Annotated in this window: 51 protein-coding genes and 1 pseudogene (1 of these 52 only partly in view); 31 read left to right on the top strand and 21 right to left on the bottom strand. The window is 67.1% G+C overall.

The features are described from left to right. The 3 genes in view from ACPEH1_RS14530 to ACPEH1_RS14520 are tightly spaced (at most 46 nt apart) and all read right to left on the bottom strand, a layout consistent with a single transcriptional unit that may run on beyond the window. Window positions 1-1041: the 5' portion of an ABC transporter permease gene (locus tag ACPEH1_RS14530; RefSeq protein ID WP_136005227.1), read on the bottom strand. The gene continues 261 nt to the left of window position 1, outside the view; 1041 of the gene's 1302 nt are visible here — the first part of the coding sequence; its start codon is at window positions 1039-1041; its stop codon lies beyond the left edge, outside the window. A 7-nt stretch (window positions 1042-1048) separates the two neighbouring features. After that, window positions 1049-1768 (bottom strand): ABC transporter ATP-binding protein, encoded by a 720-nt coding sequence (locus tag ACPEH1_RS14525; protein ID WP_017354869.1) that lies wholly within the window; start codon window positions 1766-1768, stop codon window positions 1049-1051. 46 nt (window positions 1769-1814) lie between these two features. After that, window positions 1815-3083: an efflux RND transporter periplasmic adaptor subunit gene (locus tag ACPEH1_RS14520; RefSeq protein WP_017354868.1), complete on the bottom strand. Its 1269-nt coding sequence runs from the start codon at window positions 3081-3083 to the stop codon at window positions 1815-1817. A 205-nt stretch (window positions 3084-3288) separates the two neighbouring features. Here ACPEH1_RS14520 and glmS point away from each other — a divergent pair, with 205 nt between their 5' ends. Next, on the top strand, window positions 3289-5130 hold the full coding sequence (gene glmS, locus ACPEH1_RS14515) for a glutamine--fructose-6-phosphate transaminase (isomerizing) (protein WP_017354867.1): 1842 nt from the start codon (window positions 3289-3291) through the stop codon (window positions 5128-5130). A gap of 34 nt (window positions 5131-5164) precedes the next feature. On the opposite strand, the gene ACPEH1_RS14510 is transcribed toward glmS, so the two are convergent. Continuing rightward, on the bottom strand, window positions 5165-5998 hold the full coding sequence (locus ACPEH1_RS14510; protein ID WP_423715976.1) for a serine aminopeptidase domain-containing protein: 834 nt from the start codon (window positions 5996-5998) through the stop codon (window positions 5165-5167). A 362-nt stretch (window positions 5999-6360) separates the two neighbouring features. Between ACPEH1_RS14510 and ACPEH1_RS14505 the strand changes: the two genes are divergently transcribed. After that, window positions 6361-6792: a CBS domain-containing protein gene (locus tag ACPEH1_RS14505; RefSeq protein WP_017354865.1), complete on the top strand. Its 432-nt coding sequence runs from the start codon at window positions 6361-6363 to the stop codon at window positions 6790-6792. Window positions 6793-6851: 59 nt separating this feature from the next. Here the strand turns inward: ACPEH1_RS14505 and ACPEH1_RS14500 are convergent, their stop codons facing one another. The 3 genes from ACPEH1_RS14500 to ACPEH1_RS14490 all read right to left on the bottom strand — a co-directional run bounded on the left by ACPEH1_RS14500 (window position 6852) and on the right by ACPEH1_RS14490 (window position 10119). After that, window positions 6852-8285, bottom strand: a complete 1434-nt coding sequence (locus ACPEH1_RS14500; protein WP_423715975.1) for a UdgX family uracil-DNA binding protein — start codon at window positions 8283-8285, stop codon at window positions 6852-6854. A gap of 1 nt (window position 8286) precedes the next feature. Beyond that, window positions 8287-9603, bottom strand: a complete 1317-nt coding sequence (locus ACPEH1_RS14495) for a putative DNA modification/repair radical SAM protein (protein ID WP_153164807.1) — start codon at window positions 9601-9603, stop codon at window positions 8287-8289. An 87-nt stretch (window positions 9604-9690) separates the two neighbouring features. Continuing rightward, window positions 9691-10119 (bottom strand): VOC family protein, encoded by a 429-nt coding sequence (locus ACPEH1_RS14490; protein ID WP_017357231.1) that lies wholly within the window; start codon window positions 10117-10119, stop codon window positions 9691-9693. Window positions 10120-10258: 139 nt separating this feature from the next. On the opposite strand from ACPEH1_RS14490, the gene ACPEH1_RS14485 reads away from it, so the two are divergent. After that, on the top strand, window positions 10259-10624 hold the full coding sequence (locus ACPEH1_RS14485; protein WP_136005215.1) for a hypothetical protein: 366 nt from the start codon (window positions 10259-10261) through the stop codon (window positions 10622-10624). Window positions 10625-10677: 53 nt separating this feature from the next. Here ACPEH1_RS14485 and gloA read toward each other — a convergent pair whose 3' ends face one another. Then, window positions 10678-11205 (bottom strand): lactoylglutathione lyase, encoded by a 528-nt coding sequence (gene gloA / locus ACPEH1_RS14480; protein ID WP_423715974.1) that lies wholly within the window; start codon window positions 11203-11205, stop codon window positions 10678-10680. 112 nt (window positions 11206-11317) lie between these two features. Here gloA and ACPEH1_RS14475 point away from each other — a divergent pair, with 112 nt between their 5' ends. Both ACPEH1_RS14475 and ACPEH1_RS14470 read left to right on the top strand, forming a co-directional pair. Continuing rightward, entirely contained in the window at window positions 11318-12430 is a 1113-nt protein-coding gene (locus ACPEH1_RS14475; RefSeq protein ID WP_017357234.1) for a PLP-dependent cysteine synthase family protein, read from the top strand. Between the two features lie 118 nt (window positions 12431-12548). Beyond that, entirely contained in the window at window positions 12549-14582 is a 2034-nt protein-coding gene (locus ACPEH1_RS14470) for a M3 family metallopeptidase (protein ID WP_312706975.1), read from the top strand. A gap of 17 nt (window positions 14583-14599) precedes the next feature. Here ACPEH1_RS14470 and ACPEH1_RS14465 read toward each other — a convergent pair whose 3' ends face one another. Both ACPEH1_RS14465 and ACPEH1_RS14460 read right to left on the bottom strand, forming a co-directional pair. Beyond that, on the bottom strand, window positions 14600-15412 hold the full coding sequence (locus tag ACPEH1_RS14465; protein ID WP_017357236.1) for an SDR family oxidoreductase: 813 nt from the start codon (window positions 15410-15412) through the stop codon (window positions 14600-14602). Next, window positions 15403-15996, bottom strand: coding sequence for a DUF1415 domain-containing protein (locus ACPEH1_RS14460; protein ID WP_017357237.1), 594 nt, complete (start codon window positions 15994-15996; stop codon window positions 15403-15405). The genes ACPEH1_RS14465 and ACPEH1_RS14460 overlap by 10 nt, the downstream gene beginning before the upstream one ends. A 256-nt stretch (window positions 15997-16252) precedes the next feature. Between ACPEH1_RS14460 and ACPEH1_RS14455 the strand changes: the two genes are divergently transcribed. The 3 genes from ACPEH1_RS14455 to ACPEH1_RS14445 all read left to right on the top strand — a co-directional run bounded on the left by ACPEH1_RS14455 (window position 16253) and on the right by ACPEH1_RS14445 (window position 20051). Beyond that, complete coding sequence (locus ACPEH1_RS14455; protein ID WP_423715973.1) at window positions 16253-17719, top strand: benzaldehyde dehydrogenase; 1467 nt, start codon at window positions 16253-16255, stop codon at window positions 17717-17719. 14 nt (window positions 17720-17733) lie between these two features. Next, a complete protein-coding gene (locus ACPEH1_RS14450; RefSeq protein WP_153164801.1) occupies window positions 17734-18861 on the top strand; it encodes an NAD(P)-dependent alcohol dehydrogenase in 1128 nt (375 codons plus the stop codon). A gap of 98 nt (window positions 18862-18959) precedes the next feature. Next, on the top strand, window positions 18960-20051 hold the full coding sequence (locus tag ACPEH1_RS14445; RefSeq protein WP_423715972.1) for a helix-turn-helix domain-containing protein: 1092 nt from the start codon (window positions 18960-18962) through the stop codon (window positions 20049-20051). Between the two features lie 269 nt (window positions 20052-20320). Here the strand turns inward: ACPEH1_RS14445 and ACPEH1_RS14440 are convergent, their stop codons facing one another. Continuing rightward, a complete protein-coding gene (locus ACPEH1_RS14440; protein ID WP_017356422.1) occupies window positions 20321-20803 on the bottom strand; it encodes a YajQ family cyclic di-GMP-binding protein in 483 nt (160 codons plus the stop codon). A gap of 78 nt (window positions 20804-20881) precedes the next feature. On the opposite strand from ACPEH1_RS14440, the gene ACPEH1_RS14435 reads away from it, so the two are divergent. The 3 genes from ACPEH1_RS14435 (at window position 20882) to ACPEH1_RS14425 (ending at window position 23614) form a co-directional block, all read left to right on the top strand. After that, on the top strand, window positions 20882-21778 hold the full coding sequence (locus ACPEH1_RS14435; protein WP_017356421.1) for a DMT family transporter: 897 nt from the start codon (window positions 20882-20884) through the stop codon (window positions 21776-21778). A 142-nt stretch (window positions 21779-21920) separates the two neighbouring features. Beyond that, a complete protein-coding gene (locus ACPEH1_RS14430) occupies window positions 21921-22928 on the top strand; it encodes a methionine ABC transporter ATP-binding protein (RefSeq protein ID WP_423715978.1) in 1008 nt (335 codons plus the stop codon). After that, complete coding sequence (locus ACPEH1_RS14425) at window positions 22925-23614, top strand: methionine ABC transporter permease (RefSeq protein WP_017356419.1); 690 nt, start codon at window positions 22925-22927, stop codon at window positions 23612-23614. The genes ACPEH1_RS14430 and ACPEH1_RS14425 overlap by 4 nt, the downstream gene beginning before the upstream one ends. Window positions 23615-24475: 861 nt before the next feature. Here the strand turns inward: ACPEH1_RS14425 and ACPEH1_RS14420 are convergent. Then, window positions 24476-25081 (bottom strand): lipocalin family protein, encoded by a 606-nt coding sequence (locus ACPEH1_RS14420; protein WP_136005205.1) that lies wholly within the window; start codon window positions 25079-25081, stop codon window positions 24476-24478. Window positions 25082-25247: 166 nt separating this feature from the next. On the opposite strand from ACPEH1_RS14420, the gene ACPEH1_RS14415 reads away from it, so the two are divergent. Together ACPEH1_RS14415 and ACPEH1_RS14410 are read left to right on the top strand one after the other, a co-directional pair. Beyond that, window positions 25248-25556: a hypothetical protein gene (locus tag ACPEH1_RS14415; protein WP_136005203.1), complete on the top strand. Its 309-nt coding sequence runs from the start codon at window positions 25248-25250 to the stop codon at window positions 25554-25556. Between the two features lie 68 nt (window positions 25557-25624). Further along, complete coding sequence (locus ACPEH1_RS14410) at window positions 25625-27721, top strand: prolyl oligopeptidase family serine peptidase (protein WP_017356667.1); 2097 nt, start codon at window positions 25625-25627, stop codon at window positions 27719-27721. 179 nt (window positions 27722-27900) lie between these two features. On the opposite strand, the gene ACPEH1_RS14405 is transcribed toward ACPEH1_RS14410, so the two are convergent. Continuing rightward, window positions 27901-29094 carry a pyridoxal phosphate-dependent aminotransferase gene (locus ACPEH1_RS14405; protein ID WP_153164800.1) on the bottom strand — a complete coding sequence of 398 codons (1194 nt, stop codon included), beginning with the start codon at window positions 29092-29094 and terminating at the stop codon, window positions 27901-27903. Window positions 29095-29205: 111 nt separating this feature from the next. Between ACPEH1_RS14405 and ACPEH1_RS14400 the strand changes: the two genes are divergently transcribed. The 9 genes from ACPEH1_RS14400 to ACPEH1_RS14360 all read left to right on the top strand — a co-directional run bounded on the left by ACPEH1_RS14400 (window position 29206) and on the right by ACPEH1_RS14360 (window position 37794). Beyond that, a complete protein-coding gene (locus ACPEH1_RS14400) occupies window positions 29206-31326 on the top strand; it encodes a S9 family peptidase (protein WP_423715971.1) in 2121 nt (706 codons plus the stop codon). Window positions 31327-31386: 60 nt separating this feature from the next. Beyond that, window positions 31387-31818, top strand: coding sequence for a YbaN family protein (locus tag ACPEH1_RS14395; protein WP_017356664.1), 432 nt, complete (start codon window positions 31387-31389; stop codon window positions 31816-31818). 64 nt (window positions 31819-31882) lie between these two features. Continuing rightward, a complete protein-coding gene (lptM, locus tag ACPEH1_RS14390) occupies window positions 31883-32131 on the top strand; it encodes an LPS translocon maturation chaperone LptM (protein WP_017356663.1) in 249 nt (82 codons plus the stop codon). Then, a complete protein-coding gene (dapF, locus tag ACPEH1_RS14385; RefSeq protein ID WP_153164797.1) occupies window positions 32124-32975 on the top strand; it encodes a diaminopimelate epimerase in 852 nt (283 codons plus the stop codon). The genes lptM and dapF overlap by 8 nt, the downstream gene beginning before the upstream one ends. After that, complete coding sequence (locus ACPEH1_RS14380; protein ID WP_026070861.1) at window positions 32972-33649, top strand: DUF484 family protein; 678 nt, start codon at window positions 32972-32974, stop codon at window positions 33647-33649. Before dapF ends, ACPEH1_RS14380 begins: the two co-directional genes overlap by 4 nt. Before the next feature lie 20 nt (window positions 33650-33669). Then, window positions 33670-34560 carry a tyrosine recombinase XerC gene (gene xerC / locus ACPEH1_RS14375; RefSeq protein ID WP_136005182.1) on the top strand — a complete coding sequence of 297 codons (891 nt, stop codon included), beginning with the start codon at window positions 33670-33672 and terminating at the stop codon, window positions 34558-34560. Between the two features lie 91 nt (window positions 34561-34651). After that, entirely contained in the window at window positions 34652-35203 is a 552-nt protein-coding gene (gene hslV, locus ACPEH1_RS14370; RefSeq protein WP_017356659.1) for an ATP-dependent protease subunit HslV, read from the top strand. Window positions 35204-35313: 110 nt separating this feature from the next. Further along, window positions 35314-36690, top strand: a complete 1377-nt coding sequence (hslU, locus tag ACPEH1_RS14365) for an ATP-dependent protease ATPase subunit HslU (protein ID WP_423715970.1) — start codon at window positions 35314-35316, stop codon at window positions 36688-36690. 351 nt (window positions 36691-37041) lie between these two features. Continuing rightward, a complete protein-coding gene (locus tag ACPEH1_RS14360; protein WP_423715969.1) occupies window positions 37042-37794 on the top strand; it encodes a hypothetical protein in 753 nt (250 codons plus the stop codon). A 176-nt stretch (window positions 37795-37970) separates the two neighbouring features. Here ACPEH1_RS14360 and ACPEH1_RS14355 read toward each other — a convergent pair whose 3' ends face one another. Next, window positions 37971-38189 carry a hypothetical protein gene (locus tag ACPEH1_RS14355; protein WP_423715968.1) on the bottom strand — a complete coding sequence of 73 codons (219 nt, stop codon included), beginning with the start codon at window positions 38187-38189 and terminating at the stop codon, window positions 37971-37973. On the opposite strand from ACPEH1_RS14355, the gene ACPEH1_RS14350 reads away from it, so the two are divergent. Continuing rightward, window positions 38183-38692, top strand: coding sequence for a hypothetical protein (locus ACPEH1_RS14350; RefSeq protein ID WP_423715967.1), 510 nt, complete (start codon window positions 38183-38185; stop codon window positions 38690-38692). The two genes, ACPEH1_RS14355 and ACPEH1_RS14350, sit on opposite strands and share 7 nt — an antisense overlap. Before the next feature lie 1947 nt (window positions 38693-40639). On the opposite strand, the gene ACPEH1_RS14345 is transcribed toward ACPEH1_RS14350, so the two are convergent. After that, the gene (locus tag ACPEH1_RS14345; protein WP_262071200.1) at window positions 40640-41170 is read right to left on the bottom strand and encodes a CPBP family intramembrane glutamic endopeptidase; all 531 of its coding nucleotides are present in this window, start codon (window positions 41168-41170) and stop codon (window positions 40640-40642) included. A gap of 230 nt (window positions 41171-41400) precedes the next feature. Beyond that, window positions 41401-42069 carry a TetR family transcriptional regulator gene (locus ACPEH1_RS14340; RefSeq protein WP_017356653.1) on the bottom strand — a complete coding sequence of 223 codons (669 nt, stop codon included), beginning with the start codon at window positions 42067-42069 and terminating at the stop codon, window positions 41401-41403. 234 nt (window positions 42070-42303) lie between these two features. Between ACPEH1_RS14340 and smeD the strand changes: the two genes are divergently transcribed. From smeD to ACPEH1_RS14325, 3 genes are all read left to right on the top strand, one after another. After that, window positions 42304-43482, top strand: a complete 1179-nt coding sequence (gene smeD, locus ACPEH1_RS14335) for a multidrug efflux RND transporter periplasmic adaptor subunit SmeD (protein ID WP_017356652.1) — start codon at window positions 42304-42306, stop codon at window positions 43480-43482. 12 nt (window positions 43483-43494) lie between these two features. Then, window positions 43495-46629: a multidrug efflux RND transporter permease subunit SmeE gene (gene smeE, locus ACPEH1_RS14330; RefSeq protein WP_017356651.1), complete on the top strand. Its 3135-nt coding sequence runs from the start codon at window positions 43495-43497 to the stop codon at window positions 46627-46629. A 61-nt stretch (window positions 46630-46690) separates the two neighbouring features. Beyond that, window positions 46691-48079, top strand: a complete 1389-nt coding sequence (locus tag ACPEH1_RS14325; RefSeq protein ID WP_423715966.1) for an efflux transporter outer membrane subunit — start codon at window positions 46691-46693, stop codon at window positions 48077-48079. A 22-nt stretch (window positions 48080-48101) separates the two neighbouring features. Here ACPEH1_RS14325 and ACPEH1_RS14320 read toward each other — a convergent pair whose 3' ends face one another. The 4 genes from ACPEH1_RS14320 to ACPEH1_RS14305 all read right to left on the bottom strand — a co-directional run bounded on the left by ACPEH1_RS14320 (window position 48102) and on the right by ACPEH1_RS14305 (window position 49993). After that, window positions 48102-48527: a low affinity iron permease family protein gene (locus tag ACPEH1_RS14320; protein WP_017356649.1), complete on the bottom strand. Its 426-nt coding sequence runs from the start codon at window positions 48525-48527 to the stop codon at window positions 48102-48104. A 79-nt stretch (window positions 48528-48606) separates the two neighbouring features. After that, window positions 48607-48939 (bottom strand): hypothetical protein, encoded by a 333-nt coding sequence (locus ACPEH1_RS14315; RefSeq protein ID WP_017356648.1) that lies wholly within the window; start codon window positions 48937-48939, stop codon window positions 48607-48609. A 58-nt stretch (window positions 48940-48997) separates the two neighbouring features. Continuing rightward, window positions 48998-49288 (bottom strand): hypothetical protein, encoded by a 291-nt coding sequence (locus ACPEH1_RS14310; RefSeq protein WP_017356647.1) that lies wholly within the window; start codon window positions 49286-49288, stop codon window positions 48998-49000. Between the two features lie 252 nt (window positions 49289-49540). After that, on the bottom strand, window positions 49541-49993 hold the full coding sequence (locus tag ACPEH1_RS14305) for a nucleoside deaminase (protein ID WP_017356646.1): 453 nt from the start codon (window positions 49991-49993) through the stop codon (window positions 49541-49543). A 77-nt stretch (window positions 49994-50070) separates the two neighbouring features. Between ACPEH1_RS14305 and ubiE the strand changes: the two genes are divergently transcribed. The 5 genes from ubiE (at window position 50071) to ACPEH1_RS14280 (ending at window position 55242) form a co-directional block, all read left to right on the top strand. Next, complete coding sequence (gene ubiE, locus ACPEH1_RS14300; RefSeq protein ID WP_017356645.1) at window positions 50071-50832, top strand: bifunctional demethylmenaquinone methyltransferase/2-methoxy-6-polyprenyl-1,4-benzoquinol methylase UbiE; 762 nt, start codon at window positions 50071-50073, stop codon at window positions 50830-50832. A gap of 68 nt (window positions 50833-50900) precedes the next feature. Further along, the gene (locus ACPEH1_RS14295) at window positions 50901-51761 is read left to right on the top strand and encodes a GGDEF domain-containing protein (RefSeq protein WP_262071201.1); all 861 of its coding nucleotides are present in this window, start codon (window positions 50901-50903) and stop codon (window positions 51759-51761) included. A 51-nt stretch (window positions 51762-51812) separates the two neighbouring features. After that, a complete protein-coding gene (locus ACPEH1_RS14290) occupies window positions 51813-53738 on the top strand; it encodes a M1 family metallopeptidase (RefSeq protein WP_166473459.1) in 1926 nt (641 codons plus the stop codon). A 149-nt stretch (window positions 53739-53887) separates the two neighbouring features. Beyond that, window positions 53888-54616, top strand: a complete 729-nt coding sequence (locus ACPEH1_RS14285) for a hypothetical protein (protein ID WP_136005157.1) — start codon at window positions 53888-53890, stop codon at window positions 54614-54616. Beyond that, complete coding sequence (locus ACPEH1_RS14280) at window positions 54604-55242, top strand: HAD family hydrolase (protein WP_423715965.1); 639 nt, start codon at window positions 54604-54606, stop codon at window positions 55240-55242. The genes ACPEH1_RS14285 and ACPEH1_RS14280 overlap by 13 nt, the downstream gene beginning before the upstream one ends. Window positions 55243-55333: 91 nt before the next feature. On the opposite strand, the pseudogene ACPEH1_RS14275 reads toward ACPEH1_RS14280, so the two are convergent. Further along, window positions 55334-55479 (bottom strand): annotated as a pseudogene (locus ACPEH1_RS14275) (carbohydrate kinase family protein); the annotation flags it as partial.

Here is a 55479-nt window from a genome sequence, read left to right as displayed (position 1 = left end):
GCTGGCACCCAGAGCACGGCGCACGCCGATCTCGCCGCTGCGACGCAGGAACTTGGCCAGCAGCAGGCCGACGGTATTGATCAGGCAGACCAGCAGGAAGCCCATCGCAAGCCAAAGCTGCAGCCGCACATCGCTGGGGACCACCTGCTTGTAGTCCAGCCATTCCATGACGTTGCGCAGGCGGACGTTCGGCGGGCGCTGGAAGCGACCGGCGGCCTTCTGCTGCGCGGAATAGTTGTTCAGGTAGGCCCGGTAGTCATCGGCATCACCGGCCGAGGGCAGCTCGACCCAGTACTGCAGCCACGTGCACGGCGCATTGATCCCGGTCTCATCGCCATTGGAGTTGCCCCAGCAGTTCATGTTGCCGTTGCGACCGAGCTTGAGATCCATCGCCGTGGAGAACGGCAGATAGACGTCTTCGCTGCCGCCATACCGGCCGGTCTCCAGATCGTAGAAATGCGGGTTCGGATTCCATTCGTCGAGCACGCCGACCACGGTGAAGGCCGTGGCATCCATGCGGATGGTCCTGCCGATGCTGTCGGCCCCGTCGAACAGCTTCTGGTTGAGCGTGCGGGAGATCACCGCCACGCGGCCACGGCCCTCATCCTCATTGGCCGACCATGCGCGGCCATACAGGAAGGGCGTGTCAAACATCGCAAAGAAGTCGTTGGAGGTGTAGCGCGCATCGGTATCGAAAGGACGCAGCGCGGCCTTGTCCGGTTCGATCGTGACCCCGCCGCCGGTCATCACCGCCTGGTGCTTGGCCTGGCGTTCGCGCAGCAGTGCTTCGGCATCGAAGCGCGTCATCTGGTCTTCGGGCTCTTCGCCGGGCTGGTAGCCCAGCATCGTCCGCGGATCGACCTGCACCGAGAACAGGCGGTCGCTCTTGTGCGGAATCGGGTCGCCGGACAGGACATGGAACACCGTCAACGTGGTCATCGAGGCGCCGATGCCGAGCGCGATGGCGAGCACCATGAGCGCGGTCAGCACGCGGTTGCGCCGGAAGCTGCGCAGTGCCAGTCGGAAGTAGTAGGCGAGCATGGTGGCCTCAGTCGTTGGCGGTAGCGACGGCGACGCGCGGGGTGGCCAGCACCGGATCGCGCAGCAGATCGGTGGCCTGGCCGTCCACGATGTGCACGTTGCGCTGCGCGCGCGCGGCCAGCTCGGGGTCGTGGGTCACCATGACGATGGTGGTGCCGGCTGCATTGATCTCTTCCAGCAGCTCCATCACGCCGCGTGCCATCTGGCTGTCGAGGTTGCCGGTCGGTTCGTCGGCCAGCAGCAGGCGGGGGCTGCCGGCCAGCGCGCGCGCGATGGCCGCACGCTGCTGCTGGCCGCCGGACAGTTCGGCCGGGTAGTGCTTCATGCGCGAGCCCAGACCCACCTGCGTCAGGGCATGCTCGATGCGCTGCCTGCGTTCGGCGGCCGGCATGCCGCGGTAGCGCAGCGGCACGTCCACGTTGTCGAACAGGTTGAGGTCGGAGATCAGGTTGAAGCCCTGGAAGATGAAGCCGATCTTCTGGTTGCGCAGGCGGCTGCGCGCGTCATCGCCCAGCGTGCTCACGTCCTGTCCGTCGAGCAGGTAGGTGCCGCTGGTGAAGGTCTCCAGCAGGCCGGCGATGTTGAGGAACGTGGTCTTGCCCGACCCAGAGGGCCCGGTCACGGCGACAAACTCGCCTTCGCGGACGTGCAGGTCCAGCGACCGCAGGGCATGGGTTTCCACCTGTTCGGTGCGGAACACTTTGGCGACCGAGCGCATCTCGAGCATGACTGTTTTCCTTTGCGGTTCGTTGAGGATGGCGTGTGTTGGGGAATCAGTTGATGGAGACCTTTTCGGCATCGCCGAACAGATCGCTGCCGGACACCACGACGCGATCGCCGGGCTGCAGGCCAGAGAGGACTTCCACTTCACCCAGGCTGCTCACACCGAGCTTGACCGGGCGGCGGACGGCGGTGCTGCCGTCCATGACGTAGGCATTGCCGTTGCCCTGTTCGACGAACGGGCCGCGTTCCACCTTGACCACGTTGCGGCGGGTATCGAGCATCACCCGCGCCTGCATCCGCTGGCTCTGGCGCAGACCCTGCGGCTGCTTGTCGGAGAAACGGATGCGGGCGTTGACTTCGCCGGCCACCACCTCCGGCGACACCGCGCTGATCTCGCCCGGGAACGGCTGGCCGTTGCCGCTGGTCAGCTGCGCCGGGATGCCGATCGCCAGGTCGCGGGCGAAGCTCTCCGGCACCTTGATCTCGATCTCGAAGCGCGACAGGTCGACCACGCCCAGGATCGGGGCATTGGCAATCACATTGGTGTGCTGGGTCGCCTGGACCTGGCCGACCTGGCCATCGAACGGTGCGCGCAGGGTCAGGGCATCGACCTGCCGCTGGACTTCGGCCACCACCGCCTTCTGGCGTTCGGCCAGCAGGTGCTTGTTGCGGGCGTCGAGGTCGGCGCCCTGGCTCTGCAGGCGCGCATCGGTCTGCGCGTTGGCCAGCTGGATGTCGGCCTTCTTGAGGGTGTCGTTGGCCTTGGCCAGGTCGATCTGCGGCACCGCGCCGCCGTCAAAACCGCGCTGGTAGCGCTGCAGGTCGCGGTCGGCGGCCTGGCGCTCGATGGCGGCCTGGTCGGTTTCCTTGCGCGCCTTGGCGCGGGCCAGGGTGGCGTCGAGCGTGGCGCGGCTGGCTTCGGCTTCCAGGCCGGCCAGCGTGGCCTGTTCCTGGGCCAGTTTGCTGCGCAGTTCCGGGCTGTCGATCACGGCCAGTTCCTGGCCCTTCTTGACCACGTCGCCGGCGACCACCTTCAGATTCACCGTACCGGCCGAGATCGCGTACAGCACCGGGCTGTTGGCGGCGATCACACGGCCGTCGGCGGCGATGTCACGGACCAGGTCGCCGCGCTTGACCTCGGCGATGCGCACCCGCGCGCTGTCGAAGGAGCGGCTGGCACCCAGCCAGGCCCGTGCGGCAAAGCCGATGGCCAGCAGCACCACCAGTGCGGCCAGCCCCGGCCACAGCCAGCGCTTCCAGGGGGCAGGGGTGCCGGCAACGGAGAGAGTCTGGTCCTGGGCGGAAGTGTCGCGGATCATCGGGCTCGTTCGCGGTTGGGTTGCTCAAGAGAGAGCAGACTCCGTGCCAACTTTTAACCCAATAAAAACAATGGCTTGAACTTCTGGTCGGGCTGTCCGCCTGTCCGCGGACACCGGCGCGGACACTTTCGTTAAGCGGACAGCGGCGTGGCGGACACGGACGCCACGCTAGAATGCGAGGCTCAACGGCAGGGATCAGAATCATATGTGCGGCATTGTGGGAGCGATCGCCAATCGCGACGTGGTACCGGTACTCATCGAGGGACTGAAGCGGCTGGAGTACCGCGGCTACGATTCCTCCGGCATTGCCGTCATCGACGGTCGTGGCGCCCAGCCGGACGTACGCCGCGTGCGCCGCACCGGGCGCGTGGCGGAGATGGAGAAGGCAGCAGCCAGCGAGGGCTTCGATGCCATGCTGGGCATCGGCCACACCCGGTGGGCCACGCACGGCGGGGTGACCGAAGCCAACGCGCATCCGCACATCAGCCACGGGGTGGCGCTGGTCCACAACGGCATCATCGAAAATCATGAAGCACAGCGCGAGAAACTGATCGCGCTGGGTTACACCTTCGAGTCGCAGACCGATACCGAAGTCATTGCGCACCTGATGCACCATCACCTCAAGGACGGCGACACCCTGCTGTCGGCGTTGCAGCGCACGGTCAAGGAACTGACCGGTGCCTACGCGCTGGCGGTGATGAGCCGCGCCGAGCCGGAGCACTTCGTATGTGCACGCATGGGCTGCCCGCTGCTGGTTGGCCTGGGGGAGGACGAGAACTTCGTCGCCTCCGACGTGTCGGCGGTCATCTCGGCCACGCGCCGGGTGATCTTCCTGGAAGAAGGTGACACCGCCGATATCCGTCGCGATGGCGTGCAGGTGTACGACGACCGCGACCAGCCGGTCGCGCGCGAGGTGCACCTGTCGGACGTGTCGCTGGCCTCGCTGGAGCTCGGCCCGTACCGTCACTTCATGCAGAAGGAAATCCACGAGCAGCCGCGTGCATTGGGCGACACCATCGAGGCGGCGATCGACGCCGGTGGTTTCCCGGCCGAGCTGTTCGGCAAGAACGCCGAGGCCGTGCTGTCGGGTATCGAAGGCGTGCAGATCATCGCCTGCGGCACCAGCTACTACGCCGGCCTGACGGCGCGCTACTGGATCGAGGCCATCTCCGGCCTGCCGTGCAGCGTGGAGATCGCCAGTGAGTACCGTTACCGCGCCGCGTACGCCAATCCCAAGCACCTGATCGTCACCATTTCCCAGTCCGGCGAAACGCTGGACACGATGGAGGCGCTCAAGTACGCCAAGTCGCTGGGGCACCTGCATACGCTGTCGATCTGCAACGTGCCGGAAAGCGCGATTCCGCGTGCCAGCGAACTGGTCTGCTATACCCGCGCCGGCGCCGAGATCGGCGTGGCCTCGACCAAGGCCTTCACCACCCAGTTGGCGGCGCTGTTCCAGCTGACCGTGGTGCTGGGCAAGCTGCACGGTCGCGTGGATGCCGCGCAGGAAGCGGACTACCTCGAACAGCTGCGTTTCCTGCCGGGCAGCGTGCAGCATGCGTTGAACCTGGAGCCGCAGATCGCGGCCTGGGCCGAGCGCTTCGCGCGCAAGCCCAATGCGCTGTTCCTGGGCCGTGGCCTGCACTATCCGATCGCGCTCGAAGGCGCGCTCAAGCTCAAGGAAATCTCCTACATCCACGCCGAGGCCTATCCGGCGGGCGAGCTCAAGCACGGGCCGCTGGCGCTGGTGGACGAAGATATGCCGGTGGTGGTGATCGCGCCGAACGACAGCCTGCTGGAGAAGGTCAAATCCAACATGCAGGAAGTGCGCGCCCGCGGTGGGGAGCTGTTCGTGTTCGCCGACCAGGACAGCAACTTCGTCGAGTCCGAAGGCGTGCACGTGATCCGCACGCCGCGCCATGCCGGTGTGCTCAGCCCGATCGTGCATACCCTGCCGGTGCAGTTGCTGGCGTACCACACCGCGCTGGCGCGCGGCACCGACGTGGACAAGCCGCGCAATCTGGCCAAGAGCGTGACGGTGGAATAAGCGGTCGACTGTGGTGGCCCGCCGACGACGCGACTCAGCGGCGCAGCCACTGCTCGCCGTCGCGCGGCGGCGCCGCCAGCAGCTGCGTCGCCTGATCGTCGGCCAGTACCCGGGACTGCAGGAACGCGGTGCCGAGGGCGCGGGCACGAAGCACCTGGGCGCCGTCCTGTGCGCCGATCAGATTGTGGTCGCCGCCTGACAGCACCAGCGCGGTCTTGTCGCCCGCCGGTGCGGTCTGCACCGGATACAGGTGATCCACCGGATCGGTGACGAAGCCCGGCACCCGGTCCTGGTCGCCGGTGATCAGCAGCAGTGGCACCGCCAGTGTGGCATAGGCATCCGGGCCGATCAGGCCCGGAATACGGCCCGGCGAGGAGTAGCCCAGCACCGCCACCACGGTGGGATCGCGCAGGGGGCCAAGGTCGGCGAGCGCGCCCCCGAGTATCGCCGAAATCAACGTCCCCAGGCTGTGGCCGGCAGCCACCACCGGCACCTGCGGCCAGCGCGCCGCGGCATAGGCGCTGGCCGCATGCATGTCCACGAGGCGTTCGCTGAAGCCCTGCTGCAGGGAGAACTGCGCCCGGTCCGGGTGCCTGACCGAATCGACGTGCAGCGGTGCCACCACGGCAAAGCCTGCGTCCGACCAGGATTGCAGCAACGCGTCATAGCGTGCCGGCCATGCGCCGTGGCCGCTGGAGAACAGCACCACGCCGCGGACCTCTGCCGGGACCCAGACATCCATCGTGGTGGCGCGCTCGGCGGACACCTGCAACGGCAGTGTGGCGGAAGGAGCCGCCGAGGCGCTGGCCAGGCCCGTCAGTGACAGCAGGGCGGCGATCAGGCCGCGGAAGAACAGGGAGCGGGTCATGCCGGGCATCCATCTGAAGAAGACAGCGCCACTGTAGAAAGCGGGCCCAACCGGGGCAGGTGCCGGCGGTCACCGGATCGACATGCCGGAAGTCACTTTGCCCGCCGGCCCACCCATCCCCCCCCGGTCGCGGTGGGGCGAACTTTAGCGGTGGCCGACGATGGCATTCAGCGACGGTTTTCCCGGCGGTGCCATTCTCAGGTCGTCAGTCGTTTTCAGCGACGAACTGTCCCGGATATGCAAACTCCCGGGCCAACGTGCGGCCGTAGAATCGAATGACCGAGGACCGGGCGCACACGCCGCCTCCCTCGCTGCAACCAGGCGCATCTCTCGACTTCAGTAACCTGCAACAGGAAACAAGAATGAACGTCCGCGAACTCCTGCAGTCCAAGAAACAGACCATCGTCACCATCGACGTGGACGACACCATCGGTGCCGCCGCACACAAGATGAGCGCGCACAAGATCGCCGCCCTGGTGGTGATGAAGGACGATGCACCGGTAAGGATCATTTCCGAGAAGGACATCGTGCGCTGCCTGGCCGATGACGGCCCGCAGGCGGGGCGCCGGGTCATCGCGACGTTGCCGTCGGCAGGTCTGGAAGGCATCGCGCCGGATGCAACGCTGAAGCAGGCGATGGCGTTGATGACCTACTCGCGGCACCGCCATCTGATGGTGACCGAAGACGCCAGGCTGGTCGGCATCCTGAGCCTGGGCGACATCGTCAAGAACCTGCTCAGCGAACTGGAGCTGGAGAAGGCGGTGCTGCAGGACATCTACATGGCGGCGCACTGACGCCAGCGGGCAGCCACGCGGGAAGGTGCCGACCGCTGGCCGGCATCGCTCTTGGCGCGTCACCGGGCGGGATGGTCGTCGACCAACCGTTGCAGGTCCTCCAGCAACAGCCGATAGGCCGCCTCCCGCGCCTCTCCCTCGCCCTGTCGCAGCACCCACGCCGGGTGCACCGTGGCGAAGGCGCGCGTGCCATCGTCCAATGAATGCCAGCGGCCGCGGTGCTCCTTCAGTGTGAAGCCGGCACCGAATACGGCGCTTGCCGCAGTCGCGCCCAGGCACACGATCACCTGGGGGCGGACGTTCTCGATCTCGCCCATCAGCCAGTCGCGGCAGGCGGTGATGTGCGTGACCTGCGGAGGGGTGTGGATGCGCCGCTTGCCGCGCCGCTCGAAACGGAAATGCTTGACCGCGTTGGTCAGGTACAGCGTGTGGCGGTCGATGCCCACCTCGCGCAGCGCGCGGTCGAGCAGCTGACCGGCCGGCCCCACGAACGGATGCCCGCTCAGGTCTTCGGCGTCCCCCGGCTGCTCGCCCACCAGCATGATCCGGGCGTCCGCGGGGCCCTGGCCGAACACGGTCCGGGTGGCCGGCTCCCATAGCGGGCAGCGTCGACAATGCGTGGCCGCCTCGCGCAGCCCCTCCAGGCCGGTTGGCGCGGAGGGTGCCGCCGGGGCCCGCTGCGGGATGCGGCGTGTCGGCGCCTGCGCCTGGCGGTCATGCATTTCCTGCACCCGGTCGCCGGCGTCGCGCACCAGGCCGGGCAGCAGCGCCGCTTCGGGCAGATGCTTCCAGTACCGCGTCGGCATCTCCTGCTGCATCATCCGCGTGTTGAGCCGGGCCGGGTTGAAGATGTTGGCGTAGTAGGTACGCCACAGCGCTTCGCGCGCATCCTCGCGCGGTGCATCCTGCTGCCGTGCGCCGGGGCCGAAGGCGAGTACGTGGCCATCCCACTGCACGCTGCGTGCCGGGGTCAGGATCGCCCAGCGCATACCGGCGAAGCGTCGCGCGAAAAACGGCGCAACGCGGTCCACGATGTGGTGCTCCGGTTCGAACCAGGCAATGAACGCATTGTCTTCGCCCGGCACTTCGCGAAAGCGCACGAAGGCCTTCATCTTGTGGCTGTCGCGGCGCACCGCCTGGGCCAGCGCCATCGCGCGGAGCACATCCGGGTCGGCCGGGTTGGTGAGCAGCCCGCGCTCGCCGTGCACGATGCGCCACAGCATGCGGTACAGCAGCGGGAGCCGCTGCGGGTCGCGGTGGCACAGGCAGGTGGACGCCAGGTCGAGGAACGCCTGCGGCACGGCAATGGCGGCGCTGTCGGCGGCCGGCGCGGGCAGGCTGGCCACCGCCGGCGCATCCAGCAGCGAGGCCTCGCCGGCCTCCAGCCAGTCGAGCTGTGCCGGTGCAACGCGGTGCTGCAGTGCCCGCCGCGCGGTGTCGCGCCAGGCCGGCAGCGACCACACCGGATCCACCCGCGCACTCCAGCGCGTCATCTCACTGCGTGGCCGCGTCGGGGAACAGCGACGCCTGCCGCGGCGGCGGTGCCAGGCGCGCGCGCAGGGCGGCCGGGTTGTCCAGTGCGCGTCGCGGGTGATGGTCGGCCAGTTGAACGAACGGCAGCAGCGTGCGCATCGGCGCGCGCAGACGCGCCACGTCGGCCACACGCAGGCGGCCGTGACGCCGTGCCATCAGCACCCGTTTCACGTTGCGTACGCCCAGCCCGGGCACGCGCAGCAGCATGTCCTTGGAGGCCACGTTGAGATCGACCGGGAAGCGCTCGGGGTGGCGGATCGCCCAGGCCATCTTGGGGTCGATATCCAGATCCAGCATGCCGCCCTGGGTGGTGTCGGTGATCTCCTCCACCGCGTAGCCGTAGAAGCGCAGCAGCCAGTCGGCCTGGTACAGGCGGTGTTCGCGTGCCAGTGGTGGTGCCTGCAGCGGCAGCAGGCGGCTGGCATCGGGAATCGGGCTGAAGGCGGAGTAGTACACCCGGCGCATCCGGTAGTTGCCATACAGGTTGTCGGCAGCGCTGAGAATCTGCTGGTCGCTGGCACCGTCGGCACCGACGATCATCTGCGTGCTCTGCCCGGCCGGGGCGAAGCGCGGTGGGCGGGCGCGCCTGGCCCCGGCACGCTTGAGCGGCGTGGCCGCAAGCGGCGACGACACCGTGGCGCTGCCGGCATCGCTGTCGGCCTTGGCCTGCTTGGCTTCGTCGATGCGCCAGCGCAGTTCGCCCATTGCCCCGCGGATGGACGGGAGTGATTTTTCCGGGGCGAAACTGGCCAGTCCGGTTTCGGTCGGCAGCTCGATGTTGATCGACAGGCGGTCGGCATGCCGGCCGGCTGCGGCCAGCAGTTCCGGCGACGCCTCGGGAATGGTCTTGAGGTGGATGTAGCCGGCAAAGCGGTGCTCCTCGCGCAGCACGCGTGCCACCTCCACCATCTGTTCCATCGTGTAGTCGGCATTGCGGATGATGCCGCTGGAGAGGAACAGGCCTTCGATGTAGTTGCGCTTGTAGAAGTCCATCGTCAACGCCACCACTTCAGCCACGCTGAAGCGTGCGCGCGGCACGTTGCTGGACACACGGTTCACGCAGTACGCGCAGTCGTAGATGCAGAAGTTGGTGAGCAGGATCTTCAGCAGCGAGACGCAGCGGCCATCCGGCGTGTAGCTGTGGCAGATGCCGGCACCTTCGGTGCTGCCGATGCCGCCGGACGTGCGCGAGTCGCGCCTGCCTGCGCCACTGGAGGCACAGGAGGCGTCGTACTTGGCGGCATCGGCCAGGATCGCCAGCTTGCGTATCGTTTCCATGCCGACACGGTAGGCAGCACCGGTCTCATCCCATGAGACGCGGCCGCTCCGACGCTGAAGCGTTCAGGGCGGCAGCGGGCGCGCAGGTCAGAAGGTGACTTTCACCGAATCGGCGCTGTAGGTCGCTTCGCCGTGGTACACGACTTCGATGTTGTTGCCATCCGGATCGATCACGAACGCGCCGTAGTAGCCCGGGTGGTACGGCCGTTCGCCGGGCGCGCCGTTGTCCTTGCCGCCGGCCGCCAGCGCGGCGACGTGGAAGGCATCCACCGTGGCGCGATCGCGTGCCTGGAAGGCCAGGTGGTGGCGGCCGGTCAGTTCACCGGCCGCGGCTTCGCTGTCGGCGGTGGAGATGAACAGTTCGTCGGCCCAGAAATACGTGTCGCCTTCGCCGGCGATGGGAATGCCGATCGTGTCGAACACCGCCTGGTAGAAGCGACGGCTGGCGGCGAGGTCGCGGACCACCAGCTGTAGATGATCGATCAGGCGGCCGCGATGCAGTTGCATGGTTTCCATGCCGACTCCCTTTGGATGGACAGGCCGGCAGATATACCACCGGGGGCGGCTGGCTGCACTACCGTGGCGCGCACGCTTCCGCCCGCGCCCGCGCTGCCCTAGGCTGCGCACTGGCGCCATCGTGGCATGGCGGGGAGAAATGACGATGCTGTGGTGGATGCTGCTGGCCCAGGCGGCCGTGGGAACCGGATACGACCAGGTGCGCGCGTTGGCGCACAGCGATGAAGGCAGTCTGGAGCCGGTGGCCTATGCCGCCATGATCGATGGCATGAGCCGGGTGGGGGGCGATGGCTTTGCACGCTGCCTGCCTACGCCCGCACCGGAGACGCTGGCTGCATTCACCGTGGTGCTGCAGTTGGACGCGCAGGGCAGGGTGGTGCGGACCTGGCGCGAGGGCGACGGTGCAGTCGCGCGCTGCATCGAGGCCGGATTCGCCGGCACCACCGTCTTCGTGCCGCCCAAGGCGCCGTTCCACGCGGCCTTTGAATTCCAGGGCCAGCCCTAGGCGGTGCCACGCACGCGCCGGGGTGGCCGGCGCGTGCGTGAATCGCGGCTGGATCAGGCGACCGGGGTGTTGGAGATGATCTCCACCCAGTAGCCGTCCGGGTCCTTGATGAAGGCCAGGTGCTTCATGCGGCCGTCCTCCAGGCGCTTCTGGTACGGCACCTGCAGGTCGTCGAAGCGCTTGCACGCGGCCTGGATGTCCGGCACCGACACGCAGATGTGGCCGAAGCCACGCGGGTCGCTGTTGCCGTCGTGGTAGACCGGGCCGTCCTGGATTTCCGTGCCGTGGTTGTGGGTCAGTTCCAGCACGCCGGGAATGCCGGCCATCCACAGGCGGCGGGCAGCGTCACCTTCGGGAATCTGCGTGCCCGCCGGCAGCAGGGCCAGGAAGTACAGGCTGAACGCGGCCTCGTCGAAGTCGCGCTGGTCGATCAGGCGGAAGCCGAGCACGCGGGTGTAGAAGTCCAGCGACGCGGTGATGTCCTTCACGCGCAGCATGGTGTGGTTGAACACGAAACCGCTGGTTTCGACCGGCGGCTGGGCGGCAACGCCGGGCGGGGACGGCAACGGGGCAAGGGTCATGGGGTTTCCTCTGGGGGAGGCCGCGCGCGGCGGCGAGACCGCCCATTCTAACGGCGCCCGCGTGGTCGGGCCGCGACGGTAGAATGGGGCGTCTCCTTGTGCAGCTTTCGTCATGTCGCAGCGTGAATGGGTGGCCGCCGCCATCCGCAAGATCGAAGCCGATTTCAACCGGTCGGCCGATACCCATCTGATTCCGATGGACCTGCCCGGGTACGCCGGCATCGACCTGTACTTCAAGGACGAATCCAGCCACCCCACCGGCAGCCTGAAGCACCGGCTGGCACGCTCGCTGTTCCTGTACGCGCTGACCAACGGCTGGCTGCGCGAGGGCCGCCCGGTGATCGAGGCGTCCAGCGGCTCCACCGCTGTGTCCGAGGCCTACTTTGCCCGTCTGCTGGGTCTGCCCTTCATCGCGGTGATTCCGGCCACGACCTCGCCGGAGAAGATTGCCGCGATCGAGTTCCAGGGTGGCAGCTGCCACCTGGTGGAACGCGCCTGCGACCTGAACTGCGATTCGGAAAAGCTCGCCCGCGACACCGGCGGCCATTTCATGGACCAGTTCACCTACGCCGAGCGCGCCACCGACTGGCGCGCCAACAACAACATCGCCGAATCCATTTTCAAGCAGATGGCCGAAGAGCCACATCCGGTTCCGGAGTGGATCGTGTGCAGCCCCGGTACGGGCGGCACCGCCGCCACGCTGGGACGCTACGTGAGCTACCGTCGCCATGACACCCGCATCCTCTGTGCGGACCCGGAAGTGTCGGTGTTCTACGACGGCTACTGCGCGGCTCTGGCCGGGCAGCCGTGGCGCGAGCTGACCTGCAGCGGGGGCTCGCGGGTGGAGGGGATCGGCCGGCCACGGGTGGAGTCCAGCTTCATTCCGACCAGCGTGGATGCGATGGTGAAGGTGCCCGATGCGCTGAGCCTGGCCGCGATGCGGCATGTCAGCCGGCAGTTGGGCCGCCGTGTCGGCGGCTCGACCGGCACCAACTTCATCGGCGTTCTGCAGGCTGCCGAATGGATGCGCCAGGCTGGCCGCAGCGGATCGATCGTGACCATTCTGTGCGACAGCGGCGAACGTTATGCGCACAGCTACTACAACCCCGAGTGGTATCCGCGTCAGGGCATCGAGGTGGATCAGCCCGATGCGTGGGTTGCGGCCGCCGTGAACGGCCAGGGGTTGGCGCCCCTGCCGCACGCCGCGCTGGAAACGCTGTACTGATCCAGCCGCCGGGCGGCAGCGCCGGCCAGGCAGGAACGTTGGCCAGCGCCCCTTGTGCGCGGAGCGGAGCAGTGCCATATCGAGGGTGATGCCGCGCGTGCGGCCCTGTTGTCTGGAGATGCCCGTGACCCCCACCAATCCCCTGCTCGATTTTTCCGGCCTGCCGCGCTTCGACGCGATCCAGCCCGACCATGTCGGTCCGGCCGTCGAGGCGCTGCTGGCCGAGGCCGAGGCTGCCGTGAAGGTGGCCGAGACCGTCACCCCCGTGACCTGGGCAACGTTCGTGGAGCCGCTTGACGACGCCACCGATCGGCTGTGGCGCGCCTGGGGCCAGGTGACCCACCTGCAGGGGGTGGTCAATACCCCGGCGCTGCGTGAGGCCTACAACGCCAACCTGCCCAAGGTGACGCGTTTCGGCAGCGCGATGAGCCAGAACCTGGCGCTGTATGCGCAGTACCGCGCGTTGGCCGAGGCACCGGAAGCGGCGCAGTACGCGCCGGCCCGGCGCAAGGTGCTGGACAACGCGCTGCGTGATTTCCGCCTCGGTGGCGCAGAGCTGGACGACGCCGGCAAGTCGCGTTTCAGCGCGATCCAGGAGGAACTGGCGGCCTTGTCGGCGACCTTCTCGCAGAATGTGCTGGATGCCACCGACGCGTGGTCGCTGCACGTGGAAGACCGCATCGCACTGGCGGGTCTGCCCGCCGACGTGGTGTCCGCCGCGCGCGAAGCGGCGGAGAAGGCCGGGCTGTCCGGGTGGAAGTTGACGCTGCAGATGCCGTGCTACCTGCCGGTGCAGACCTACGCCGATCATCGTCCACTGCGTGAAACGCTGTACCGCGCCAATGCCGAACGGGCCTCCGAATTCGGCGATGCCGCGCTCGACAACAGCGCCAACATCGCACGCATCCTGGCGCTTCGCGCCGAGCTGGCCACGCTGCTTGGCTTCCCCAATTACGCCGAGTACTCCATCGCCACCAAGATGGCGCAGGATGCCCCGCAGGTACTGGGCTTCCTGCGTGACCTGGCTGCCCGTGCCAAGCCCTACGCGCAGCGCGACCGCGCCGAGCTGGAGGCCTTTGCACGCGACGAACTGCAGCTGGACACGCTGCAGGCGTGGGACCTCGCCTACGTCGGCGAGAAGCTCAAGCAGGCGCGCTACAGCTACTCCGAGCAGGAGGTGAAACCGTACTTCACCGAGCCGACCGTGCTGGAGGGGTTGTTCAACCTCATCCACGAGCTGTATGGCCTGCAGGTGCTGCCCGACAGCGCGCCGGTATGGCACCCGGATGTGCGCTTCTTCCGCCTGGTGGATGCGCAGGGCGCACTCGTCGGGCAGTTCTACCTGGACCTGTACGCCCGCGAAGGCAAGCGGGGTGGGGCGTGGATGGACGACTGCCGCAACCGGCGCGCGACCGCGGCCGGGGTGCAGACACCGCTGGTGTACCTGGTCTGCAACTTCGGCCGTGGCAGTGATGGCCGCCCGGCGACCTTCACCCACAGCGATGTCACCACGCTGTTCCACGAAATGGGCCACGGGCTGCACCAGTTGCTGACCCGCGTCGATGAGCTTGCCGTGGCCGGCATCAACGGCGTGGAGTGGGATGCGGTGGAACTGCCCAGCCAGTTCATGGAGAACTTCTGCTGGGAATGGGACCGGGTGCAGGCGATGACCGCGCACGTCGACACGGGCGAGCCGCTGCCGCGCGCGTTGTTCGACCGCATGCTGGCCGCGCGCAATTTCCAGAGCGGCATGTTCACTGTGCGCCAGTTGGAATTCGCGCTGTTCGACATGCAGCTGCACAGCGAGTTCGATCCCACCCAGGACAGCGTCATCGCGCTGCTGGAGCGGGTGCGCGACGAAGTGGCCGTCAACCGGCCGCCCGCATGGAGCCGCTTCCCGCATCAGTTCAGCCACATCTTCGCCGGCGGGTATGCGGCCGGCTATTACAGTTACAAGTGGGCCGAAGTGCTCAGCGCCGATGCGTATGCCGCCTTCGAGGAAGCGCCGGACCGGACCGCCGAAACCGGCCGGCGGTTCCTTGAGGAAGTGCTGTCGCGCGGTGGCAGCCGCAGCGCGGCGGAGAATTTCGCCGCCTTCCGCGGGCGCGCGCCGGATGTGGCGGCGTTGCTGCGGCACAACGGCATGGCGTAACCGTGATGTGCCGGGCCTTACGTGTAAAGCATGGTCCGGGTCATGCCGCCATCGACGATGTGGTCCTGTCCGGTGATGAAGCCGGACAGTGATGACAGCAGAAACACGGCCAACGCACCGATGTCGTCGGGTTGGCCGACGCGGCCGACCGCGTGCTGGGCATGGTCCCGGCGCGACAGCTTGGGCGCACGGCGTCGGGCCGGTGCCTGCCACGCTTCGGTGGTGATCCAGCCGGGGCTGATGCTGTTCACGCGCACCTGCGGGCCTTCACTGATGGCCAGCGCATGGGTGAAGGCGACCAGCCCACCTTTGGCGGCCGCATAGGCCTCGCTGTCCGCCTCGGACTGCCAGGCGCGGGTGGATGCAATGTTGATGATGGCGCCGGTCTGCGTATCCGTCGACGACGCGCGCAGCGCGGGCAGCGCATGCTTGCTGCACAGGAACGCGCCATGCAGGCTGGACAGCCGGCGCTGCCACTCGGTGAGCGTCATCGCGTCCAACGGCGTGCCATGCGCGCTGGCGATGCCGGCATTGTTGACCAGCCCGTCGAGGCGGCCGAAGCGTTTGAGCGTGGCGTTGATCAGCGCCTGCACGCTGCGCTCGCGGGCAACGTCGGTGCGTTGGAACGCGGCGCGTCCGGGCAGCGCCCATTCCTTCAGGCAGGCCTTGCCGGCGTCGGCGTCGAGGTCGGCGATCATCACGCTGCCGCCAGCCCCGAGCACGGCCTGCGCGATGCCGCGGCCCACCCCCTGCGCGCCACCGGTCACCACCACCACGCGGTCGCGCAGCGGCAGTGCAGGCCAATCGGCAATTGCCGGGGTCAGTGGCACGGCGGAGTGTCCTTGCGCCCGAGCAGGCGGGTCCAGCCTTCCACGCCGAGCTTGTCGAGGGTCTCGATGTTGCGCTCGACGATCACGTCCGGATCGGGGAACGCCGCCACTGCACGCTCCACGCTGTCCTCGCGGAGCAGGTGCAGGGTCGGGTAGGGCGCGCGGTTGGTGTAGTTGCTCACATCGTCCGGGGCGACACCGGCGAACTGGTACTGCGGATGGAAACTGGCCACCTGCAGGATGCCCTGCAGATCGAGCGCCTCGATGGCCGCATCGGCGTTGTCGAGGAAGTCGTTGTAGTCCAGGAAGTCGGTGAGGACGTCCGGGTGCACGATCAGCGTGGTGTCGATCTGCTCGGCGGGCGTATCGCGCAGCAGCACCAGTTCCTCGGCCAGCTGCTCGACCAGCGCCTCGGGCGTGGTCGCGTCGCTGAGCACGAAGCGCACCTGGTTCTTCACGTACACGGCCTTGGCGAAGGGGCACAGGTTCAGGCCGATGACGATCTGCTCCAGCCAGGTGCGGGTTTCGGCGATGACGTCGGGGCCGTCCGGGGCGGTGGCGTCGGTGAAGGAGTCATCGTTCATGGCGGGCGGTGTCGCTGGCTGGGCAGGCGATTGTACGGCCCCGGCCCGGTGGCGGGCGTGTGGTGCGCGCGTCGGCACCGACACCACTGTCCATTGACTGGACAGTGTGCATGCTGGAAATCCCTTTGCAGGCAGTGGGTTGCCGATTTCCCGCCGATGGCCGATAGGCAGTACGCGATGGCGGGTATCCAATGCCTGGGTGAACCATGTGCAGAAGGCGGCCCTGGGGTCGTTCTTCGTCAAAAGGAGTCAACAGATGAGCGATACACCGCAGTTCCTGCCCACCTCCCTGTGGTCCGGCACGCTGTTCGACGGCACCTGGCGTGCCCGTGTCAGCACCCAGGACGTGATCGAACCGGCCACCGGAGCCCCCCTGGGATCGATCGGAATGACCGACCCGGCCGGCATTGCCGCCGCCGCCGCCACCGCGGCCCAGGCGCAGCGTGACTGGGCCAGCGCCCCGTATGAGACGCGTGCGCAGGTGCTGCGGCGCGCCGCGCAGCTGGCCGAGCAGCACACCGACGCGATTGTGGACTGGCTGGTCCGCGAAAGCGGATCGACCCGGCTGAAAGCCGGCTTCGAGGCCAAGGTCAACGTCAAGGCGCTGCACGAAGCGGCCGCGCTGCCCTCGCGCAGCATCGGCGAGGTGCTGCCGTCCGAACCGGGCCGGCTGAACCTGGCCCGCCGCCGCCCGCTCGGCGTGGTGGGCGTGATCGCGCCGTTCAATTTTCCGTTGTACCTGGCGATGCGCGCGGTGGCGCCGGCCCTCGCGCTGGGCAATGCGGTGGTCCTCAAACCCGACCCGCGCACGGCGGTCTGCGGCGGCTTCGTGATTGCGCGGCTGTTCGAACTGGCCGGATTGCCGGCGGGCCTGCTGCATGTACTGCCCGGGGATGGTGCGGCCGGTGCGGCGCTGACCCGCGATCACAACATCGCCATGATCCAGTTCACCGGGTCCACCGGCGCCGGGCGCAAGGTCGGCGAAGCGGCCGGCCGGCATCTGAAGAAAGTGTCGCTGGAGCTGGGCGGCAAGAACTCGCTGATCGTGCTCGACGATGCCGACATCGACCTGGCCATCGCCAACACCGCCTGGGGCGTGTACCTGCACCAGGGACAGATCTGCATGGCCACCGGACGGGTGCTGGTCCAGCGCAGCATCCATGCCCGGTTCCTGGAAAAGCTGGTGGCCAAGGCACGCTCGCTGAAGGTGGGCGATCCGGCCACCGGCGACGTGGCGATCGGGCCGCTGATCAGCGCGCAGCAGCGCGACCATGCCGCGCGCGTGGTCGCCGAGGCGCAGGCGGCCGGCGCCACGCTGGCCACCGGTGGCGGTTACCGCGACCTGTTCTTCGAACCGACTGTCCTCAGCGATGTGGGCCGCGACAACCCGGCGTTCCACGAGGAGATCTTCGCGCCGGTGGCGGTGGTGGTGCCGTTCGATACCGACGAGGAAGCGGTGGAGCTGGCCAACGACAGCGAGTACGGCCTGTCGATGGCGGTTCTGTCGAGCAACGTCGGCCGCGCGCTGAAGCTGGGCGAGCGGCTGCGTACCGGCCTGCTGCACATCAACGACCAGACCGTGAACGATGAGGTGATCAATCCGTTCGGTGGCGTCGGTGCGTCCGGCAACGGCACCAGCATCGGCGGGCCGTCCAACATCGACGAGTTCACCCAGTGGCAGTGGCTGACCGTCAAGGGCGAAGCGCCCGCCTATCCGATCTGAACGAGGACAATGTCATGACCGCAACAGCAGAACTGCGCGACATCACCGTGGCCGTGGTGCGCGAAAAAGAACAGCCTTTCACGATCGAGAAGGCGCGCATCCGCGGGCCGCAGGACGACGAGGTGCTGGTCCGCGTGGTCGCCACCGGCCTGTGTCATACCGACCTGATCGTGCGTGACCAGTACTACCCGGTACCGCTGCCGGCCGTGCTCGGCCATGAAGGAGCGGGCGTGGTCGAAGCGCTGGGCCCCGGGGTCAAGGAGCTCAAGGTTGGCGACCACGTGGTGCTGACCTACGGCGCATGTGGCCACTGCAATCCGTGCAGTGGCGGCCACGGCGCCTACTGCCGCGACTTCTTCGGCCTGAACTTCGGCGGCGGTGCGCTGGATGGCAGCACCGCGATCCAGGATCCCGACGGCAACCCGCTGCACGACCACTTCTTCGCGCAGTCCTCGTTTGCCACCTATGCATTGAGCCGCGAGAACAATGCGATCAAGGTGCCCGACGATGCACCGATCGAACTGCTCGGGCCGCTGGGCTGCGGCATCCAGACCGGTGCCGGCGCGGTGATCAATTCGCTCCGGGTCGGCGCGGGCAGCAGCTTCGCCAGCTTCGGTGCCGGGGCAGTGGGCCTGAGTGCGGTGATGGCCGCGCGCGTTGCGGGCGCGACCACCATCATCGCCATCGATGTGGTGCCTTCGCGGCTGGCGCTGGCCACGGAACTGGGCGCCACCCATGTCATCAACAGCCGCGAGGTGGACGTGGTCGAGGCCGTGCGTGCGATCACCGGCGGTGGCGCCGACTTCGCGCTCGAATCCACCGGCCGTCCCGAGGTGCTCGCGCAGGGCATCGAGGCACTCGGCAGCCTCGGCGTGATCGGGGTGGTGGGCGCGCCCAAGCTGGGCACCAAGGCCGAGTTCGACGTCAACAATCTGCTGCTCGGCGGCCGCAGCATCCGCGGCATCGTGGAGGGCGACAGCGTGCCGAAGGTGTTCATCCCGCAACTGGTGCAGTTGTACCAGCAGGGGCGGTTTCCGTTCGACAGGCTGGTGAGGTTCTATCCCCTGGATCAGATCAATCAGGCCGCCGAAGACAGCACCCGCGGCATCACGCTCAAGCCGATCCTGACCCTCGGCGGATGAAACGGTCCGTCGCGGCCGCCAGGGGCCGCGACGGCGGTGTCAGTCAGCGTGGCGGGTGTACGCTCACGGTCCGGGTAGGAGATCGACCGATGGGCGGCATGCAGCGGGAACAGCAACAGGCATTGGCGGCGGCGCGCCAGCGCTTCGCAGACGGCGGTGCACTGGCCGGCGCCCTGCTGGCACCGCCGCTCCAGCGTTCCTGGGAGCGCTCGCGGCTGGCAGGCGTACAGCCGCGGCAGGAACCGCATTACGCGCCGCTGGCCCGCCACGCCGGGCGCCTGGATGCCCCGGCCGATCGCCGCCTGGCGCGTTGCGTGCGCGAGGAGCTGGATCGTCTCTGGGCCGCGTTCGGCGGACGGCAGTGGACACTGTTCTGCGTCAATGCCGAGGGCAGGGTGATCGCCCAGCGCGAGCATGGCCTGGCCGACGTGCCGGTCCTGCGGCCCATCCAGGTGGGGCGCCAGCTTCGCGAGTGCGACATTGGCACCACCGCGCCGTCATGCAGCCTGGCCGAGGATGCGCCGGCGCTGGTGCGCGGCAATGAACACTATCTGGACCGCTTTGCCGCCGTGTTCTGTCTGAGCGTGCCGTTGCACGGACTCGACGGCGACGTGCTGGGCGCGCTGGACATCACCGGGACCGGCGAGCGCGACGCGGAGCTGCTGCATGGTTACTTCCGCCAGGCAGCGTTGTCGGCCGAGAACCGGCTGATGCAGGCACAGCGCGCCTGCCATCTGCTGGCCGTGCAGCACGACGCACGCTGGTTGCATTCGCCGCTGCAGGGGCTGTTGGCCGTACAGGAGGATGGACGGATCCGGGCCGCCAACCGCGTGGCCCGGCGTCTGTTCGGGCTGCCCCGGCGCGGCCCGTTGCCGCTGCTGACGCTGGAGGGTCTGTTTGCCGGCGCCAGCGTGCACCAGCGGCGTCGTCTGCTGCAGGCGGGCGCGCCGTACCGGGTACGCCTGGACGAGGACACTGCGGTGCATGTGCAGTACCTGCGCGCGCCGCTGGCGGCACGCGCCAGCCTGCGCGTGGAGGCAGACATCCATCCGGCGGGCGACCGCACGCTGCGCGCCCACAGCATCCAGGCCATGCGCGAGGCGGTGGCGACCCACCACGGCAACGTCAGCGCGGCGGCGCGCCAGTTGGGCGTATCGCGCACCACCCTCTACAAACACCTGCGACCGTAGCGCCGGGGTCTGCCCGGGCGGGTGTCAGGGTGCATGCATCCGGGCGAACGGCAGCCGGGTAGAACCCGGCTCTACGGGGCTCCCGGCGCGCACGGGCGTTGCAGCTTGGCAGCGCCGGGGGTCTGCCCGGGCGGGGGGCAGGGTGCATGCATCCGGGCGAACGGCAGCCGGGTAGAACCCGGCTCTACGGGGCTGCCGGCGCGCATGGGCGTTGCAGCTTGGCAGCGCCGGGCTCTGCCGGGCGGGGGGCAGGGCCCGGCGGCCGGGGATCAGTCGCGGAAGTTGTCGAACTGCAGCGGCACTTCGAAGGTTTCCTTCTTCAGCAGCGCGATGGCGTCCTGCAGGTCGTCGCGCTTCTTGCCGTTGACGCGCAGCTTGTCGCCATTGATCTGGCTGTCGACCTTGAGCTTGGCTTCCTTGAGCTTGGCCGCGATCTGCTTGGCCACCTTCTGCTCGATGCCCTGCTTGACGGTGATCTTCTGGCGCGCGCCGGCCAGGTTGGTTTCGATGTCGCCGAACTCCAGGCAGCGGGTGTCGATGCTGCGGGCGATCAGGCGTGCGCGCAGGATGTCGGTCATCTGCTGGAGCTGGAAGTCGCTGGGAGCGGACTGGCTGATCACGCTGTCTTCGAGCACGAACTTCGCGTCCACGCCCTTGAAATCGAAGCGGGTGGACAGCTCGCGGTTGGCCTGGTCGACCGCGTTGGTCAGCTCGTGGGTGTTGACTTCGGACACAACGTCGAAGGAGGGCATGGGAATACTCCAGCAGGTGAAGCCCCCATTCTAACCAACCGGACGTGGACGGCCCGGCCGTGGCGGCGATAATGGGCCATGAACATGCAACGCTCTCCCTCCCGCGCGGTCGCCTGGATGCTCCTGGCGGTCGCCTGTTTCTCGCTGATGGATGCGGGCATGAAGCAGCTCTCGGCCAGCTATCCGACTCTGCAGGTGACTTTCCTGCGCGGTGCCGCCTCGCTGCCGTTCGTGCTGGTCTGGGTGCTGGTCACGGCCGGTCCGCGCTCTCTGGTGCCGGTGCGCTGGGGCCTGCACCTGCTGCGCGGCCTGCTGGGCATGGCCATGATCGGCTGCTTCGTGTTCGCCCTGCGCAGCCTGCCGCTGTCCACCGCCTACACCATCTATTTCGTCGCGCCGCTGCTGATTGCCGCGCTGTCGGTGCCGCTGTTGGGCGAGCACGTTGGCCCGCGCCGCTGGATCGCCATCGGCATTGGCCTGGTCGGGGTGCTGGTGGTGCTGCGGCCGGGCGGGGATGGCTTCATCTCGATCCCCGGGTTGATGGTGCTGCTGGCAGCGACCGCCTACGCCGTGGCCGCGATCACGGTCAGCATGCTGACCCGCACCGACACCCCGCAATCGATGGTGGTCTGGTTCCTGGTGATCATGGCGGTGGGCGCCGGCCTGCTGGCGCTGCCGGACTGGCAGCCGCTGCAGTGGGGGCATGCGGCCCTGATCGGCGGCATGGGCCTGGCCGGGGCCGCCGGGCAGGTTGCGCTGACCCGCGCCTTCCAGCTCGGCGAAGCGTCGCTGATCGCCCCGCTGGAGTACACCGGACTGGTCTGGGTGATCGGCTGGGATCTGCTGTTCTGGAGCGTGCTGCCCGACCAGGTGACCTGGCTGGGCGCGGCGATCATCGTCGCCTCGGGCCTGTACCTGCTGCACCGCGAGCGGGTCCGCCAGGTCCAGCCGCCGGCGCCGCTGGACCACCCCTGACCGGCCCCGGGCGCCTGTGGCGCCCGATCACGCCGGCTTAGAACCAAACGGAATATCATTCCGCGCATCCGCACGGGCGAGGGCCGTCCCGCGCTGGTAGGCTGCACGCCCCCTCCCGTCGATGCCCCGGTTGACCGCGAACGTGATCGAGTTCCAGCGCCTGCACAAATCCTATGCCGTCGGCGGCCGCGCGATCGCCGCGCTGCAGCCGCTGGACCTGACCATCGAGGCCGGCGAGGTGTTCGGCATCATCGGGCACTCCGGTGCGGGCAAATCGACCCTGATCCGGCTGATCAACCGCCTGGAGGAGCCCACCGGTGGGCGCCTGCTGATCAATGGTGAAGACGTCACCGCGCTGGACGCCGATGGCCTGCGCACGCTGCGCCGGCGCATCGGCATGATCTTCCAGCACTTCAACCTGCTGTCCTCGCGCATGGTGGCGGCCAATGTCGCCTTCCCGCTGGAGCTGGCCGGCACGCCGCGGGCGGAGATCGATGCGCGGGTTGATGAGCTGCTGCACACGGTGGGCCTGGAGGCGCACGCCACCAAGTACCCGGCGCAGTTGTCCGGCGGCCAGAAGCAGCGCGTCGGCATCGCCCGCGCGCTCGCCACGCGCCCGCAGATCCTGCTGTGCGACGAGGCCACCAGTGCGCTGGACCCGCAGACCACCGCGTCCGTGCTGAAGCTGCTGGGCAGGATCAACCGCGAACTGGGCCTGACCATCGTGCTGATCACGCACGAGATGGATGTGATCCGCCGCGTCTGCGACCGCGTGGCCGTGCTCGATGCCGGCGCACTGGTTGAAACCGGGCCGGTCACCGAGGTCTTCCTGCACCCGCAGCACCCGACCACACGCCGCTTCGTGACCGAATCGGAGCAGGTGGACGAGGGCGAGCTGCACAAGGATTTCGACGCGGTCGCCGGGCGCATCGTCCGCCTGACCTTCCTCGGCGCGGACACCTACGAGCCATTGCTCGGGCGCATCGCGCGCGACACCGGCGTGGACTACAACATCCTGTCCGGCCGCATCGACCGGATCAAGGACACCCCCTATGGCCAGCTGACGGTGTCGCTGGTCGGAGGCGACGTACAGGCCGCGCAGGCGGGCTTTGTCGCTGCCGGTGTCCACCTTGAGGAGCTGCGCCGATGATGTTCGCCACCGCCGGCGGATTCTTCCGCCATCTCGATGCCGGAAAGTGGGCCGACATCGGCCAGGCGACCGTCGATACCCTGCTGATGCTGGGCGGCTCGCTGCCGCTGACGCTGGCGATCGGCCTGCCTCTGGGTGTCCTCCTGTTCCTGACCGGCTCGCCGCAGCTGCACCGCAAGCCGGTGGTGTATGGCGCGCTGGCGCTGCTGGTGAACCTGCTGCGCTCGGTGCCCTTCATCATCCTGATGATCGTGCTGATTCCGCTCACGCTGTGGATGATGGGCACATCGCTGGGGGTGCGCGGTGCCATCGTGCCGCTGGTGATCGGCGCGGCGCCGTTCTACGCGCGTCTGGTCGAAACCGCGCTGCGTGAAGTGGATCGCGGCGTGATCGAAGCCACCCAGGCGATGGGTGCGACCACGTGGCAGCTGGTGACGCGGGTGTTGTTGCCCGAAGCACGGCCCGGTCTGATTGCCGGTGCGACGGTCACCGTCATCGCCCTGATCGGCTTCACCGCGATGGGCGGTGCGATCGGTTCCGGCGGCCTGGGCGACCTCGCCTTCCGCGACGGCTACCAGCGCTCGCACACCGATGTGGCCCTGGTCACCGTGGTGCTGCTGCTGATCCTGGTCCAGGTGCTGCAGATGCTCGGCGATCGCCTCGTCGCGCATTACAGCCGCCGATAACGCCATTCCGGCATAGACCCGTCGCGGTCATGCGTACGTAGAGCCGCCCTCTGGTCGGCTGCTCTCCGATCCGATGCCGATACCCCCGCGCTGCGCGCGACAGCCGACGTAGAGCCGCCCTCTGGTCGGCTGCTCTCCGATCCGATGCCGATACCCCGCGCTGCGCGCGACAGCCGATGTAGAGCCGCCCTCTGGTCGGCTGCTCTCCGATCCGGTGCCGATATCCCCGCGCTGTGCGCTACAGCCGACCAGAGGTCGGCTCTACGGTACGATGCCGATATCCCCGCGCTGCGCGCGACAGCCGACGTAGAGCCGCCCTCTGGTCGGCTGCTCTCCGATCCGGTGCCGATACCCCCGCGCTGCGCGCGACAGCCGATGTAGAGCCGCCCTCTGGTCGGCTGCTCTCCGTTCCGATGCCGATACCCCCGCGCTGCGCGCGACAGCCGACGTAGAGCCGCCCTCTGGTCGGCTGCTCTCCGTTCCGATGCCGATACCCCCGCGCTGCGCGCGATAGCCGATGTAGAGCCGCCCTCTGGTCGGCTGCTCTCCGATCCGATGCCGATACCCCCGCGCTGCGCGCGACAGCCGACCAGAGGTCGGCTCTACGGGTGCGATGCCGATACCCCCGCGCTGTGCGCGATAGCCGACCAGAGGTCGGCTCTACGGGTGCGGCGCCGATATCCCCGCGCTGCGCGCGACAGCCGACGTAGAGCCGCCCTCTGGTCGGCTGCTCTCCGATCCGATGCCGATACCCCCGCGCTGCGCGCGATAGCCGACCAGAGGTCGGCTCTACGGGTGCGATGCCGATATCCCCGCGCTGCGCGCGACAGCCGACCAGCGGTCGGCGCTACGGGTTCACGCTCAGCGGACGTTCGGGACTTCGTAGCCCAGGCGGTCCACCTGTTCGCGGTGCTGCGGCACGCGCTTGAGCTTGTCGGTGTTGACGCCGTACTCGTCGCGCAGGCGCGTGGCCAGCTCTTTGTACAGGTCCTTGTCCATGTCCGGCTGGCGCGCGAAGATCCACGCCATTTCACGGCCTGGATAGCCCACCAGCGCCCACGAATAGTCCGGTGCCACTTCCAGCACGCGGGTGTGGGTGGGCACGATCTTGTAGAACCAGGTACGCCAATTGTGGTTGCCGCTGTCCTCGTCCACCGACGCGCGCACCGTGAGTTCTTCCTGCGGTTCGGAGAAACCGTTGCGGTAGCGATAGGTGATGGCGACCTTCTGGTCGCCGCGCAGGCGGTACTCGTTGACGCTGGCCACATGGCCGCGCTCGACCGGATTCGGAACGCGTCCGATCACATACCAGGTGCCCATGAAACGCTGCAGATCGATCGCCGGACCTGCACGCTCGGCCGTCGTCGGCGCCGGCGACGGCTTGGCCTCATGGCGGAAGGCGCAGGCCGGCAGCAGCGACAGCGTGGACAGCAACAGGACAGCGCGAAGCGGGCGGTTCACAGACATGCGGCGGGTGGCTCCAGGGGCTGGCAGGGGCATGGTGGGTGGGACGGCGAAGAACGTCAATGGTGGCGCATCGGCGGCGTGACCGGTTCACGCTGCGGCACGAGGTCGCAGCCGGTGAGATGGTGGCACGGCAAGGTGACGCCTCACTTTCGCATGGAGCGGTGTCATGTCCCTGTCTTCTTCGCATCGTTCGTCCCGTTCCGCCGAGCTACCCGACCCGCGGGTGTTGCGTTGCGTCAGGCAGGCGGCCCTTGCCGGGCTGGCGCTGGTGCTGGTCTGGCCGGCGGCACGCGGTTACAGCAGCTGGTTGGGATGGGGGCCGTTGTGGCTGGTCGGGATGCCCTGGCTGGCCTGGTGGGCGCTGTACCGCTTCCGGCTGCCGTTGCGCTGGTGGGCCCAGCGCCGGGCCGGCGCCCGCCGGCGCGCACCGCAGGCCCGCCGGCGTCGGCCGGCGCGGCGCCTGCGCGCGGCCTGACCTTCGACACGGGAGGGGCAGCGGTCGCCTGTGGTAGCGTCCGGGGTCTATGACTGCCTGGAGCTGCAATGTCCCGAATCGCTTCCGCCTGCCTGATGGCAGGCTTGATGTCCGCCGCCACGGCCGCCACCGCCGTGGCCGCTGAAACGCCGGCCGATCCGTACGCGTGGCTGGAGGACGTGACCGGCGACAAGCCGCTGTCCTGGGTCAAGGAACAGAACGCCAAGTCCGAGGGACGCCTGGCGCAGACCCCGGCCTTCAAGGCGATGGAGGCGAGCATCCGCGAGGTGCTCGATTCGGACGCCAAGATTCCCGGCGTGCAGAAGATCGGCGACTACTACTACAACTTCTGGAAGGACAAGCAGCACGAGCGCGGCGTGTGGCGCCGCACTACGCTGGAGGAGTACCGCAAGGCCTCGCCGCGCTGGGAAACCGTGTTGGATCTGGATGCACTGAACAAGGCCGAAGGCGAGAACTGGGTCTGGCACGGCGCCGACTGCCTGCGCCCGGACTACGCCCGCTGCCTTGTCGCGCTCTCGCGCGGTGGCGCCGATGCCGACGTCACCCGTGAGTTCGACCTGGCCAACAAGACCTGGATCAAGGACGGTTTCTTCCGTCCCGAGTCCAAGGGCGGCCTGAACTGGATCGATCGTGACACCGTGTTCGTCTACACCGACTTCGGCGCCGGCACGATGACCACCTCGGGTTATCCGCGCGTGGCCAAGCTGTGGAAGCGCGGTACGCCGATGACCTCGGCCAGCGTGGTGTACGAAGGCAAGCCGGATGACATGTACATCTCGGCGATGCACGACGACACCCCGGGATACGAGCGCAACCTGGTCAGCCGTACGCTGGCCTTCTACAACAACGAGCTCTACCTGCGCGCCAACGACGGCACGTTGACCCGGATCGACGCGCCCAACTCGGCCGAGAAGGGCCTGCGCAAGCAGTGGCTGACCCTGGAACTGCGCGAGCCGTGGACCGTAGGCGGCAAGACCTACGCAGCCGGTTCGCTGCTGGCCACCAAGCTGGACGATTACCTGGCCGGCAAGCGTGAGTTCGAGGTGCTGTTCGCGCCGACCGAGACCACCTCGCTGGCAGGCGCCAGCTGGACCCGCTCGCACCTGGTCCTCAACGTGCTCGACGACGTGAAGAGCCGCCTGAGCGTGCTGACCCCGACCGACAGCGGCTGGAAGAAGAGCGCGTTCACCGGGGCGCCGTCATTCGGCACCGTGGCCGTGAGTGCGGTCGATGCCGACGAAAGCGACGCGGTGTGGATGACCGTCACCGACTACCTGACCCCGACCACGCTGGCCCTGGCCGAGATCGGCAAGCAGCCGGAAGTGCTCAAGACCATGCCGGCGTTCTTCAATGCCGACGGCAAGGTGATCGAGCAGCACTTCGCCACCAGCAAGGACGGTACCCGTGTGCCGTACTTCGTCGTGCATGGCAAGGACATGAAGCTGGACGGGTCCAACCCGACGCTGCTGTACGGCTACGGCGGCTTTGAAATCTCGCTGACCCCGTCGTACTCCGGTGCGATGGGCCGTGCATGGCTGGACAAGGGCGGCGTGTACGTGGTCGCCAACATCCGCGGCGGTGGCGAGTATGGCCCGCGCTGGCACCAGGCGGCGCTCAAGCAGAACCGTCACAAGGCATACGAAGACATGGCCGCGGTCGCCCGCGACCTGGTCAGCCGCAAGATCACCTCGGCCAAGCACCTGGGCGTGCAGGGCGGCAGCAACGGTGGCCTGCTCACCGGCAACATGCTGACCCAGTACCCCGAGCTGTTCGGTGCCGTGGTCGTGCAGGTTCCGCTGCTGGACATGAAGCGCTACAACCACCTGCTGGCCGGTGCGTCCTGGATGGCTGAATACGGCAACCCGGACACGGCCGACTGGTCGTTCATCAAGACCTTCTCGCCGTACCACCTGTTCGACGCCAGCAAGACCTACCCGCCGGTGCTGTTCACCACCTCCACCCGCGACGACCGCGTCCATCCGGCCCATGCCCGCAAGATGGCGGCCAAGATGATCGAGGCCGGCAAGGACGTGACCTACTACGAGAACATCGAGGGCGGACACGGCGGTGCGGCCAACAACGCGCAGGCCGCGCACATGTCGGCACTGGCCTACAGCTTCCTCTGGGAGCAGCTGAGCAAGTAAGGTCGGGTATGCTCGACGGCCAGGGGCGGTCGAGCATCCCGCGGGGCATCGGCCCGATGCGGACCCATCGCCCCGTGAACTCCGGGTGGTGGGGCGTCAGGTTGGCTCCACCCCAGCTTCAGCGCCACGCAGCGATGCGTGGCGTTTTTTTTGGAGTCGTTCCGCGCCGCGCGGCGGGGTCAACGCACCCACGTTTCCAGGCCGCGGCGGATACGCGCCACGGCTTCTTCCAGCCGCGGCACCTGCTGGGTGTACGCCAGCCGCACGTGCTGGCTGGCCCGGTGGTGACCGAAATCCAGACCCGGGGTGAACGCCACGTGCTGGGTCTCCAGGAAATGCGCGCAGAACGCCTGCGCGTCATCGGTGAAGGCGCTCACATCGCAGTACAGGTAGAACGCGCCTTCCGGCTCGACGTCGATGCGGAAGCCGAGCGCGCGCAGCGCCGGCAGCAGGTAGTCGCGGCGTTCGCGGAAGGCGGCGCGGCGCTGTTCGAAGATGGCCAGGGCCTCCGGTTCGAAGCAGGCCAGCGCGGCGTGCTGGGCGATGCTGGACGCGCTGATGTACAGGTTCTGCGCCAGCTTTTCCAGGTCAGGTACGGCCTTCGGGGGGGCCACCAGCCAGCCGAGACGCCAGCCGGTCATGCCGAAATACTTGGAGAAGCTGTTCAGCACGAACGCATCGTCGTCCACCTGCAGCACGCTCTGCGCGTCCATGCCGTAGGTCAGGCCGTGGTAGATCTCATCGACCACCAGGTGACCGCCACGCGCCTTCAGCGCCTGCGACAGCGCCGCCAGGTCCGCGGCCGACAGCACCGTGCCGGTGGGATTGGCCGGCGAGGCCACCAGCGCGCCGACGCTGTCCGCGTTCCAGTGCTGTTCCACCAGGGACGGCGTCAGCTGGTAGGCGGTCTCCGGCCCGACCGGCACCAGCTGCGCGGCCCCTTCGACCAGGCGCAGGAAATGCCGGTTGCACGGATAGCCCGGGTCGGCCAGCAGCCAATGCCGGCCTGGATCGACCAGCAGGCTGCTGGCCAGCAGCAGCGCGCCGGAACCGCCGGGGGTGATCAGGATCCGCTCGGGATCGACCTGCACCTGGTAGCGGTCCCGGTAGAAACCGGCGATGGCCTGGCGCAGGGCCGGCAGGCCGCGCGCGGCGGTGTACCGGGTATGCCCGGCCGCCAGGGCCGCCTGGCCGGCCTGCACGATCGGGGCGGCGGTAGTGAAGTCCGGCTCGCCGATCTCCAGGTGGATGACGTCGTGGCCGGCCTGTTCCAGCGCCTGCGCGCGGGCCAGCAGCGACATGACGTGGAAGGGGGCGATGTCCTGGCTGCGGCGGCTGTAGCCGGCCGCGGAGGGAGTGGGGGGCGTGATCATGTCCCGATGATAGGCGCAGTGACCAACGACACGCTTGCCGCCGGCCCAACGACCGCCGCAGACTGCATGGACACGGACGCCATTGCATTCCCCCGCCAGGAGCCTTATCTCGTGAAACCCGTCCTTTGTTTACTGGTTGCCAGCCTGATGACCACTTCCGCGCATGCCGCTCCCGCGCCCACCGCGCCTGATGCCGAAAAGCACCCGCATACGGTCAAGGCCCCGTTCGGCGCCACCCGCAGCGACGATTACTACTGGCTGCGCGACGACAAGCGCGAGAACCCGGCGATGCTGGCGTACCTGAACGCGGAAAATGCGTACACCGATACGGTGATGGCGCCGCTCAAGCCGCTGGAGGACACCCTCTACAAGGAGATCGTGGCGCGCATCAAGCAGGACGATGCCAGCGTGCCCGCGCGCGAGCGCGGCTACTGGTACTACACCCGCTTCGAGACCGGCAAGGATTACCCGATCCAGGCCCGGCGCAAGGGCAGCATGGAATCGCCCGAAGAGATCCTGCTGGACATCAACGCGATGGCTGCCGGCAAGGGCTACTTCAGCGTCGGCGATATGGACGTCAGCCAGGACAACCACCTGCTGGCCTGGGCCGAGGACGACGTCGGCCGCCGCCAGTACGTGATCCGCTTCAAGGACCTGCGCACCGGTGAGGTGCTGCCGGACCGGATCGAGAACGTGTCGCCGAACGTGGTCTGGGCCGATGACAACCGCACCCTGTTCTACGTCGAGAACGATCCGGAAACGCTGCTCACGGTGCGGGTGAAGAAGCACGTGCTGGGCACGCCGGTCGCCAGCGACGTGCTGGTCTACGAAGAGAAGGACGACAGCTTCTACATGGGCGTCGGCCGCAGCCGCGACGACCGGTTCCTGACCATCGACCTGCACAGCACGGTCAGTTCGGAAACGCGCTACGCGCCGGCCGCCGATCCGCAGGCCTTCACCGTGCTCGCCCCGCGGGCGCGCGACGTCGAGTACGACGCCGACCACTTCAATGGCCGCTGGGTGATCCGTACCAATGACGCCGGTGCGACCAACTTCAAGATCGTCACCGCGCCCTCGGATGCCACCACACGCAGCCAGTGGAAGGACTGGGTGGCGCACGACGAGGCGGTGCTGATCGAAGGCGTCGAGCTGTTCGACGGCTACAGCGCCATCGCCGAGCGCTCCAACGGGCTGGAGCGCATCCGCCTGCTGTTCGCCGACGGTCGCCAGGAGTACGTCAAGGCCGATGAACCGGCCTACTCGATGGGGCTGGCCGCCAATCCGGAACACGACACCCCGTGGCTGCGCTACGCCTACACCTCGCTGACCACGCCCACCACCACCTATGAACTGAACACCGTCACCGGCGAACGCCGCCAGCTCAAGCAGCAGCCGGTGATCGGCTACGACCCGGCCAACTACACCACCGAGCGGGTGTGGGTCACCGCCCGCGATGGCGTCAAGGTGCCGGTCTCGCTGGTGTACCGCAATGGCTTCAGGAAGGACGGCACCGGTGCGCTGTACCAGTACGCGTACGGCAGCTACGGCATGTCGATGGACCCGGGCTTCAATCAGACCGTGGTCAGCCTGCTCGACCGCGGCGTGGTCTATGCCATCGCGCACATCCGCGGTGGCCAGGAAATGGGCCGGGCCTGGTACGAGGACGGCAAGCTGCTGCACAAGCAGAACACCTTCAACGACTTCGTCGATGTCACCCGCGAGCTGGTCCGCCAGGGCTACGCCGCCAAGGACCGCGTGGCCGCGTCCGGCGGCAGCGCCGGTGGTCTGCTGATGGGGGCGGTGGCCAACCAGGCACCGCAGGACTACCGCGTGATGGTGGCGCAGGTGCCGTTCGTGGACGTGGTCACCACCATGCTCGATGCCAGCATCCCGTTGACCACCAACGAGTACGACGAGTGGGGCAATCCCGAGCAGCGCGAGTACTACGACTACATGCTCACCTACTCGCCGTATGACAACGTGCGCCGGCAGGCGTACCCGGCGTTGTTCGTGGGCACCGGGCTGTGGGATTCGCAGGTGCAGTACTGGGAGCCGGCCAAGTGGGTGGCCAAGCTGCGCGACGACAACACCGGCACCCATCCGATCGTGTTCCGTACCAACATGGAAGCCGGCCACGGTGGCAAGTCCGGGCGCTTCCAGCGCTACCACGAGCTGGCCGAGTCCTACGCCTTCGTGCTGGATCAGCTCGGCGTCACGCCCGCAACGAACTGATCCACGGCCAGGCGGAAGGCGACCATCGCGGTCGCCTTCCCGGCTCGTTATGCTGGCTGCATGAGCCTGCCAGAACGCCCTGACGTTGCCGATGCCGCACCCGCACCCGTGCGGCGGCCGGTACGTTTCCGCTGGGCGTGGTGGCTGCTGGCGTATGTCAGCCTGGGTACCGGCATCGTCGGCATCTTCGTGCCGGGCCTGCCGACCACCGTGTTCATCCTCATTTCGGCCTGGGCCGCCTCGCGCGGCTCCGAGCGCCTGCACAACCGGTTGATGCAGCATCCGCGGTTCGGTCCGGCCATACGCAACTGGCAGGCGCACGGCGCGGTCAGCCGTTACGCGAAGTGGATGGCCACGCTGACCATGACGGTCTGCGCCGGGATCATGCTGTGGTGCGTGCCCATCGCCTGGGTCAAATGGCTGTCGATCGGCTGCATGACCGCCGTCGCGCTGTGGCTGTGGAGCCGGCCGCTGCCGCCGCGGTCATCCTGAGGCGCTGCTGAGGTGGCCGGCCAGCGGTCGGCACTACCGTGGAGGGCATGGCTATACTTGGGGCATGAAGACATCCCCCCGTACCCTCATCTCCCTGACGCTGGCCGCCTCGGCGCTGCTGGTGCTGTCGGCCTGTGGCAACAAGGGCCCTCTGGTCATGCCGCAGAAGCCTGTTCCGGTCGAAGAAGTGGTCGAGCCGGCCGCCGAACCGGCCGTCACCCCGCCGGCGTCCGATGCCGACGTCGGTGCCACCCCGGTCGCGCCCGATCCGGTCGACGCGCCGGCACTCAAGGCCGATGACGGGAATGAATAAGGCGGCACCCCGGGCACTGCGCTTCAGCAAGATGCACGGTGCCGGCAACGACTTCATCGTGCTGGATCTGCGCGACGGCAGCCCGCCGCCGGATCCGGCGCTGGCGGCCCGCCTGGCCGATCGCCATACCGGCGTCGGTTGCGACCAGATCCTGACCATCGAGCCGCCCAGGGCCGACGGATCGGTCGCCTCGTACCGGATCTGGAACGCCGACGGCTCCAGTTCACAGCAGTGCGGCAACGGCGCGCGCTGCGTGGCGGCCTGGCTGGTCCGCGACGGTGCCGCCAGCGGCGATGCCTTTGCGATCGACAGCCCGGTCACCACCCACGCGGTGGAGCGCCTGGGCGAGCATGAGTACGCCGTGGCAATGGGCGTGCCGCGCTTCGAGCCCGACCAGGTCCCGTTGATCGGTTTCGCACACGCCCGCGAGGAGTATCTGCTGCCGCTGCAGGGGGACACCGTGCGCTTCGGCGCGGTCTCGATGGGCAACCCGCACGCCGTGATTGAAGTCGGGCTGGTGGATGCAGCACCGGTCGAGCGCCTCGGCCCGCTGCTGCAGCAGCACGCCACCTTCCCGCAGTCGGTGAACGTCGGCTTCGTGCAGGTCATGGACCCACGCCACGCCCGCCTGCGCGTCTACGAGCGCGGCGTTGGCGAGACCCTGGCGTGCGGTAGCGGTGCCTGTGCGGCGGCGGTGGTGATGATGCACCGCGGCCGGCTGGAACGTGACGCCATCATGTCGCTGCCCGGTGGCGACCTGCGCATCCGCTGGCCGGACCCGACCGCCCAGATCGTGATGTCCGGGCCGGCTGCCTTCGTCTTCGAGGGGGAATGGAACGCATGAGCGAGACCGTCGAGAAAATCGGAGCGCACGAAGTCGCCGCCTGGCTGCGGCGTCACCCGACCTTCCTGAAGCAGTTCCCGGACCTGGCCCTGACCCTGGTGGTGCCGCGCGATGACGGCCCGACCGCGTCGCTGGCCAGCTACCAGCTGGAGGTGCTGCGCGACAAGAACCGCGAGCTGCAGCGTCGGCTGGCCGACCTGGCCGCCAACGCGCAGATCAACGAGCGCCTGGCCGTGCGCACGCACCAGCTCACCTTGGCGCTGATGAAGCAGTCCAGCGCCGGTGACACGCTGCGCGCGATGGCGGCCTCGCTGGAAGAGGATTTCGCCGGCGACCTGGTCCGCCTGGTGCTGCTGAAGCCGGTCGCCGGACTGGAACAGGCGCCGTGGTTGCAGATAGTGGCCGCCGACAGCCCGGCGCTGTCGTCGTTCCGCGATTGCCTTGGCGACGGCGAGCCCATCTGCGGGCGGCTGCAGCCGGAAAAGAACGCGCTGCTGTACGGCGACCGCGTGGATGATGTGCAGTCCAGCGCGCTGCTGCCGCTGCCGGGCGTGGGCCTGATCGCAGTCGGCAGCCGCGACGGCAACCGCTTCTATCCCGGCATGGGCACGCTGTTCCTGCGCATGATGGGGGAAGCGCTGGTGGTCGCGCTGGCGCGCTTCGACCCGGCCTGACCCGCCACGGCGCCGTGCCCATGACCGCCGTCGCCGCGTTTCTCGCCCACCTGCAGGTGGAGCGCCGCATGTCGGCGCACACGCTGGATGCCTACCGCCGTGACCTGGAGGCGGTATCGGCATGGGCGCAGGCGCAGGGCGCGGCGATCGAGACCCTGGACAGCGAGCAGCTGCGCCAGTTCATCGCTGCCGAGCACCGTCGCGGCCTGTCGCCGACCTCACTGCAGCGCCGGCTGTCGGCTTGCCGCAGTTTCTATGGCTGGCTGCTGCGGCACCGTCGCATCGAGGTCAGCCCTGCCGCCACCCTGAAGGCGCCCAAGGCGCCACGCAAACTGCCACAGGTGCTGGACGCCGACGAAGCGGTGCGTCTGGTCGAACTGCCGACCGATGCGCCCCTCGGCATGCGCGATCGCGCACTGCTGGAATTGTTCTATTCCTCGGGCCTGCGCCTGAGCGAGCTGTGCGCGCTGATCTGGCGCGACCTGGATTTCGCGACCGGCCTGGTCAACGTGCTGGGCAAGGGCAACCGCCAGCGACGCGTCCCGTTCGGTTCGCACGCACGCGCTGCCCTGCAGGCGTGGCACGCCGAATGTGGTGGCGCTGCCGACGCACCGGTGTTTCCGGGGCGCAACGGCGGTCCGATCACCCAGCGTGCGGTGCAGATCCGCATCCGCCAGCTCGCCCAGCGCCAAGGCCTGTTCAAGCACGTGCATCCGCACATGCTGCGGCACAGCTTTGCCAGCCACATTCTGGAATCGTCCGGTGACCTGCGCGGCGTGCAGGAGCTGCTTGGCCATGCCGATATCGCCACGACGCAGATCTACACCCATCTGGATTTCCAGCACCTGGCCAAGGTCTATGACGCGGCCCACCCGCGCGCGAAACGGCGGCGAAGCAGCAACGAAAGCTGAATCGATCCGGTGCGTCAGCGGGGCGCAGGGCAGGGTGGCTTGAAGCCCGGGGCAACGACCCCACCTCAGTCTCTGTCACCCCGGAGGCCACATGGACCCCAGTCAGAACCCCAACGTTTTTCACGCCACCACCATCATTTCGGTGCGCCGCAACGGTCACGTCGCCGTCGCCGGCGATGGCCAGGTCACGCTCGGCCACACGGTGATGAAGGGCAACGCCCGCAAGGTGCGCCGTCTGGGCCGTGAGGGCCAGGTACTGGCCGGTTTCGCCGGTGCCGCCGCCGATGCCTTCACCCTGTTCGAGCTGTTCGAAGCCAAGCTGGAAAAACACGGGCAGCTGCAGCGCGCCGCCGTCGAGCTGGCCAAGGATTGGCGCACCGAGCGCCGCCTTGGCAAGCTGGAGGCCCTGCTCGCGGTAGCCGACAAGGACACCTCGCTGATCATCAGCGGCACCGGTGACGTGATCGAGCCGGAGGACGGCATCATCGCCATCGGCTCGGGCGGCTCCTACGCGTTGTCGGCCGCGCGCGCGCTGCTGGCGCACACCGAACTGGACGCCCGCACCATCGCCACCGAATCGATCAACATCGCCGGCGACATCTGTATCTACACCAATCGCAATGTGGTGGTTGAAGAGCTGTAACGGAGCGCCGGCCAGCGGCCGGCACTGCCACGGCGCCGACCCGATACATGGCGTAGTGCCGGCCGCTGGCCGGCAACCTCGATCAACCACATTCACTCGTGAGCACACCCATGCCGCACAAGATTGAAGTTTCTTCCGCCACCATGACCCCGCGCGAGATCGTGCAGGAACTGGATCGGCACATCGTCGGCCAGCATGATGCCAAGCGCGCGGTCGCCATCGCGCTGCGCAACCGCTGGCGCCGCATGCAGTTGCCGGTCGAGCTGCGCAACGAAGTCATGCCCAAGAACATCCTGATGATCGGCCCGACCGGCGTCGGCAAGACCGAAATCGCGCGCCGCCTGGCCACGCTGGCCAACGCGCCGTTCGTAAAGGTCGAAGCGACCCGCTTCACCGAGGTCGGCTACGTCGGCAAGGATGTGGAGCAGATCATCCGCGACCTCGCCGACACGGCGGTCAAGCTGTATCGCGAGCAGGCCAAGGTGCGCGTGCGCAATCAGGCCGAAGAGCGCGCCGAGGACCGCATCCTCGATGCGCTGCTGCCGCGCCGCAGCACCGGTATCGGCTTCGATGCCGAGGCCGCACGCAATGAGCCGTCCGCGCAGGACAATGAAACGCGGATCAAGTTCCGCCGCATGCTGCGCAATGGCGAACTGGACGAGCGCGAGATCGAGCTGGAAGTCTCGGCCAATGTTGGCGTGGACATCATGACCCCGCCGGGCATGGAGGAAATGGGCCAGCAGCTGCGCCAGATGTTCTCCAGCATGGGCGGCGCCAAGGCGCAGAAGCGCACGCTGAGCATCAAGGCCGCGCGCCCGCTGCTGATCGAGGAAGAGGCCGGCAAGCTGGTCAACGAAGACGACATCCGCAGCGCGGCGATCGAAGCGTGCGAGCAGCACGGCATCGTGTTCATCGACGAGATCGACAAAGTCGCCAAGCGCGGCGAAGCCGGTGCGTCCGGTGGCGACGTGTCGCGCGAAGGCGTGCAGCGCGACCTGCTGCCGCTGGTGGAAGGCTCCAACGTGTCCACCAAGTACGGCACGGTCAAGACCGACCACATCCTGTTCATCGCCTCCGGTGCGTTCCACCTGGCCAAGCCCAGCGACCTGATCCCCGAGCTGCAGGGCCGCTTCCCGATCCGGGTGGAACTGGGCGCGCTCAGCAAGAATGATTTCGTGCGCATCCTCACCGAGCCGAAGGCCGCGCTGACCAAGCAGTACGAAGCGCTGCTGCTCACCGAGGGCGTGTCGGTGGCGTTCACCGCCGATGCGGTCGACCGCTTGGCCGAGATCGCGTTCCAGGTCAACGAGCGCCAGGAAAACATCGGTGCCCGCCGCCTCCACACGGTGCTCGAGCGACTGCTCGATTCGCTCAGCTACGAGGCCCCGGACCGCGACGGCGAGACGATCAGCATCGACCACGCTTACGTGGACGCCCATCTTGGCGAGCTGGTGCAGGATCCGGATCTGAGCCGCTACATCCTGTAAGGGGAGGGTGGCATGAATTGAAAGGGCGGCACTTCGGTGCCGCCTTTTTTTCGTTGGCTCGGCTTTGGCGGGACGTGGGGGTTTGCGGGGGCAAGGTCAACGGCGTATTCGATTGGGGGCCATGCGTTGAACGGGCGATTGGGGTAATCGGCAGTCGTCGCGCGACCGACGCTACCTACGTTCGTCCGGCATCCACGGAATCGCCCCGTGCCCTTCATGCGACCCGTTTCGGCGGATCCATGCGCTGCGCACCATGCGCCACGGCGATCAGAAAACTCTGACATCGGTGCAGGGAAACCGCGCGTCGCGCTCCCGGTTTGCCATTTTGCCAAATTTGGCAACTCCAACCCATTGGCGCGCCTCTCACGTTTCATTACCTCCGGCGATGAGCAGCTGATCGCCGACGGCTGGAACATGACGCCCATCTACCGGGATGCCATGTCGCTGGTCACCAAGACCATCAGTGGCCCGGGCATGCCTACCGCGCAATGGACATACCAGTACACCAACCTGGGGTGGGAATACGACCGGAACCTGACTCAGCAAGGGTGGCCCATGATTCCTGCAGGTCAGTCGGAACCCAAGATAACGATCGAAACCTTACCCGATGGCGTGATCAAGACCTACGAGTTCGGCAAGGAAGTCGCCTACAACGACGGCCTGCTGCTGGGCACTACCACCACCAGCGGCGGCAACGTGGTTCGCGTGGACCGGAACAGCTACTACCCCAACGCGCAGTTGCCCAGCGCGCCGTTCCCGCAGGCCGCCGGCCGCAACCTGAAGTATGGAGCCACCGAACTGGGCGAGCACCTCAATCGCCCGGTACAGAGCACCACCGTGCAGCAGGACGGCGTGTTGTTCACCCGTCAGGTGCAGACGTTTGATGCGTCCATCCGCGAAGTCGCCGTGGTGGAATCCAACAACGCCGGCTTCAGCCGCAGCAGCAGCACGGAGTACTACGACAATGCGCAGCTGTGGGTGCGCGGGCAGACCGCCCGCGGCATCGTCAACGGCATCGAGCAGTCGCGTACCGAGTTCGACGGCAACACCGCCCAGCCGCTGCGCGCCCAAACTAGCCCAGCAATCTCACAGCGCGAGGCGTAAGAGCAGGCGGAAGCCCCGCTGAAATTGCAAACCTGAAGAACTGGAAGGTAAAAATAGACACTACGGCCGCCGCGGCTCCATCCACGGGTGCCGCAGGTGAAACGACAGCTAGACTCGTAGACGGTAAAGTGGATCAAGTTCAGACTACGCTAAGCAATAAGATTCAGGCTCTAGAGTCACCGGGCGAACTGAAAATGAACGGTGGCTTGGTTGCCCAGGGCGGAGACACTGCCAAGGCCGCATTTGGCGTCCATGAATTCGCTGGTCATGGAAACGCAGAAAACCTTAGGATGGACTCCGCCGCAGGTGCCGAGAACATGGCAAGTGATCGTGCCGTAGAGATACTTTCCAAAGACGAAGAACTGCTGGTCAAGCCCAAGATTGAAAGATGACATTTCCTACAGTGCTCGCAACCCTCTTCGCGGTGGCTAACGCCCAGTCCGCTCTTCCACAGTATGGTGGGGACGCAGGACAGTATCGCTATGAAAGCGTCTCAGATCTATCCTTCGAAACCTCCGCGATCACAATTGATCTGGACAAGAAGACGCTTGTTTACCCTGCGACAGTGACCGAAATTGAAGCGTGCCCTGCCAATCGCAGCCGGTGCTTCAAGACAACGCGGATGAGTTTCTGCGCACCGACCGATCCGGAGATGCGCGCGAAGGAATGGGAATGTGGAGATGGGGATCTCATTTTCAAGCTAGAGGGCGAGCGCACGTTGCGCATACTCGGCGACGAGATCCACACCTTCGTGATTTCACGTCATGGGACCGAGTACTTCTACAGCCCTGAACGTGGGCTCGTGATGTTCAGGTTCGTCAAGCAGCCTATCTCCGAGGTGTACTGGTCTGTAGATGGGCGAGGATTTGGAACTGACGAATCCGCGGCCTCGAGGTAGGTGTCTTGATCGGGGTCGATTGCAGACCGGGCACAAACGGCAGCCACGCGACTCTGATCCAGTACTCCAATATTCGCTCGGGGAGCACGAGCCAACAACGTACCCGTAGCTCGACTACCGCGCGCCGGCCAGCAGTTCGGCCGGCTGCACGGGCTACAGCGCCACCGCCACCACCGCCGTGACATACCCGCTGACGGCCGCCCCCAGTCCAAGTGCCCCCGCCCGTGTGGGTCCGGGCAGCATCGGCATTGGCTGGAACCCCGTCGCCGGCGCGACCCGCTACACCCTGCAGGAAAGCGCCAACGGTGCGGGCTGGGTCACGCTGTTGTCTGATGGCCGCACGTCGGTCGGGGTCAGCCGAGGCAATGGCAGCTATGCCTACCGGGTGCAGGCTTGCAACTTCGTCAATTGTGGGGCTTGGTCGGGGTTTGCCACGGTCAATGTGGCACTGCCGCCCCCGGCCACTTCCCAGGGCAGCAACCTACAAGGACGGCTACACTGACGATCACGTCATGGCGAATCGCTCGGGCACTAGGCTTCGAGCTTCCAATGAAAATGGAATCACTCGCAACGACACTACACAGAAGCTTAAGCTCAGCGACTTCAAGGGCGTGTTCCGAGCGGAAGGAAGGCTGGACGCAAAACGATTGGATCGACAATTCTCCTGAAAGTGATGGCAGGAGCACCAAACGTGACCGCGCACAACTCGCTACGAATTTCAGGCATCACTGTGGTTGTCGTTGCAGCTTTGAGCGCAACGTCATGCAGCAGCCCGCAAGGCTGCAACTATTCCGTGATCAACCACGAATCCCATAGCAGTCTCGCACACCACTACTAAGTTAATGTGCAAGGTGCATTGGCAAAGGATAGCGTCCCTGAAGGACCAGCCATTGAACTACAGCTGATAACTGTACAGGTAGAGTTTCCGAAGCCGGGCACAAGAGCGTGGAGAGTATTCTACGCGCTGACCAATTCTGGGGGGCACTATTTGTCGTCTGGGACTTGCGCACTTGGCCTGCAGGAATGCAGCAAGATGATGATTGATGCAGCACGCGCCGCGTGCCATGTAAAATGAACGTAGTGACATACCGCGCGTTGGCGCTCACGTTGATTGGCGGCTTGATGCAGGGATGCGGAAACGAGGAGGCCGTTTCGGAGAAATCCATCAACGATCAACCAGACAGTTCTTTAGCTGCTGAATACATGTCGGCGATAGCTGGAGTGGCCGAGGGCCGCCTTTCGCCGCATTCAAAGCTGAACTGCAGCGCTCGAGTTGTTTCGGCCGTAAGTGGATATGACATCGGCACTGGAGAGCGTGTGCGCACGCGTGTCTACTACGTACTTTTGCGAGAAGATGGAAAGCTGTTGCACGCTGACAGCTGTGGAGGATCACCATCTGAATGCACAAGCATAATCGAGGCACGTGCGCGCTCGACCTGCCCTGTGCAGTAGAGGGAAGTGTCGTGAGAGGCCTTCACAACTACAGCGCGGTACTTCCGAGTGTTACCGCTTGAGGCCCGGGAGCGGATCGAATCCGGGAGTATGGAAAGCATCTGGAAAGCCCCTTGGGCGATCCATGCTTTCGCGGAAGCGGTCAGGGTTCAGCACGACCACATCGCCTTTGTTGAACCATTGCAGGACGTCAAAGTGCTTGGAGCTCTCCGCCCAGCCACACGCGTGTAGAAGACTGTTTCGCATACGGCGCATGTCGGAGAACGGTGGGGAGCGCACAGCGTTCAAATCCAGGCCCAACGCCCTGGCAATCTCTCCCCGGGTTCTATGCTCCCAGTGAGCATGGATCGACACAATGTCCAGCGATGACGGGGTGCGGATGTTGAACCCATCCGGCGCAGGCCTGGAGACGAGCGCCCAGAGTGGACACATGCCGCCCGGGCAGTGACGTTACCTGTTGGTCGGCGAGAAGTTCTGAGCCCCGCGCGACTTTCGCTACTGGATGCACGCGATCGCGGCAACGAAGAAGACGCTGCACAGGTAACTGCCTTCCGGCCCTTGCGCGCCACCGGTCAGGGTGTCGAGGCCTTGCGGGCGCAGCGCCACCAGCAGCGCCGGCAAGTGCGCATCGATGCCGGTGACGGGCAGTTCGAAGCCGGTCGCGAGCAACCAGTTCCACCCCGTGTGCCAGCCCATCACGCCCCAGATGCTACCGGTCCGCAACGTCCAGGCGCAGGCGAGCAGCGAGAACAGGAACGTGCTGAGTATGACCAGGGGCGGCTGGTGCGGACTGAAATGCAGGAAGCAGAAAACGAGCGACACCAGCAGCACGGCCACCGCGACATTGGTCTTGCGCGCCACCGCCGACAGCATCCAGCCGCGGAAGATGACTTCCTCCACGCTCGCCTGGAACATGAAGCTCAGTAGCAGCAAACCGATGTGCAGCAGACTGAGAACGCTGTTTGGCACAACTACGCCAGCATCCGCTACCGCTGCAATGCGGTGCCTTTGATCTTCGGTGGTCATCGGCCACCTGCCGAAGGCCGGCCGGGGCGGGTTTGCGGGACCGTCTAGATCAGGGGTGTGTTTGACGAGCCTCCAGGGACGGATTCACGGGGTGTCCCGCAACCCCGCGCCGGATGGCCAAACCCACGGAACCGATGCCCACCGGCTGTCCGCCTGACTGCATGAGGCCGCCCGGCGGAGCCGGCACCCAGGGAACCCATGCAATCCGAGGAGCCGGCCAGCGGCCGGCACTACGCCTCGTCGTCGGTCGGCAGCGCCGTCGGCGCGGCACCCGGGGTGAACACACCCGGCTTTACGAACGCGCTGAGGATCGCGTCCAGGGTCTCCGCCCCGTCGCGTTTGATCTCGAACAGCTCCGGTTCCAGCATCGCGCTGTACAGCACGCCGGTCAGGCTGGTGCTGACGATGCGGGCCACCGTGTCCACGTCCACGCCGTCACGCAGCTGCCCGAGGTCGCGTGCGCGCTGGAAGGCGGCCGCGAAGATGGCCAGCTCCTCGCGCGAGGCCTCCAGCTGCAGCTGCTGCATTGCCTGGCTCTCCACCGACAGATCGTTGCGCAGCATGATCTCCATCATGTTGCGCAGGCGTTCGTCGTCGGCCAGTTCCTGGAAGGACACCAGCAGCGCCGAGCGCAGGTCCAGTACGGGTGTGGAGCGCTTGGAGGAGGTCGTGCGGCGCAGGCGCTCGATGAACGGGATGCGCTCGCGGTCGATCATGGCCGTCAGTACTTCGGTCTTGTTCTTGAAGTGCCAGTACACCGCACCGCGGGTAAAGCCCGCCCGCGCGCCGATCATCGCCAGGCTGGTGCCGGCGACCCCGTATTCATGGAAACAGGCCTGGGCGGCATCAAGGATGCCTTCGCGGGTGGCCTGCGCCTCTTCTTTGGTTTTTCTGGCCATTGCGCTACGCAGGTGCTGGATGAAACCGGCCTGAATTGTACCGCTTTACAAACAAACATGCATGTATGTATATTTGCGCCCCACTGATCCTCGCCAAGCACCGCCTGCCTTGCGCCGGCAGGCACTCAGCCAGGTTTTGTCTGCATTTGTCGCCCTGTTGGCCGTGATTCGCTGCTTTATTGGTGGAGTTCGTGGCGGGGTGCCCCTTATTCGTACCTGTGAGCCCACGCTGCCATGTCCCGATCCCCCTATCGCTTCCTCGCGCTGTCCCTCGCGATCGCCCTGACCGTGTCCGCCTGCGGCGGCGGTGCCCCGGAGGGGCCGCAGGGCGGTCCCGGCCAGGTCACCGTGGCCACCCTGAAAGCCGAGCAGGTCGGGCTGACCCGTGAACTGCCGGGCCGCACCACTGCCTTCCTGGTGGCCGAAGTGCGCCCGCAGGTCAGCGGCATCGTGGCCAAGCGCCTGTTCACCGAAGGTGGGCTGGTCAACGCCGGGCAGGCGCTGTACCAGATCGACGACGCCAGCTACCGCGCCCAGGCCAACAGCGCCCGCGCCCAGCTGGCCCGCGCCGAAGCCACCGCCAATGCGGCCCGCCTGAGCGCGCGGCGCATTGCCGAGCTGGCCAAGGTCGATGCGGTCAGCACCCAGGACAACGAAAATGCGATCGCGGCGCTGAAGCAGGCCGAGGCCGACGTCGGCGCCGCCCGCGCCGCGCTGGATGCGGCCAATGTCACCCTCGGCTATGCGCGCATCACCGCGCCGATCAGCGGCCGCATCGGCAAGTCCTCGGTCACCCAGGGCGCGCTGGTCAGCGCCGGCCAGGCCGAGGCGCTGGCCACCGTGCAGCAGCTCGACCCGATCTACGTCGACCTGACCCAGTCGGCCAGCGAACTGCTGCAGATGCGTCGCGAACTGGCCACCGGCCGCCTGCAGGACAACCAGAGCCTGCCGGTGACCATCCTGCTCGATGACGGCACCGAGTTCGCCCACAAGGGCACGCTGGAATTCTCCGAAGTCAGCGTCGATCCCACCACCGGCAGCTACGCGATGCGGGTCAAGGTCGACAACCCCGACCAGATCCTGATGCCGGGCATGTACGTGCGTGCGCAGGTCGGCAGCGGCGTGCGCGAGAACGGCCTGCTGGTGCCAATGCAGGGCGTGGCGCGCGATCCCAAGGGCGATACCACCGCGATGGTGGTCGGCAAGGACAACAAGGTCGAAGTGCGGCCGGTCAAGGTCAGCCGTGCGGTCGGCAGCAAGTGGCTGGTCGAGGACGGCCTGAAGGCCGGCGACAAGGTCATTGTCGAAGGGCTGCAGAAGATCCAGCCGGGCATGCCCGTGCAGGCCACCGAGATGGGCGCTGCGCCGGCCAAGCCGGCCGCTGCGCCGGCGGCTCCGGCCGACAAGCAGTAAGCGGAGAATCCAATGGCACGTTATTTCATTGATCGCCCCATCTTTGCATGGGTGATCGCGATCATCATCATGCTTGCCGGTGCGCTGGCCGTGGTGAAGCTGCCGGTCTCGATGTACCCGGAAGTGGCACCGCCGGCCGTCGAGATCAGCGCCACCTACCCGGGTGCATCGGCCAAGGTGGTCGAGGACTCGGTGACCCAGATCATCGAACAGAACATGAAAGGCATCGATGGCCTGATCTACTTCTCGTCCAACAGCTCGGCCAACGGCCAGGCGACCATCACCCTGACCTTCGAGAGCGGGACCAACCCGGACATCGCGCAGGTGCAGGTGCAGAACAAGCTGCAGCTGGCCATGCCGCTGCTGCCGCAGGAAGTGCAGCGGCAGGGCATCAACGTGGCCAAGTCGAGCAGCGGCTTCCTGCAGGTGATCGGCTTTGTGTCCAACGACGGCAGCATGGATGCCAACGACATCTCCGACTACGTCGGCTCCAATGTCGTCGATCCGCTCAGCCGCGTGCCGGGCGTGGGCAACATCCAGGTGTTCGGCGGCAAGTACGCCATGCGCATCTGGCTGGACCCCAACAAGCTGCACACCTACAAGCTGTCGGTGGATGAAGTCACTGCGGCGATCACCGCGCAGAACGCACAGGTGGCCATCGGCCAGCTTGGCGGTGCGCCCTCGGTGAAGGGCCAGCAGCTCAACGCCACCATCAACGCGCAGGACCGCCTGCAGACCCCGGAGCAGTTCCGCAACATCCTGGTCCGCGGTGGCACCGACGGCAGCGAGCTGCGCCTGGGCGATGTGGCCCGGGTCGAACTCGGTGCGGAAAGCTACGACTTCGTCACCCGCTACAACGGAAAGCCCTCTACCGGTATCGCCATCACCCTGGCCACCGGCGCCAACGCGCTGGACACCGCCAACGGCGTCCGCGCGGCGCTGGAGGACATGAAGGCCAACTTCCCGGCGGGCCTGGAATCGGTGGTGCCCTACGACACCACGCCGTTCGTACAGGTCTCGATCAAGGGCGTGATCAAGACCCTGATCGAAGCGATCGTGCTGGTATTCGTGGTGATGTATCTGTTCCTGCAGAACTTCCGTGCCACCCTGATCCCCACCATCGCCGTGCCGGTGGTGCTGCTGGGTACGTTCGGCATCCTGGCCGCGCTGGGCTTCTCGATCAACATGCTCACCATGTTCGCGATGGTGCTGGCGATCGGCCTGCTGGTCGATGACGCCATCGTGGTGGTGGAGAACGTCGAGCGCATCATGTCCGAAGAGGGCCTGTCACCGCTGGAGGCCACCCGCAAGTCGATGGGCCAGATCACCGGCGCGCTGGTCGGCATCGGCCTGGTGCTGTCGGCGGTGTTCGTGCCGATGGCCTTCATGAGCGGCTCCACGGGCGTGATCTACCGGCAGTTCTCGGCGACGATCGTCTCGGCGATGGCGCTGTCGGTGCTGGTCGCCATCGTGCTGACCCCGGCGCTGTGCGCCACCATGCTCAAGCCGCTGAAGAAGGGCGAGCACCACGTGGCGCACCGTGGCCTGGCCGGTCGGTTCTTCAACGGCTTCAACCGTGGCTTCGACCGTTCCAGCGAAACCTACCAGCGTGGCGTCAAGGGCATCCTGGCGCGGCCGTGGCGCTTCATGTCCATCTTCGCCGCGCTGGCGGTGGTGATGGGCCTGCTGTTCGCGCGCCTGCCCAGCTCGTTCCTGCCCAATGAAGACCAGGGCATCCTGATGGCGCTGGTGCAGACCCCGGTCGGCGCCACCCAGGAGCGCACCCTGGAGGCGATGTACAAGCTGGAAGACCACTTCCTGAAGAACGAGTCCGAGGCGGTCGAATCGGTGTTCATGGTGCAGGGCTTCAGCTTCGCCGGCATGGGCCAGAACGCGGGCATGGCCTTCATCAAGCTCAAGGACTGGAAGGACCGGAATGCCGACCAGGGCGTCGGCCCGATCACCGGCCGCGCGATGGGCGCGCTTGGCCAGATCAAGGACGCCTTCATCTTCGCCTTCCCGCCGCCGGCGATGCCGGAGCTGGGCATCGGCTCGGGCTACACCTTCTTCCTGAAGGACAACAGCGGCCAGGGCCACGAGGCCCTGCTCAACGCGCGCAACCAGCTGCTGGGCGGTGCCGGTGAGAGCAAGCTGCTGGCCAACGTGCGCCCGAACGGGCAGGAAGACACCCCGCAGCTGCGCATCGACGTGGATGTGGAGAAGGCCAACGCGCTGGGCCTGTCGGTGGCCTCGATCAACAACACGCTGGCCACCGCGTGGGGCAGCAGCTACATCGACGACTTCATCGACCGTGGCCGGGTGAAGCGCGTGTACGTGCAGTCCGATGCGGACTTCCGCATGAATCCGGACGACTTCAACGTCTGGTCGGTGAAGAACGCCAAGGGCGAGATGGTGCCGTTCAGTGCCTTCGCAACCAAGCGCTGGGACTACGGTTCGCCGCGCCTGGAACGCTACAACGGCGTATCGGCGATGGAGATCCAGGGCGAACCCGCCCCGGGCGTGGCCTCGGGCGATGCAATGGCCGAGATCGAGCGCATCGCCAAGGACCTGCCGCCGGGCTTCGAGATCGAGTGGACCGCGTTGTCCTACCAGGAGCGCCAGGCCGGTTCGCAGACGCCGCTGCTGTACACGCTGTCGCTGCTGATCGTGTTCCTGTGCCTGGCCGCGCTGTACGAGAGCTGGAGCGTGCCGACCTCGGTGCTGCTGGTGGCGCCGCTGGGCATTCTCGGTGCCGTGCTGGCCAATACCATGCGCGGCATGGAACGCGACATCTACTTCCAGGTCGCGATGCTGACCACCGTCGGCCTGACCAGCAAGAACGCGATCCTGATCGTGGAGTTCGCCAAGGAGAACCTCGAGAAGGGCGCCGGGTTGATCGAAGCCACCATGCATGCCGTGCGCGACCGTCTGCGCCCGATCATCATGACCTCGCTGGCCTTCGGCCTGGGCGTGCTGCCGCTGGCGATCGCCTCCGGTGCCGGTTCCGGCGCGCAGCGTGCGATCGGTACCGGCGTGCTCGGCGGCATGGTGGTAGGCACGCTGCTGGGCGTGTTCTTCATCCCGCTGTTCTTCGTGGTGGTGCAGCGCGTGTTCAACCGCAAAACGCGCAGGACCGGCGATGCCTGATGCGCTCGATCCATGCTCTGCTTGGCGCCGGCCGTCGGCCGGCACTACCCGGGAAATCGTTATGAAACACGCTTCTTTGATTCTCTCCGTCGCAGTTGCGCTCTCGCTTGCCGGCTGTGCCACCCTTGAACCACGGAGCACCGAGGTCGCCCCTGCGATCCCCGCGCAGTGGCCCGTCAGCACGGTGGCCGATGCGTCGGCCACCCCGGTCGCCGATATCGGCTGGCGCGACTTCTTCGTCGACCCGCGCCTGCAGGCGGTGATTGGCCAGTCGCTGGACAACAACCGCGACCTGCGCGTGGCCGTGCTCAACGTCGAGCGCGCCCGTGCGCAGTACCGCATCCAGCGCGCCGACCGCGTGCCGGCGATCGCCGCCCAGGGCCAGATGACCCGCAGCGGCGGCGACGTGCCGGTGACCGAGCAGTTCAGCGCCAATCTGGGCGTGGTCGAGTTCGAGCTGGATCTGTTCGGCCGCGTGCGCAATCTCAGCCAGGCGGCGCTGCAGCAGTATTTCGCCGAGGCAGCCAACCGCCGCAGCGCGCAGTTGTCGCTGGTGGCCGAGGTTGCCAATGCCTGGCTGACACTCGGCGCCGATGCCGAGCAGCTGCGCATCGCCCAGGCCACGCTGGCCACCTATGAAGACTCGCTGCGCCTGACCGAAGCGCGGCACCGTCTGGGCGGTGCCTCGGCGCTGGAGCTGAGCCAGACCCGCACGCTGGTGGAAACCGCCCGCACCGATGTCGCGCGCTTCGGAGGACAGGTCGCGCAGGACCGCAATGCGCTGGTGCTGCTGGCAGGCGGTCCGATCGACGAGGCGCTGCTGCCGCAGGGTGAAATCACCGAGGTCGCGGCCGTGCAGCCGCTGCCGGCCGGCGTACCGGGTGATGTGCTGCTGCGGCGCCCGGATGTGATGGCCGCCGAGCACACGTTGATGTCGGCCAATGCCAACATCGGCGCGGCGCGCGCGGCGTTCTTCCCGTCGATCAGCCTGACCGGCAGTGTCGGTTCGGCCTCGTCGGAACTGTCCGGCCTGTTCGACAGTGGTACGCGTGTGTGGAGCTTCATTCCGAAGCTGAACCTGCCGATCTTCCAGGGGGGCAAGCTGCGCGCGAACCTGGGCATGGCCACTGCCGATCGCGATATCGCGTTGGCGCAGTATGAAAAGGCCATCCAGTCCGGCTTCCGCGAGGCAGCCGACGGACTGGCGTTGAACCGCAGCCTGGCCAAGCAGCTGCAGTCCCAGCAGGCACTGGTGGCAGCGGCCGATCAGGCGCAGCAGCTGTCGCAGGCCCGCTACGATGCCGGCCTGGACAGCTTCCTGACCCTGCTCGATGCGCGCCGCACCGCCTATAGTGCGCGCCAGTCGCTGGTCACCACGCAGCTGGCGCAGCAGTCCAATCAGGTGGCGCTGTACAAGGTGCTGGGCGGCGGCTGGCACGAGCGCGGCTGAGCACGCCGGTACGACGGGGCGGTTACACCGCCTCGTCGTCCCGCCGCATCGGATGGCCGGATGCGCGCACGCGCTCCAGCGCATCGCCGGCTTCGCGCGCCATGCGCTCGTATTCGCGGCGGATCTCTTCCAGCCGTTCCTCGTCCAGTTCTTCCAGATCGAGAAGTTCGTTGTTCGCCTCGGCGTTGGCGCGGATCAGCTCATCGAGCTTGATCTGGATCGCGGCGGTGTCCGCGTTCTGGCTGTGCTGGATCAGGAACACCATCAGGAAGGTGATGATCGTGGTGCCGGTGTTGATCACCAGCTGCCAGGTGTCGTTGAACTTGAAGATCGGGCCGCTGGCGCCCCAGATCACCACAATGGCCAGCGCGCCGAGGAACGTCCACGGCGTTCCTGCGGCATAGGCCGCCTTTTTGGCGACCAGGTTGAACACGCGTCGGAGTGTCATGCGGCACGGCAGGGTGGTTGCGGTGCCCCATCATGGCCAGGCGCGCTGTGCAGGCGGCGTGCAGCGCACGCGACGTGGATCAGGCGCGCGCGCCCAGGCGCGGTCGCGAGGCCAGGTCCTGGCGACCTGCACGGTAGACGTGTTCCCAGCACTGCTCGACGAAGTCGCGGGCCTGGTCTTCGCTAAGGCGCGGCATGATCTGCAGTGCGTAGTGGGTCTGGAAGGATTCGTCGCGCTGTTCGTCGCTGGCCCGGGGCTGGGTGATCAACGAATCGCAGGCGAATTTGATCCACGGTACGTAGTGCCCGAAGGAACCGGAGCCCAGCGTGCCGTCGGCGTGGCGCTGACGCCAATGGCCGACTTCGGCGTCGACGTCGATCACGGCGGGGATGGAAAGCGAGGCGGATGACATGGTTGCGTCGATATGGAAGGAGGGAGTCAAGAGTGCGTAATACCGGGTGCATGCGACGTCATGGCGATGTCGAGCCGGTGTGGCGGCCATCGCTGAAAGATTCAGGGCACGCGCTGCCGAGCAGTTGCGCGTGGGCAACGACGCCGAGGCGCTCGGCCAGCGTGGCGAGCTGGTTGCATACGTCGATGCAGCGCTTGGGGTGGGAAAGCATCAGCTCGTTCTGGATGGCCTGGTAGGCACTCCAGAAGGGCGCGGAGTTGCGGTGACGGGTGTAGGACGCCTGCAGTTGTTCCCAGGCGAGTGTCATGTCCGGTTCGACGGCGGCGGTGCGGGATATTCGGGCGTTCATGGCGTCTCCTCGACGATGCAGCCCCCTGTGCATCCACCATAGGCGGTCAACGATGCCCATTTGTTACTGCCGCGTGTTCAGGGGGTGCGGCACATGTGCGCACCGTGTCGCGTTCTGCCGCGCAGACGCTGCTGGCACAACGCGTTTGCCCCGCCGCCGGCAACTGAAGCGTTCATAACACCGTTCCGCGGCGGGGCGCCGACGGAGCACGGGCGCGCCCGAATGCCGCAGCGCGCCGTGGATCGGACGCTGTTACTCGCCGATGTCTTCGTTCCAGACCTCGGGATGGGCCGAGATGAATCCGCCGAGCAGGTCGATGCAGGTCTGGCTCTGCATGTCGATCACCTTCACGCCATTCTCGCGCAGCCACTCGATGCCGCCCTGGAAGGTGACCGATTCGCCCACCACCACGGTGCCGATGTTGAACTGGCGCACCAGGCCGCTGCAGTACCAGCAGGGGGCCAGGGTGGTGACCATGATGGTGTCCTGGTAGCGGCGCTGGCGGCCGGCCTTGCGGAACGCGTCGGTTTCGCCGTGAACCGAGGGGTCGCCTTCCTGCACCCGTCGGTTGTGGCCGCAGCCGAGCAGGCGGCCGTCGTTGTGGTACAGGGCCGCGCCGATCGGGATGCCGCCTTCGGCCAGGCCCTGGCGGGCTTCGGCGATGGCGGTTTCGAGCAGGGCGGCGTAGTCGGGGGTGGTGATCATGGTCGGTCCGGTAAACAGGAGTGGCCATGATAGGCGGTGGGTGCCGCAGCGTGGCCAGCGGTGCGATAATCGGGGCCATGAGCGAATCCCCCTACAAGACCGGTACCACCCATTTCGGCTTCCGCGATGTCGCCGCCAAGGACAAGCAGAAGCTGGTGGGCGAAGTGTTCACCTCGGTCGCGCGCAGCTACGACCTGATGAACGACCTGATGAGCCTGGGCATCCACCGGGCCTGGAAGCGCTACTACGTGGCCACCGCGCAGGTGAAACCGGGCGACCGGGTGCTCGACCTGGCCGGGGGCACCGGCGACATCGCCGCGCTGATCAAGGAGCGCGTGGGTGAGGACGGTGAAGTGGTGCTCGGCGACATCAACGCCGGCATGCTCTCGGTGGGCCGCGACCGGCTGACCAACCGGGGCCTGGTGTCGGGCCTGCAGTACGTCCAGTGCAACGCCGAGGCGCTGCCGTTCCCGGATGCCAGCTTCGATCTGGTCACCATCGCCTTCGGGCTGCGCAACGTGACCGACAAGGACGCCGGCCTGCGCGAGATGTACCGCGTGCTCAAGGTCGGCGGTCAGGCGCGGGTGCTGGAGTTCTCCGAGGTCACCGCCGACTGGTTCAAGCCGATCTACGACTTCCACTCGTTCAAGATCCTGCCCAAGCTGGGCCAGCTGTTCGCGCGCGACGGCGACAGCTACCAGTACCTGGCCGAGAGCATCCGCAAGCACCCGCCGCAGGAACAGCTCAAGACCATGATGGGCGAGGCGGGTTTCGCACGCTGCCACTACAAGAACCTGACCGGCGGCATCGTCTCGATCCACTCCGGCTACAAGGTTTGAGACCCAGTTCCGGTTCCCGCTGAGGGAGCTCGGCGACACTGCGGGCAGGCTGTCGGAGAGGGCCTGCCATGCGTCTTTACCGCGGGCTGACCCGCGTGTTCCGCCGTTCGTTCAGCGCCAAGCTGATGGCGGTGGTGTTCGTTGGCGTACACGTGCCATTGCTGGTGCTGCTGCTGTGGATGGCCGTCAGCGGCCACGACGCGCACGCCACCCTGTGGCCGGTGGTGGGGGTGGTGCTGGGCGCCACCGTGGTCGGTACGGCGATGGCGATGCTGGCGCTGTACCGGCTGATGGCGCCGCTGCGCCAGGCAGCGGACGCGCTGGAGGCCTACTACGACGAGCAGCGCCTGCCGCACCTGCCCGACCTGGGCCACGATGAGATCGGTCGCCTCCTGCGCAGCATCAACCGCAACCTGCACGGCGTCGATGCCGGCCTGCGCGATCTTCGCCGCAACGTGCTGCTGGACCCGCTGACCCTTGCCTTCAACCGCCGCGGCTGCGAGCAGGCGCTGGCCGATGCGGCGCGGTTGGCGCAGTCGCGGAGGCAGCCGTTGACGCTGTTCGTGGTCGATCTGGACAACCTCAAGCCGATCAACGATGCGCACGGCCACCTGGCCGGCGACCAGGTGCTGGTGCGGCTGGTGGACTCGGCGCGGGCCTGGCTGCAGCCCGGCGAGTGGATCGGCCGCTGGGGCGGCGACGAGTTCCTGCTGGCGGTGCAGGGCCAGCACGAGGCGGCATGCGGACGGCTGCGGCAGTGGCTGGCCGGGCTGGCGGCCGAGGGCGCGGCGATGCCGCTGCGGGCCAGCGCGGGCGGAGCGGCCTACCGGCCGGGCGAGGATCTGCGCGAGCTGTACCGGCGCGCCGATGCGGCAATGTACCGGGCCAAGTACGCAGGCGGAGCACGGCTGCTCTGCGAGGGCGACTGAATAGGGGAGGTGGGGGGTAAACTGGTGGTTTCACCCCGATCGGTCCCGTACATGCGATCTCCGTTCCTGCTGATTCCCCTGGCCGTCGCGCTCGCCGCCGGCTGTTCCAAAGAGCCTGCCGCGCCCACCGCCGACCCCGCCGCCCAGACGCCGAGCGCCACCGCCGTGAAAGCCGACAACCGCAGCCACGACGAAAGCTCCTACGCCGAGCCGGACAAGGTCGTCATCAAGGACCTGGCGCTGGATCTGAAGCTGGATTTCGACAGCAGGCAGATTGGCGGCACCGCCACCTACACCCTGGAGTGGAAGGACAAGGCGGCCAAGCAGCTGGTGCTGGATACCCGCGAGCTGACCGTGGAAAAGGTCGAGGCGCTGGGTGCCGACGGCAAGGCGTCGCCGCTGGCCTTCGTGCTGGCGCCGGCAGACAAGGTGTTCGGCAGCAAGCTGAGCATCGAGGCGCCGGAGCAGCCGGCCAAGGTGCAGATCACCTACCACACCGCGCCGACCGCCTCGGGCCTGCAGTGGTTGGAGCCGTCGATGACCGAGGGCAAGCAGCTGCCCTTCATGTTCAGCCAGTCGCAGGCCATCCACGCGCGTTCGTGGGTGCCGCTGCAGGACACCCCGAGCGTGCGTTTCACCTACACCGCGCACGTGGTGTCGCGCCCGGACGTGATGGTGCTGATGAGCGCCGACAACGATCCCAAGGCCGCGCGTGACGGTGACTACACCTTCAAGATGCCGCAGCCGATCCCGTCCTACCTGCTGGCCATCGCCGCCGGTGACCTGGTGTTCGAGCCGATTTCCGGCCGCTCCGGCGTCTGGGCCGAACCGACGATGGTCGGCAAGGCGGTCAAGGAGTTCGAGGACACCGAGAAGATGATCGGTGCCGCCGAGAAGCTGTACGGCGAGTACCGTTGGGGCCGCTACGACATGCTCGTGCTGCCGCCGTCGTTCCCGTTCGGCGGCATGGAGAACCCGCGTCTGACCTTCGCCACCCCGACGGTGATCGTGGGCGACAAGTCGCTGGTGTCGCTGGTGGCCCATGAGCTGGCGCACAGCTGGTCCGGCAACCTGGTGACCAATGCGAGCTGGAAGGACATCTGGCTCAATGAAGGTTTCACCACCTACGTGCAGGGCCGCATCACCGAAGCGCTGTATGGCCAGGAAATGGCCGAAATGGAGCGTGAGATCGACCAGAACGACCTGCTCGCCGAGGTCAAGGACATGAGTCCGGCCGACCAGGCGCTGGCGCTGCCGCCGCTGACCGAACGCGATCCGGACGAAGCGCTGAGCAACGTGGCCTACGTCAAGGGCTCGTGGTTCCTGCAGTTCCTGGAGCAGCGCTTCGGCCGCGAAACCTTCGATCCGTTCCTGCGTGGCTGGTTCGATGACCATGCCTTCCAGAGTGCGAACACGGACCAGTTCGTTGCGTACCTGAAGAAGAACCTGCTGCCGAAGAAGCCGGGCGCCGTCACCGACGCCGAACTGAAGGCGTGGCTGGACGAGCCGGGCATCCCGTCGTTCGCGACCAAGGCCCGCTCGCGCAACTTCTCCATCGTCGACACCGCGCGCATTGCCTGGGATGGCAGTGGCACGCTGCCGACCCAGCAGATCACCGGCGAGTGGGGCACCCAGGAATGGGTCCACTTCATCGACGGCCTGGGCAAGACCCTGCCGGTGGAAAAGCTGGCCGCGCTGGACAAGGCCTACCACTTCACCGGCACGGCCAATGGCGAAATCGCCATGCGCTGGTACCCGCTGGCGATCCGCAGCGGGTATGCCGAGGCCAATGAGGCCGCCGCAGCGTTCATCGAGCGCGTCGGCCGTCGCAAACTGATCCTGCCGATCTACGCCGAACTGGTGAAGACCCCCGAAGGCCTGGTGCTGGCCAAGGCCGCCTTCGAGAAGGCCAAGCCGGGCTACCACCCGATCACCACCGCCTCGGTGCAGGACATGCTGGACAAGGCAGGCAAGTAATCCCGATGGCCGGCCGGCGAGGTCGGCCCATCGGCGTCACGCGATGCAATGCCTGAAAACGACGGGGAAACCCGTCGTTTTCGTTTGTTCGGCAGCGGTGGGCGCAACCTCGGTAAACTCGGGGAAAACTCCCGAACCGGACGTCTGCAATGAAACGACTGATCCTCATCGCGGCCTGCACGCTGGCCCTGGCTGCCTGCAGCAATCCCGAAGAAGAGCGCAAGGCACAGGCCGCCGCCGCTGCCGCTGCCAAGGCGCAGCAGGAAGCGAAGGCCGAAGGCGTGGCCAAGCAGTACGACATGGCGGTGGCCGCCCAGGACTGGGAGCGGGCACGCATCCACGGCGGATCGCTGCTGGACCAGTACAAGGACACCGACGTGGCGGCACGGATCGAACCGGGCTATGCCGAGGTGAAGGCCAAGGCCGAGGCCGCGCGCGAGCTGCGCCGCATGCAGGCCCTGTGGCAGTACAACCAGATTCCGGTGGGCAAGGGCACGCAGTTCTCGGCGCAGATCTACAGCAAGGAGCGCGTGGACGTGGACGGCAGCGGCGCCAAGACGGTGCAGCTGGTGTTCCGCGACCACCCCAAGTGGGAACGGCATGCCTACCTGGTGCTGCAGGCCGGCGACTTCCGCTGCCCGCAATGCAAGGTGCAGGTCAGCGTGGACGGCGGCAAGCCGATCGCGATGGCGGCCTGGCGCCCGCGGACCGACGAGGCCATTGCGATGTTCATCACCGATCAGAAGGCGCTGTGGAAGCTGGCGCGCAAGGCCAAGGTGATCAGCATCGAGTTCCCGGTCAAGGCCGGCGGCACCCGCACGGCGGTGTTCGAAACCGGCGGGCTGGATACCGCCCGCATGCCCAAATGGTGGGAGTGACCGTGGGCGATGCCACGCGGCCGGTAGCGGCGCCCCTGTCGGCGATCCGCCATTGGGTGTTCGATATGGACGGCACTCTGACCGTGGCGATGCACGACTTCGACCGGATCAAGCGCGCGCTGGGCATTCCGATCGAGGAGGATATCCTGGTCCACCTGGCCGGGCTGCCGGCCGAGCAGGCCACCGCCCGGCATGCCTGGCTGCTGGAGCACGAGCGGGCGCTGGCCGAGGTCGCGCAGCCCGCCCCGGGCGCGGTGGCACTGGTGCGTGCGCTGCAGTCACAGGGCTGCCGGCTCGGCATCCTGACCCGCAATGCGCGCGCGCTGGTCGAGGTGACGCTGCAGGCGATCGGGCTGGGCGACGCGTTCGGTGTGGACGACATCATCGGCCGCGACGAGGCCGAGCCGAAGCCGTCGCCGGCCGGACTGCTGCACTTCGTGCGGCGGTGGCAGGTGGACCCCGCGCAGGTGGTGATGGTGGGTGACTACCGCTTCGACCTCGAATGCGGTCGCGCGGCGGGCACCCGCACCCTGCTGGTCAATGCCCCCGACAACCCGTGGCCAGGCATGGCCTGCTGGCACCTGGCCGATTGCCGCCAGGTACTGGAAACCTGGCAACGCCCGTAGAGCCGGGGTCTACCCGGCTGCCGTCGGTGCGATGGCCGCTCCACCCGGTGCCGCGCAGCGCACGGCCATCGGGCGGATGCGGCGTCTGCCGTTACGCGTTCAGCGCGTAACCGAACTGCTGCTTGAACTGCTCGTTGAACTCATCGAAGGTGAAACGCTGGTTCTGCGTGCCCGGGTGTTCGACCTTCAGCGCGCCCATCAGGTTGCCCATGCGGCCGATGGTCAGCCAGTCGTAGC

Source organism: Stenotrophomonas sp. NPDC077421, assembly GCF_049545505.1.
In the GTDB taxonomy this organism is placed as follows: Bacteria; Pseudomonadota; Gammaproteobacteria; order Xanthomonadales; family Xanthomonadaceae; genus Stenotrophomonas; species Stenotrophomonas nematodicola.
This window is presented reverse-complemented; position numbering and strand designations above follow the sequence as displayed.

Excerpts from the sequence above, each read along its gene's own strand:
- ACPEH1_RS14355 (WP_423715968.1), bottom strand. The coding sequence starts at position 38,189 with ATGTCATCTTTCAATCTTGGGCTTGACCAGCAGTTCTTCGTCTTTGGA.
- ACPEH1_RS14500 (WP_423715975.1), bottom strand. The coding sequence starts at position 8,285 with ATGACGCGCTGGAGTGCGCGGGTGGATCCGGTGTGGTCGCTGCCGGCC.
- ACPEH1_RS14450 (WP_153164801.1), top strand. The coding sequence starts at position 17,734 with ATGACCGCAACAGCAGAACTGCGCGACATCACCGTGGCCGTGGTGCGC.
- ACPEH1_RS14495 (WP_153164807.1), bottom strand. The coding sequence starts at position 9,603 with ATGGAAACGATACGCAAGCTGGCGATCCTGGCCGATGCCGCCAAGTAC.
- ACPEH1_RS14305 (WP_017356646.1), bottom strand. The coding sequence starts at position 49,993 with ATGATCACCACCCCCGACTACGCCGCCCTGCTCGAAACCGCCATCGCC.
- ACPEH1_RS14505 (WP_017354865.1), top strand. The coding sequence starts at position 6,361 with ATGAACGTCCGCGAACTCCTGCAGTCCAAGAAACAGACCATCGTCACC.
- ACPEH1_RS14485 (WP_136005215.1), top strand. The coding sequence starts at position 10,259 with ATGACGATGCTGTGGTGGATGCTGCTGGCCCAGGCGGCCGTGGGAACC.
- ACPEH1_RS14420 (WP_136005205.1), bottom strand. The coding sequence starts at position 25,081 with ATGTCTGTGAACCGCCCGCTTCGCGCTGTCCTGTTGCTGTCCACGCTG.
- ACPEH1_RS14320 (WP_017356649.1), bottom strand. The coding sequence starts at position 48,527 with ATGACACTCCGACGCGTGTTCAACCTGGTCGCCAAAAAGGCGGCCTAT.
- ACPEH1_RS14285 (WP_136005157.1), top strand. The coding sequence starts at position 53,888 with ATGAAACGACTGATCCTCATCGCGGCCTGCACGCTGGCCCTGGCTGCC.
- hslU (WP_423715970.1), top strand. The coding sequence starts at position 35,314 with ATGCCGCACAAGATTGAAGTTTCTTCCGCCACCATGACCCCGCGCGAG.
- ACPEH1_RS14405 (WP_153164800.1), bottom strand. The coding sequence starts at position 29,094 with ATGATCACGCCCCCCACTCCCTCCGCGGCCGGCTACAGCCGCCGCAGC.
- gloA (WP_423715974.1), bottom strand. The coding sequence starts at position 11,205 with ATGACCCTTGCCCCGTTGCCGTCCCCGCCCGGCGTTGCCGCCCAGCCG.
- ACPEH1_RS14470 (WP_312706975.1), top strand. The coding sequence starts at position 12,549 with ATGCCCGTGACCCCCACCAATCCCCTGCTCGATTTTTCCGGCCTGCCG.
- ACPEH1_RS14455 (WP_423715973.1), top strand. The coding sequence starts at position 16,253 with ATGAGCGATACACCGCAGTTCCTGCCCACCTCCCTGTGGTCCGGCACG.
- ACPEH1_RS14525 (WP_017354869.1), bottom strand. The coding sequence starts at position 1,768 with ATGCTCGAGATGCGCTCGGTCGCCAAAGTGTTCCGCACCGAACAGGTG.
- ACPEH1_RS14440 (WP_017356422.1), bottom strand. The coding sequence starts at position 20,803 with ATGCCCTCCTTCGACGTTGTGTCCGAAGTCAACACCCACGAGCTGACC.
- ACPEH1_RS14350 (WP_423715967.1), top strand. The coding sequence starts at position 38,183 with ATGACATTTCCTACAGTGCTCGCAACCCTCTTCGCGGTGGCTAACGCC.
- smeE (WP_017356651.1), top strand. The coding sequence starts at position 43,495 with ATGGCACGTTATTTCATTGATCGCCCCATCTTTGCATGGGTGATCGCG.
- dapF (WP_153164797.1), top strand. The coding sequence starts at position 32,124 with ATGAATAAGGCGGCACCCCGGGCACTGCGCTTCAGCAAGATGCACGGT.
- ACPEH1_RS14415 (WP_136005203.1), top strand. The coding sequence starts at position 25,248 with ATGTCCCTGTCTTCTTCGCATCGTTCGTCCCGTTCCGCCGAGCTACCC.
- ACPEH1_RS14460 (WP_017357237.1), bottom strand. The coding sequence starts at position 15,996 with ATGAACGATGACTCCTTCACCGACGCCACCGCCCCGGACGGCCCCGAC.
- ACPEH1_RS14325 (WP_423715966.1), top strand. The coding sequence starts at position 46,691 with ATGAAACACGCTTCTTTGATTCTCTCCGTCGCAGTTGCGCTCTCGCTT.
- ACPEH1_RS14490 (WP_017357231.1), bottom strand. The coding sequence starts at position 10,119 with ATGGAAACCATGCAACTGCATCGCGGCCGCCTGATCGATCATCTACAG.
- ubiE (WP_017356645.1), top strand. The coding sequence starts at position 50,071 with ATGAGCGAATCCCCCTACAAGACCGGTACCACCCATTTCGGCTTCCGC.
- ACPEH1_RS14290 (WP_166473459.1), top strand. The coding sequence starts at position 51,813 with ATGCGATCTCCGTTCCTGCTGATTCCCCTGGCCGTCGCGCTCGCCGCC.
- ACPEH1_RS14520 (WP_017354868.1), bottom strand. The coding sequence starts at position 3,083 with ATGATCCGCGACACTTCCGCCCAGGACCAGACTCTCTCCGTTGCCGGC.
- ACPEH1_RS14380 (WP_026070861.1), top strand. The coding sequence starts at position 32,972 with ATGAGCGAGACCGTCGAGAAAATCGGAGCGCACGAAGTCGCCGCCTGG.
- ACPEH1_RS14315 (WP_017356648.1), bottom strand. The coding sequence starts at position 48,939 with ATGTCATCCGCCTCGCTTTCCATCCCCGCCGTGATCGACGTCGACGCC.
- ACPEH1_RS14510 (WP_423715976.1), bottom strand. The coding sequence starts at position 5,998 with ATGACCCGCTCCCTGTTCTTCCGCGGCCTGATCGCCGCCCTGCTGTCA.
- ACPEH1_RS14410 (WP_017356667.1), top strand. The coding sequence starts at position 25,625 with ATGTCCCGAATCGCTTCCGCCTGCCTGATGGCAGGCTTGATGTCCGCC.
- glmS (WP_017354867.1), top strand. The coding sequence starts at position 3,289 with ATGTGCGGCATTGTGGGAGCGATCGCCAATCGCGACGTGGTACCGGTA.
- lptM (WP_017356663.1), top strand. The coding sequence starts at position 31,883 with ATGAAGACATCCCCCCGTACCCTCATCTCCCTGACGCTGGCCGCCTCG.
- xerC (WP_136005182.1), top strand. The coding sequence starts at position 33,670 with ATGACCGCCGTCGCCGCGTTTCTCGCCCACCTGCAGGTGGAGCGCCGC.
- ACPEH1_RS14395 (WP_017356664.1), top strand. The coding sequence starts at position 31,387 with ATGAGCCTGCCAGAACGCCCTGACGTTGCCGATGCCGCACCCGCACCC.
- hslV (WP_017356659.1), top strand. The coding sequence starts at position 34,652 with ATGGACCCCAGTCAGAACCCCAACGTTTTTCACGCCACCACCATCATT.
- ACPEH1_RS14280 (WP_423715965.1), top strand. The coding sequence starts at position 54,604 with ATGGTGGGAGTGACCGTGGGCGATGCCACGCGGCCGGTAGCGGCGCCC.
- smeD (WP_017356652.1), top strand. The coding sequence starts at position 42,304 with ATGTCCCGATCCCCCTATCGCTTCCTCGCGCTGTCCCTCGCGATCGCC.
- ACPEH1_RS14340 (WP_017356653.1), bottom strand. The coding sequence starts at position 42,069 with ATGGCCAGAAAAACCAAAGAAGAGGCGCAGGCCACCCGCGAAGGCATC.
- ACPEH1_RS14425 (WP_017356419.1), top strand. The coding sequence starts at position 22,925 with ATGATGTTCGCCACCGCCGGCGGATTCTTCCGCCATCTCGATGCCGGA.
- ACPEH1_RS14295 (WP_262071201.1), top strand. The coding sequence starts at position 50,901 with ATGCGTCTTTACCGCGGGCTGACCCGCGTGTTCCGCCGTTCGTTCAGC.
- ACPEH1_RS14435 (WP_017356421.1), top strand. The coding sequence starts at position 20,882 with ATGAACATGCAACGCTCTCCCTCCCGCGCGGTCGCCTGGATGCTCCTG.
- ACPEH1_RS14310 (WP_017356647.1), bottom strand. The coding sequence starts at position 49,288 with ATGAACGCCCGAATATCCCGCACCGCCGCCGTCGAACCGGACATGACA.
- ACPEH1_RS14475 (WP_017357234.1), top strand. The coding sequence starts at position 11,318 with ATGTCGCAGCGTGAATGGGTGGCCGCCGCCATCCGCAAGATCGAAGCC.
- ACPEH1_RS14445 (WP_423715972.1), top strand. The coding sequence starts at position 18,960 with ATGCAGCGGGAACAGCAACAGGCATTGGCGGCGGCGCGCCAGCGCTTC.
- ACPEH1_RS14345 (WP_262071200.1), bottom strand. The coding sequence starts at position 41,170 with ATGACCACCGAAGATCAAAGGCACCGCATTGCAGCGGTAGCGGATGCT.